63 protein-coding genes (2 of these 63 running past the window's edge) are annotated in these 55,253 nt (G+C 69.4%); 56 read left to right on the top strand and 7 right to left on the bottom strand.

All coding sequences use genetic code 11. From position 1 onward, the window contains the following. The 6 genes from rpoB to F4556_RS21190 all read left to right on the top strand — a co-directional run. Positions 1–1,803: the 3' portion of a DNA-directed RNA polymerase subunit beta gene (gene rpoB / locus F4556_RS21165; RefSeq protein ID WP_184918515.1), read on the top strand. The gene continues 1,671 nt to the left of window position 1, outside the view; the window shows 1,803 of its 3,474 coding nt (coding positions 1,672–3,474); its start codon lies beyond the left edge, outside the window; it ends in the stop codon at positions 1,801–1,803. 98 nt (positions 1,804–1,901) lie between these two features. Beyond that, on the top strand, positions 1,902–5,792 hold the full coding sequence (locus F4556_RS21170) for a DNA-directed RNA polymerase subunit beta' (RefSeq protein WP_184918517.1): 3,891 nt from the start codon (positions 1,902–1,904) through the stop codon (positions 5,790–5,792). 180 nt (positions 5,793–5,972) lie between these two features. Next, the gene (locus tag F4556_RS39505) at positions 5,973–6,641 is read left to right on the top strand and encodes a DUF4097 family beta strand repeat-containing protein (RefSeq protein ID WP_184918519.1); all 669 of its coding nucleotides are present in this window, start codon (positions 5,973–5,975) and stop codon (positions 6,639–6,641) included. A gap of 55 nt (positions 6,642–6,696) precedes the next feature. After that, positions 6,697–7,863, top strand: a complete 1,167-nt coding sequence (locus F4556_RS21180; RefSeq protein ID WP_184918521.1) for a sensor histidine kinase — start codon at positions 6,697–6,699, stop codon at positions 7,861–7,863. Positions 7,864–7,873: 10 nt separating this feature from the next. Continuing rightward, positions 7,874–8,548, top strand: a complete 675-nt coding sequence (locus tag F4556_RS21185; protein WP_184918523.1) for a response regulator — start codon at positions 7,874–7,876, stop codon at positions 8,546–8,548. 140 nt (positions 8,549–8,688) lie between these two features. Then, positions 8,689–9,273, top strand: coding sequence for a hypothetical protein (locus F4556_RS21190; protein ID WP_184918525.1), 585 nt, complete (start codon positions 8,689–8,691; stop codon positions 9,271–9,273). On the opposite strand, the gene F4556_RS39510 is transcribed toward F4556_RS21190, so the two are convergent. Next, entirely contained in the window at positions 9,260–11,068 is a 1,809-nt protein-coding gene (locus F4556_RS39510; protein ID WP_184918527.1) for a helicase-associated domain-containing protein, read from the bottom strand. The two genes, F4556_RS21190 and F4556_RS39510, sit on opposite strands and share 14 nt — an antisense overlap. Positions 11,069–11,128: 60 nt before the next feature. On the opposite strand from F4556_RS39510, the gene F4556_RS21200 reads away from it, so the two are divergent. From F4556_RS21200 to F4556_RS21210, 3 genes are read left to right on the top strand one after another with little or no spacing between them, the layout of a single operon-like run. Further along, positions 11,129–11,863 carry an SIR2 family NAD-dependent protein deacylase gene (locus F4556_RS21200; protein ID WP_184918529.1) on the top strand — a complete coding sequence of 245 codons (735 nt, stop codon included), beginning with the start codon at positions 11,129–11,131 and terminating at the stop codon, positions 11,861–11,863. Between the two features lie 43 nt (positions 11,864–11,906). Continuing rightward, entirely contained in the window at positions 11,907–13,112 is a 1,206-nt protein-coding gene (locus F4556_RS21205; protein WP_184918531.1) for a cytochrome P450, read from the top strand. A gap of 10 nt (positions 13,113–13,122) precedes the next feature. Then, positions 13,123–14,124 carry an ADP-ribosylglycohydrolase family protein gene (locus tag F4556_RS21210; protein ID WP_184918533.1) on the top strand — a complete coding sequence of 334 codons (1,002 nt, stop codon included), beginning with the start codon at positions 13,123–13,125 and terminating at the stop codon, positions 14,122–14,124. A 10-nt stretch (positions 14,125–14,134) separates the two neighbouring features. Here F4556_RS21210 and F4556_RS21215 read toward each other — a convergent pair whose 3' ends face one another. From F4556_RS21215 to F4556_RS21230, 4 genes are all read right to left on the bottom strand, one after another. Continuing rightward, positions 14,135–14,554 (bottom strand): DUF1801 domain-containing protein, encoded by a 420-nt coding sequence (locus F4556_RS21215; RefSeq protein WP_184918535.1) that lies wholly within the window; start codon positions 14,552–14,554, stop codon positions 14,135–14,137. A gap of 77 nt (positions 14,555–14,631) precedes the next feature. Then, a complete protein-coding gene (locus F4556_RS21220; protein WP_313068431.1) occupies positions 14,632–15,897 on the bottom strand; it encodes a DUF2786 domain-containing protein in 1,266 nt (421 codons plus the stop codon). Positions 15,898–16,010: 113 nt separating this feature from the next. After that, positions 16,011–17,594, bottom strand: coding sequence for a transporter (locus F4556_RS21225; RefSeq protein WP_184918537.1), 1,584 nt, complete (start codon positions 17,592–17,594; stop codon positions 16,011–16,013). Continuing rightward, entirely contained in the window at positions 17,591–18,352 is a 762-nt protein-coding gene (locus F4556_RS21230) for an ABC transporter ATP-binding protein (protein WP_184918539.1), read from the bottom strand. Before F4556_RS21230 ends, F4556_RS21225 begins: the two co-directional genes overlap by 4 nt. Positions 18,353–18,517: 165 nt before the next feature. On the opposite strand from F4556_RS21230, the gene F4556_RS21235 reads away from it, so the two are divergent. The 6 genes from F4556_RS21235 (at position 18,518) to F4556_RS21260 (ending at position 25,642) form a co-directional block, all read left to right on the top strand. Continuing rightward, positions 18,518–19,033 (top strand): DUF1707 and DUF4190 domain-containing protein, encoded by a 516-nt coding sequence (locus F4556_RS21235; RefSeq protein WP_246511054.1) that lies wholly within the window; start codon positions 18,518–18,520, stop codon positions 19,031–19,033. 300 nt (positions 19,034–19,333) lie between these two features. Next, positions 19,334–19,705, top strand: a complete 372-nt coding sequence (gene rpsL, locus F4556_RS21240; RefSeq protein ID WP_014144289.1) for a 30S ribosomal protein S12 — start codon at positions 19,334–19,336, stop codon at positions 19,703–19,705. A 2-nt stretch (positions 19,706–19,707) separates the two neighbouring features. Next, positions 19,708–20,178 (top strand): 30S ribosomal protein S7, encoded by a 471-nt coding sequence (gene rpsG, locus F4556_RS21245; RefSeq protein ID WP_030457432.1) that lies wholly within the window; start codon positions 19,708–19,710, stop codon positions 20,176–20,178. 39 nt (positions 20,179–20,217) lie between these two features. Next, the gene (gene fusA, locus F4556_RS21250; RefSeq protein WP_184918541.1) at positions 20,218–22,323 is read left to right on the top strand and encodes an elongation factor G; all 2,106 of its coding nucleotides are present in this window, start codon (positions 20,218–20,220) and stop codon (positions 22,321–22,323) included. A 181-nt stretch (positions 22,324–22,504) separates the two neighbouring features. Beyond that, positions 22,505–23,698 carry an elongation factor Tu gene (tuf, locus tag F4556_RS21255; protein WP_184918543.1) on the top strand — a complete coding sequence of 398 codons (1,194 nt, stop codon included), beginning with the start codon at positions 22,505–22,507 and terminating at the stop codon, positions 23,696–23,698. A gap of 165 nt (positions 23,699–23,863) precedes the next feature. Next, positions 23,864–25,642, top strand: a complete 1,779-nt coding sequence (locus F4556_RS21260) for a hypothetical protein (protein ID WP_184918545.1) — start codon at positions 23,864–23,866, stop codon at positions 25,640–25,642. Between the two features lie 43 nt (positions 25,643–25,685). Here F4556_RS21260 and rfbC read toward each other — a convergent pair whose 3' ends face one another. Together rfbC and rfbA are read right to left on the bottom strand one after the other, a co-directional pair. Further along, a complete protein-coding gene (gene rfbC / locus F4556_RS21265) occupies positions 25,686–26,285 on the bottom strand; it encodes a dTDP-4-dehydrorhamnose 3,5-epimerase (RefSeq protein WP_184918547.1) in 600 nt (199 codons plus the stop codon). After that, positions 26,282–27,157: a glucose-1-phosphate thymidylyltransferase RfbA gene (rfbA, locus tag F4556_RS21270; protein ID WP_184918549.1), complete on the bottom strand. Its 876-nt coding sequence runs from the start codon at positions 27,155–27,157 to the stop codon at positions 26,282–26,284. Before rfbA ends, rfbC begins: the two co-directional genes overlap by 4 nt. Before the next feature lie 84 nt (positions 27,158–27,241). Between rfbA and rfbB the strand changes: the two genes are divergently transcribed. From rfbB to rplM, 41 genes are all read left to right on the top strand, one after another. After that, on the top strand, positions 27,242–28,219 hold the full coding sequence (gene rfbB, locus F4556_RS21275; protein WP_184918551.1) for a dTDP-glucose 4,6-dehydratase: 978 nt from the start codon (positions 27,242–27,244) through the stop codon (positions 28,217–28,219). Continuing rightward, positions 28,216–29,112: a dTDP-4-dehydrorhamnose reductase gene (gene rfbD, locus F4556_RS21280; protein ID WP_313068435.1), complete on the top strand. Its 897-nt coding sequence runs from the start codon at positions 28,216–28,218 to the stop codon at positions 29,110–29,112. Before rfbB ends, rfbD begins: the two co-directional genes overlap by 4 nt. A gap of 160 nt (positions 29,113–29,272) precedes the next feature. Further along, positions 29,273–29,680, top strand: coding sequence for a DUF2304 domain-containing protein (locus F4556_RS21285; protein WP_184918553.1), 408 nt, complete (start codon positions 29,273–29,275; stop codon positions 29,678–29,680). Continuing rightward, on the top strand, positions 29,677–30,483 hold the full coding sequence (locus tag F4556_RS21290) for a glycosyltransferase family 2 protein (RefSeq protein ID WP_184918555.1): 807 nt from the start codon (positions 29,677–29,679) through the stop codon (positions 30,481–30,483). The genes F4556_RS21285 and F4556_RS21290 overlap by 4 nt, the downstream gene beginning before the upstream one ends. 14 nt (positions 30,484–30,497) lie before the next feature. Further along, positions 30,498–31,382, top strand: a complete 885-nt coding sequence (locus F4556_RS21295) for a glycosyltransferase family 2 protein (RefSeq protein WP_184918557.1) — start codon at positions 30,498–30,500, stop codon at positions 31,380–31,382. Between the two features lie 25 nt (positions 31,383–31,407). Then, the gene (locus F4556_RS21300; protein WP_184918559.1) at positions 31,408–32,712 is read left to right on the top strand and encodes a lipopolysaccharide biosynthesis protein; all 1,305 of its coding nucleotides are present in this window, start codon (positions 31,408–31,410) and stop codon (positions 32,710–32,712) included. 146 nt (positions 32,713–32,858) lie between these two features. Then, positions 32,859–34,625: a hypothetical protein gene (locus F4556_RS21305; protein WP_184918561.1), complete on the top strand. Its 1,767-nt coding sequence runs from the start codon at positions 32,859–32,861 to the stop codon at positions 34,623–34,625. Positions 34,626–35,124: 499 nt separating this feature from the next. Then, positions 35,125–35,433, top strand: a complete 309-nt coding sequence (gene rpsJ / locus F4556_RS21310; protein WP_012785157.1) for a 30S ribosomal protein S10 — start codon at positions 35,125–35,127, stop codon at positions 35,431–35,433. Between the two features lie 14 nt (positions 35,434–35,447). Continuing rightward, a complete protein-coding gene (rplC, locus tag F4556_RS21315; protein ID WP_057231343.1) occupies positions 35,448–36,092 on the top strand; it encodes a 50S ribosomal protein L3 in 645 nt (214 codons plus the stop codon). A gap of 4 nt (positions 36,093–36,096) precedes the next feature. Continuing rightward, positions 36,097–36,774 (top strand): 50S ribosomal protein L4, encoded by a 678-nt coding sequence (gene rplD, locus F4556_RS21320; RefSeq protein WP_184918563.1) that lies wholly within the window; start codon positions 36,097–36,099, stop codon positions 36,772–36,774. Then, a complete protein-coding gene (rplW, locus tag F4556_RS21325; RefSeq protein ID WP_030393296.1) occupies positions 36,774–37,094 on the top strand; it encodes a 50S ribosomal protein L23 in 321 nt (106 codons plus the stop codon). Before rplD ends, rplW begins: the two co-directional genes overlap by 1 nt. Positions 37,095–37,136: 42 nt before the next feature. Further along, on the top strand, positions 37,137–37,973 hold the full coding sequence (rplB, locus tag F4556_RS21330) for a 50S ribosomal protein L2 (RefSeq protein WP_184918566.1): 837 nt from the start codon (positions 37,137–37,139) through the stop codon (positions 37,971–37,973). A gap of 11 nt (positions 37,974–37,984) precedes the next feature. Next, positions 37,985–38,266, top strand: a complete 282-nt coding sequence (rpsS, locus tag F4556_RS21335; RefSeq protein WP_057231336.1) for a 30S ribosomal protein S19 — start codon at positions 37,985–37,987, stop codon at positions 38,264–38,266. Positions 38,267–38,315: 49 nt separating this feature from the next. Next, positions 38,316–38,663: a 50S ribosomal protein L22 gene (gene rplV, locus F4556_RS21340; protein ID WP_057231334.1), complete on the top strand. Its 348-nt coding sequence runs from the start codon at positions 38,316–38,318 to the stop codon at positions 38,661–38,663. Further along, complete coding sequence (gene rpsC, locus F4556_RS21345; protein ID WP_184918568.1) at positions 38,663–39,499, top strand: 30S ribosomal protein S3; 837 nt, start codon at positions 38,663–38,665, stop codon at positions 39,497–39,499. The genes rplV and rpsC overlap by 1 nt, the downstream gene beginning before the upstream one ends. 5 nt (positions 39,500–39,504) lie before the next feature. Beyond that, positions 39,505–39,924 carry a 50S ribosomal protein L16 gene (gene rplP / locus F4556_RS21350; RefSeq protein WP_184918570.1) on the top strand — a complete coding sequence of 140 codons (420 nt, stop codon included), beginning with the start codon at positions 39,505–39,507 and terminating at the stop codon, positions 39,922–39,924. After that, a complete protein-coding gene (gene rpmC / locus F4556_RS21355; protein WP_030055825.1) occupies positions 39,924–40,148 on the top strand; it encodes a 50S ribosomal protein L29 in 225 nt (74 codons plus the stop codon). The genes rplP and rpmC overlap by 1 nt, the downstream gene beginning before the upstream one ends. Further along, positions 40,148–40,423, top strand: coding sequence for a 30S ribosomal protein S17 (rpsQ, locus tag F4556_RS21360; RefSeq protein WP_057231327.1), 276 nt, complete (start codon positions 40,148–40,150; stop codon positions 40,421–40,423). The genes rpmC and rpsQ overlap by 1 nt, the downstream gene beginning before the upstream one ends. A 102-nt stretch (positions 40,424–40,525) precedes the next feature. Continuing rightward, complete coding sequence (gene rplN / locus F4556_RS21365; RefSeq protein WP_030263487.1) at positions 40,526–40,897, top strand: 50S ribosomal protein L14; 372 nt, start codon at positions 40,526–40,528, stop codon at positions 40,895–40,897. Between the two features lie 15 nt (positions 40,898–40,912). Further along, complete coding sequence (gene rplX / locus F4556_RS21370) at positions 40,913–41,224, top strand: 50S ribosomal protein L24 (protein ID WP_057231325.1); 312 nt, start codon at positions 40,913–40,915, stop codon at positions 41,222–41,224. Next, a complete protein-coding gene (gene rplE / locus F4556_RS21375) occupies positions 41,224–41,793 on the top strand; it encodes a 50S ribosomal protein L5 (protein WP_184918572.1) in 570 nt (189 codons plus the stop codon). Before rplX ends, rplE begins: the two co-directional genes overlap by 1 nt. A 3-nt stretch (positions 41,794–41,796) precedes the next feature. Further along, entirely contained in the window at positions 41,797–41,982 is a 186-nt protein-coding gene (locus tag F4556_RS21380) for a type Z 30S ribosomal protein S14 (protein ID WP_104816571.1), read from the top strand. Positions 41,983–42,246: 264 nt separating this feature from the next. Further along, complete coding sequence (gene rpsH / locus F4556_RS21385; protein WP_057231318.1) at positions 42,247–42,654, top strand: 30S ribosomal protein S8; 408 nt, start codon at positions 42,247–42,249, stop codon at positions 42,652–42,654. Positions 42,655–42,676: 22 nt separating this feature from the next. Next, complete coding sequence (rplF, locus tag F4556_RS21390) at positions 42,677–43,216, top strand: 50S ribosomal protein L6 (RefSeq protein ID WP_184918574.1); 540 nt, start codon at positions 42,677–42,679, stop codon at positions 43,214–43,216. A gap of 3 nt (positions 43,217–43,219) precedes the next feature. Then, complete coding sequence (gene rplR, locus F4556_RS21395) at positions 43,220–43,603, top strand: 50S ribosomal protein L18 (RefSeq protein WP_057231314.1); 384 nt, start codon at positions 43,220–43,222, stop codon at positions 43,601–43,603. Positions 43,604–43,651: 48 nt separating this feature from the next. Then, a complete protein-coding gene (gene rpsE / locus F4556_RS21400) occupies positions 43,652–44,287 on the top strand; it encodes a 30S ribosomal protein S5 (protein ID WP_057231312.1) in 636 nt (211 codons plus the stop codon). Beyond that, positions 44,287–44,469 carry a 50S ribosomal protein L30 gene (gene rpmD / locus F4556_RS21405; protein ID WP_014136270.1) on the top strand — a complete coding sequence of 61 codons (183 nt, stop codon included), beginning with the start codon at positions 44,287–44,289 and terminating at the stop codon, positions 44,467–44,469. Before rpsE ends, rpmD begins: the two co-directional genes overlap by 1 nt. Position 44,470: 1 nt before the next feature. Then, positions 44,471–44,926 (top strand): 50S ribosomal protein L15, encoded by a 456-nt coding sequence (gene rplO, locus F4556_RS21410; protein ID WP_057231308.1) that lies wholly within the window; start codon positions 44,471–44,473, stop codon positions 44,924–44,926. A gap of 295 nt (positions 44,927–45,221) precedes the next feature. Next, positions 45,222–46,529 (top strand): preprotein translocase subunit SecY, encoded by a 1,308-nt coding sequence (gene secY / locus F4556_RS21415; RefSeq protein WP_184918577.1) that lies wholly within the window; start codon positions 45,222–45,224, stop codon positions 46,527–46,529. Further along, positions 46,529–47,185 carry an adenylate kinase gene (locus F4556_RS21420; protein ID WP_184918579.1) on the top strand — a complete coding sequence of 219 codons (657 nt, stop codon included), beginning with the start codon at positions 46,529–46,531 and terminating at the stop codon, positions 47,183–47,185. The genes secY and F4556_RS21420 overlap by 1 nt, the downstream gene beginning before the upstream one ends. Before the next feature lie 130 nt (positions 47,186–47,315). After that, entirely contained in the window at positions 47,316–48,155 is an 840-nt protein-coding gene (gene map / locus F4556_RS21425) for a type I methionyl aminopeptidase (protein ID WP_184924916.1), read from the top strand. A 90-nt stretch (positions 48,156–48,245) separates the two neighbouring features. After that, entirely contained in the window at positions 48,246–48,668 is a 423-nt protein-coding gene (gene mscL, locus F4556_RS21430; protein WP_184918581.1) for a large conductance mechanosensitive channel protein MscL, read from the top strand. Between the two features lie 160 nt (positions 48,669–48,828). After that, positions 48,829–49,050, top strand: a complete 222-nt coding sequence (gene infA, locus F4556_RS21435; RefSeq protein WP_003956442.1) for a translation initiation factor IF-1 — start codon at positions 48,829–48,831, stop codon at positions 49,048–49,050. A gap of 35 nt (positions 49,051–49,085) precedes the next feature. Further along, positions 49,086–49,199 (top strand): 50S ribosomal protein L36, encoded by a 114-nt coding sequence (gene rpmJ / locus F4556_RS21440; protein ID WP_003956441.1) that lies wholly within the window; start codon positions 49,086–49,088, stop codon positions 49,197–49,199. A 194-nt stretch (positions 49,200–49,393) separates the two neighbouring features. Beyond that, a complete protein-coding gene (rpsM, locus tag F4556_RS21445; RefSeq protein WP_184918583.1) occupies positions 49,394–49,774 on the top strand; it encodes a 30S ribosomal protein S13 in 381 nt (126 codons plus the stop codon). A gap of 71 nt (positions 49,775–49,845) precedes the next feature. Then, positions 49,846–50,253 (top strand): 30S ribosomal protein S11, encoded by a 408-nt coding sequence (rpsK, locus tag F4556_RS21450; RefSeq protein ID WP_057231298.1) that lies wholly within the window; start codon positions 49,846–49,848, stop codon positions 50,251–50,253. Positions 50,254–50,381: 128 nt separating this feature from the next. Further along, positions 50,382–51,404, top strand: a complete 1,023-nt coding sequence (locus tag F4556_RS21455; protein ID WP_030393313.1) for a DNA-directed RNA polymerase subunit alpha — start codon at positions 50,382–50,384, stop codon at positions 51,402–51,404. Between the two features lie 125 nt (positions 51,405–51,529). After that, positions 51,530–52,024, top strand: a complete 495-nt coding sequence (gene rplQ / locus F4556_RS21460; protein ID WP_184918585.1) for a 50S ribosomal protein L17 — start codon at positions 51,530–51,532, stop codon at positions 52,022–52,024. Positions 52,025–52,095: 71 nt separating this feature from the next. Next, entirely contained in the window at positions 52,096–52,998 is a 903-nt protein-coding gene (gene truA, locus F4556_RS21465) for a tRNA pseudouridine(38-40) synthase TruA (RefSeq protein WP_184918587.1), read from the top strand. A gap of 166 nt (positions 52,999–53,164) precedes the next feature. Further along, positions 53,165–54,829 (top strand): ABC-F family ATP-binding cassette domain-containing protein, encoded by a 1,665-nt coding sequence (locus tag F4556_RS21470; protein WP_184918589.1) that lies wholly within the window; start codon positions 53,165–53,167, stop codon positions 54,827–54,829. A 211-nt stretch (positions 54,830–55,040) separates the two neighbouring features. After that, positions 55,041–55,253, top strand: partial view of a 50S ribosomal protein L13 gene (gene rplM, locus F4556_RS21475; RefSeq protein WP_184918591.1) — the beginning only. It continues 231 nt past the right edge of the window; 213 of the gene's 444 nt are visible here — the first part of the coding sequence; it begins with the start codon at positions 55,041–55,043; its stop codon lies beyond the right edge, outside the window.

Below are 55,253 nucleotides of genomic sequence, written 5' to 3' on the forward strand. Positions count from 1 at the left end.
ATCGACTACATGGACGTCTCGCCGCGCCAGATGGTGTCGGTCGCGACCGCCATGATCCCGTTCCTCGAGCACGACGACGCCAACCGCGCGCTCATGGGCTCGAACATGATGCGCCAGGCCGTTCCGCTGCTCCGCAGCGAGGCGCCCGTGGTCGGTACCGGCATGGAGTACCGCTGCGCGGTCGACGCCGCCGACGTGATCGTGGCCGAGAAGGCGGGTGTCGTCCAGGAGGTCTCGGCCGACTACGTCACCGTGGCCAACGACGACGGCACGTACACCACGTACCGCGCCGCCAAGTTCACCCGCTCCAACCAGGGCACCGCCTTCAACCAGAAGGTGCTCGTGGACGAGGGCGCCCGGGTCGAGCTCAACCAGGTGCTGGCCGACGGCCCGTGCACCGACCAGGGTGAGATGGCGCTCGGCAAGAACCTGCTCGTGGCGTTCATGTCCTGGGAGGGTCACAACTACGAGGACGCGATCATCCTGTCGCAGCGCCTCGTGCAGGACGACGTCCTCTCCTCGATCCACATCGAGGAGCACGAGGTCGACGCCCGTGACACCAAGCTGGGCCCCGAGGAGATCACCCGGGACATCCCGAACGTCTCCGAGGAGGTCCTCGCCGACCTCGACGAGCGCGGCATCATCCGGATCGGTGCGGACGTCGTCACCGGCGACATCCTGGTCGGCAAGGTCACGCCCAAGGGTGAGACCGAGCTGACCCCGGAGGAGCGCCTGCTCCGCGCGATCTTCGGCGAGAAGGCCCGTGAGGTCCGCGACACCTCGCTGAAGGTGCCGCACGGTGAGTCCGGCAAGGTCATCGGCGTCCGCGTCTTCGACCGCGAAGAGGGCGACGAGCTGCCCCCGGGCGTGAACCAGCTGGTCCGCGTCTACGTGGCGCAGAAGCGCAAGATCACCAACGGTGACAAGCTGGCCGGCCGTCACGGCAACAAGGGTGTCATCTCCAAGATCCTCCCCGTCGAGGACATGCCGTTCCTCGAGGACGGCACCCCGGTCGACATCATCCTCAACCCGCTGGGTGTCCCGTCCCGAATGAACCCGGGCCAGGTCCTGGAGATCCACCTCGGGTGGCTCGCCAAGCAGGGCTGGGACGTCTCCGGTCTCGCCGAGGAGTGGGCCCAGCGCCTGCAGGCGATCGGCGCCGACAAGGTCGAGGGCGGCACCAACCTCGCCACCCCGGTCTTCGACGGCGCCCGCGAGGACGAGATCACCGGCCTGCTGGACCACACCACCCTCACCCGTGACGGTGAGCGCCTGGTGAACTCCACCGGTAAGGCCCGGCTGTACGACGGCCGCTCCGGCGAGCCGTTCCCGATGCCGGTCTCGGTCGGCTACATGTACATCCTCAAGCTGCACCACCTGGTCGACGACAAGCTGCACGCCCGTTCGACCGGTCCGTACTCGATGATCACCCAGCAGCCGCTCGGTGGTAAGGCGCAGTTCGGTGGTCAGCGATTCGGTGAGATGGAGGTGTGGGCCCTCGAGGCGTACGGCGCGGCCTACGCACTGCAGGAACTCCTCACCATCAAGTCCGACGACGTCCTGGGCCGCGTGAAGGTCTACGAGGCGATCGTCAAGGGCGAGAACATCCCCGAGCCGGGCATTCCCGAGTCCTTCAAGGTACTCATCAAGGAAATGCAGTCGCTCTGCCTCAACGTGGAGGTGCTGTCCTCGGACGGCCAGTCCATCGAGATGCGGGACTCCGACGAGGATGTCTTCCGTGCCGCCGAGGAGCTCGGCATTGACCTGTCCCGGCGCGAGCCGAGCAGCGTCGAAGAGGTCTGACGGAGGTTGGGCCGGCCACCCCGTGTGGCCGGCCCGCCCCCAGGCCCCCTCAGACCAGATGAACACCTTTCGACTTACGAAAGAGGGCTTGACGACCAGTGCTTGACGTCAACTTCTTCGACGAGCTCCGCATCGGCCTCGCGACCGCCGACGACATCCGCCAGTGGTCCCACGGCGAGGTCAAGAAGCCGGAGACCATCAACTACCGCACCCTGAAGCCGGAAAAGGACGGGCTCTTCTGCGAGAAGATCTTCGGCCCCACCCGGGACTGGGAGTGCTACTGCGGCAAGTACAAGCGCGTCCGCTTCAAGGGCATCATCTGTGAGCGCTGTGGCGTCGAGGTCACTCGCGCCAAGGTGCGTCGTGAGCGGATGGGCCACATCGAGCTGGCCGCGCCGGTCACCCACATCTGGTACTTCAAGGGTGTCCCCAGCCGCCTCGGCTACCTGCTCGACCTGGCGCCGAAGGACCTCGAGAAGGTCATCTACTTCGCCGCCTACATGATCACCTGGGTGGACGACGAGCGTCGCCAGCGCGACCTCCCGTCCCTGGAGGCGCACGTCTCGGTCGAGCGTCAGCAGATCGAGAACCGCCGCGACTCCGACCTCGAGGCCCGTGCCAAGAAGGCCGAGACCGACCTGGCCGAGCTCGAGGCCGAGGGCGCCAAGGCCGACGTGCGCCGCAAGGTGCGCGAGGGTGCCGAGCGTGAGATGAAGCAGCTGCGCGACCGTGCGCAGCGCGAGCTGGACCGTCTGGACGAGGTCTGGGCCCGCTTCAAGAACCTCAAGGTCCAGGACCTCGAGGGCGACGAGCTGCTCTACCGCGAGCTGCGCGACCGCTTCGGCACGTACTTCTCCGGCTCGATGGGCGCCGCGGCGCTCAAGGACCGCCTGGAGACGTTCGACCTCGCCGAGGAGTCCGAGCGCCTGCGCGAGATCATCCGGACCGGCAAGGGCCAGAAGAAGACCCGGGCGCTCAAGCGCCTCAAGGTCGTCTCCGCCTTCCTGCAGACCACCAACAAGCCCAACGGCATGGTGCTGGACTGCGTCCCGGTCATCCCGCCGGACCTTCGCCCGATGGTGCAGCTGGACGGTGGCCGCTTCGCGACCTCCGACCTGAACGACCTGTACCGCCGCGTGATCAACCGCAACAACCGTCTGAAGCGTCTGCTCGACCTCGGTGCCCCCGAGATCATCGTGAACAACGAGAAGCGGATGCTCCAGGAGGCGGTCGACGCCCTCTTCGACAACGGCCGTCGTGGTCGCCCGGTCACGGGCCCCGGCAACCGTCCGCTGAAGTCCCTCAGCGACATGCTGAAGGGCAAGCAGGGTCGTTTCCGCCAGAACCTGCTCGGCAAGCGAGTCGACTACTCGGCCCGTTCGGTCATCGTCGTCGGCCCGCAGCTGAAGCTGCACCAGTGTGGTCTGCCGAAGGCCATGGCGCTGGAGCTCTTCAAGCCGTTCGTGATGAAGCGCCTGGTGGACCTCAACCACGCGCAGAACATCAAGTCGGCGAAGCGCATGGTCGAGCGCGCCCGCCCGGTGGTCTGGGACGTCCTCGAAGAGGTCATCGCCGAGCACCCGGTGCTGCTGAACCGTGCACCCACCCTGCACCGCCTCGGCATCCAGGCCTTCGAGCCCCAGCTGGTCGAGGGCAAGGCCATCCAGATCCACCCGCTCGTCTGTACCGCGTTCAACGCGGACTTCGACGGTGACCAGATGGCCGTCCACCTGCCGCTCTCCGCGGAGGCGCAGGCCGAGGCCCGCATCCTGATGCTGTCCTCGAACAACATCCTGAAGCCGGCCGACGGTCGCCCCGTCACCATGCCGACCCAGGACATGGTGCTCGGTCTGTTCTTCCTGACCTCGGACCGGGAGAAGGTGAAGGGCGGTGGCCGTTCCTTCACCTCCGCCGCCGAGGCCGTGATGGCCTTCGACGCCAAGCAGATCGACGTCCAGGCCGTGATCGACATCCGCCTGCCGATCGGCACCGTCCCGCCCCGTGGCTGGACCCCGCCGGTCGACGAGGACGGTCAGTCGACCTGGTTCGAGGGCGAGTCCTTCCGCCTGAAGACCACCCTGGGCCGCGCGCTCTTCAACGAGCTGCTGCCCGAGGACTACCCGTTCGTCGACTACGAGGTGGGCAAGAAGCAGCTCTCCGCGATCGTCAACGACCTGGCCGAGCGGTACCCCAAGGTCGTCGTGGCGGCGACCCTGGACAACCTGAAGGCGGCCGGTTTCCACTGGGCCACCCGCTCGGGTGTCACGGTGTCGATCTCCGACGTCGTGGTGCCGCCGAACAAGCCGCAGATCCTCGAGGGCTACGAGGCCCAGGCCGAGAAGGTGCAGCGTCAGTACGAGCGCGGCCTGATCACCAACGAGGAGCGCAAGAGCGAGCTCATCGGCATCTGGACCCGGGCGACCAACGAGGTCGCCGAGGCGATGAACGCCAACTTCGAGAAGACGAACCCCATCTTCATGATGGTGGACTCGGGCGCTCGAGGAAACATGATGCAGATGCGTCAGATCGCCGGTATGCGTGGTCTGGTGTCGAACGCAAAGAACGAGACCATCCCGCGGCCGATTAAGGCGTCGTTCCGTGAGGGCCTCACCGTTCTTGAGTACTTCATCTCCACCCACGGTGCCCGTAAGGGTCTGGCCGACACCGCGCTGCGTACCGCCGACTCCGGTTACCTGACTCGTCGTCTGGTCGACGTCTCCCAGGACGTCATCATCCGCGAGGAGGACTGCGGCACCGAGCGTGGCCTCAAGCTGGCGATCGGCGTGGTCGAGAACGGCGTCCTGCGCAAGACGGACGACGTCGAGACCAGCGTCTACGCCCGCATGCTGGCCGAGGACATCACGGTGGACGGCAAGCTTCTTGCCACCGCCAACACCGACCTCGGTGACGTCCTGATCGACGAGCTGATCCGCCACGGCATCAGCGAGGTCAAGACCCGCTCGATCCTGACCTGTGAGTCGGCAGTCGGCACCTGTGCCTTCTGCTACGGCCGTTCGCTGGCCACCGGCAAGCTGGTCGACATCGGTGAGGCGGTCGGCATCATCGCCGCCCAGTCCATCGGTGAGCCCGGTACCCAGCTGACGATGCGTACCTTCCACACCGGTGGTGTGGCCGGTGACGACATCACGCAGGGTCTGCCTCGTGTCGTCGAGCTCTTCGAGGCCCGTACCCCCAAGGGTGTGGCCCCGGTCTCGGAGGCCCAGGGCCGGGTCCGGATCGAGGACACCGAGAAGACCCGCAAGCTCGTCGTCACCCCCGACGACGGCAGCGACGAGATCGCCTACCCGATCTCCAAGCGCATCAAGCTGCTGGTCTCCGAGGGCGAGGCGGTCGCGGTCGGCCAGAAGCTGACCGCCGGCACGATGAACCCGCACGACGTCCTGCGGATCATGGGTCAGCGCGCCGTCCAGATCCACCTGGTGGCCGAGGTCCAGAAGGTCTACAACTCGCAGGGTGTGTCGATCCACGACAAGCACATCGAGATCATCATCCGGCAGATGCTCCGCCGCGTGACGATCATCGAGTCGGGCGACGCCGAGCTGCTCCCGGGCGAGCTCGTCGAGCGCGGCCGCTTCGAGACCGAGAACCGTCGCGTGGTCTCCGAGGGCGGTCACCCCGCCTCCGGCCGTCCGCAGCTGATGGGTATCACCAAGGCCTCGCTGGCGACCGAGTCCTGGCTGTCGGCCGCCTCCTTCCAGGAGACGACCCGAGTGCTGACCGACGCGGCGATCCACGCCAAGTCGGACCCGCTCCTTGGCCTCAAGGAGAACGTCATCCTCGGTAAGCTCATCCCGGCCGGTACGGGTCTCCCCCGCTACCGCAACATCCGGGTCGAGCCGACCGAGGAGGCCAAGGCCGCGATGTACTCGGCCGTCGGCTACGACGACTACGACCTGTCGCCCTTCAGCGCCGGCTCCGGCCAGGCAGTGCCGCTGGACGACTACGACTACGGCCCGTACACCGGCTGAGTCACGGTCACCTGATCGCAGGGCGGTCACCCCACACGGGGTGGCCGCCCTGCGGCGTTTCCTCCCCGGGCTCCCTCGGGCGGGGGAGGGGCCAGGACCGCTCCGGGGAGGGATCCGTGGGCGGGGGGTGGGGCGGCAGGATTCTCGGGGTCAGCAGGTGTGCAGCGAGGGGAGCTTGTCGTGAAGCGGGTACTGGCGGGGTTCGGGGTGGCGGTGGCCGTGGTGGCGGGGGTCACCGGGTGTGCGGCGCAGGAGGAGCGGGAGGTCGCGTACGGGGTGACCGAGGCGGTGCGGGTGCTGGTGGTGGACGGCGGGACCGGGGACGTCGAGGTGGTCGGGGAAGGCTCGGAGGTGCGGGTGACGGAGCATCAGTCGTACCGGGGGACGGCGCCGGAGGCGAAGCACCAGGTGGCGGACGGGACGCTGACGCTGTCGTACCGGTGCCCGGAGGACGACTGTGCGGTGGGCTACCGGGTGCGGGTGCCGGCCGGGACGGTGGTGAAGGTGAAGGCGGGGACCGGGAGCGTACGGCTGACGGGTCTGACCGCCGAGGTGGAGGCGTCGGCCGGGACCGGCACGATCACGGCGGAGCGGCTGGGCGGGCAGAAGGTGCAGCTGACCGCGGGGACGGGGGACGTGAAGGCGGGCTTCGCGGTGGCCCCGGCCGACGTCCGGGTGAAGGCGGGGACGGGCAGCGTGCGGGTGACGGTGCCGAAGGGCGAGGAGTACGCGGTGGAGGCGGCCACCGGCACCGGCAGCGTGGACGTCCAGGTGCCGGTGCGGACCGTGTCGGAGCGGAGGATCGTGGCCCGGGCGGCGACCGGTGACGTCACGGTCAGTGGTGGCTGATCGGGGCCCGGTGCGGCATGATCGACTTCACGGGGGTGGGACGGACGTGGAGCGGATGTCGCGGTGGCAGGCCCGGGCGGCCGGCCTGGGGGAGCGGGTGCAGGCGCGGTTCGCCGGGGTGAACCCGTACGTGCTGGACGTGCTGCTGGCGCTGGCCGCGATGGCGGTCTCGCTCTGGACGGTCTGGCACGACGAACCGGCGTGGTCCTGGTGGGTGTACGTGCTCGCGGTCGCCACGGCGCTGCCGCTGCCGTGGCGGCGGAAGGTGCCGTTCACGGTGTTCTGCCTCAGTGCGCTGCCCTCGCTGGCGATCGGGCTGTGGGCCCACTCGGCGATGCCGCAACTGCCGCTGGGCATGGTGGTGGTGATCTACACGGTGGCGGACTTCGGCCGGGAGTGGCAGCGCTGGCTGACCCTGGTCGCGCTGATCGTCGGCAACGTGCTCGGCACCCACTCGGTGAACGGGATGCTGTTCAGTCTGCTCAGCTCGGTCGGCCCGTTCGTCTTCGGCTCGCTGGTACGGGAGTTGCGCCGGCTGGCCCGGGTGGAGGCGGGCCGGGCGACCGAGGCGGGCCGCCGGGCGGCGGCCGACGCGGCGCGCGCGGTGGCGGAGGAGCGGGCCCGGATCGCCCGGGAGATGCACGACATCCTGGCGCACGCGGTCTCGTTGATGGTGATCCAGGCCGAGGCCGGCCCGGTGGTGGTCCGCAGCGATCCGGACCGGGCGATCCGCACCTTCGACACCATCGCCGACTCCGGACGCGACGCGATGGTCCAACTCCGGCGGGTGCTGGGTGTGTTGAAGGAGCAGGGGGCGGGCCCCGAGCTGGCCCCGCAGCCGACCCTGGCCGAGCTGCCGGCGGTGGTGGAGCGGGTGCGCGAGGCCGGGCTGCGGGTGGAGCTGACGGTGCAGGAGCTGGGCCCGGCCGACGTCCAGGCGGCCGCGTACCGGATCGTGCAGGAGGCGCTCACCAACACGGTGAAGCACTCCGGCGCCGACCGGGTCGTGGTGCGGGTGGCGAAGGTGCGGGAGGCGTTGGAGGTCGTGGTCGAGGACAACGGCGCGGGTGTGCCGGTCGCGGTGACGGGGGCCTGGTCCGGTGGCCGCGGTCTGGTCGGCATCCGGGAGCGGGCCGCCGCCTGCGGTGGCCGGGCGGAGGCCGGGCCGGGTCCCGGTGGCCGCGGTTTCGTGGTCACGGCCACGCTGCCATGGGGAAGTTGAGAGGGAGCGCATGACGATTCGGGTGGTGGTCGCGGACGACCAGGAGCTGGTCAGGGCCGGGTTCGGGATGATCCTGGACGCGCAGCCGGACATCGAGGTGGTGGCCGAGGCGGCGAACGGCGCCGAGGCGGTCGAGGCCGTCCGGGAACACGCCCCGGACGTCCTGCTGCTGGACGTCCGGATGCCCGTGATGGACGGCCTGGAGGCGGCCCGCCGGGTCTGCGCGGACCACCCGGACACCAAGGTGATCATGCTGACCACCTTCGACGTGGACGACTATGTCTACGACGCGCTGTACGCGGGCGCGAGCGGCTTCCTGCTCAAGGACGTCCGCCGGGACGATCTCGCCCACGGGGTACGGATGGTGGCCTCCGGGGAGGCGCTGCTGGCGCCCTCGGTGACCCGTCGGTTGATCGCCGAGTTCGCCGCCCGCAAGAGCACCGGCCCGCAGGCGGTGCGGGCGCCGTCCCGGCTGCTGGAGCAGCTCACCGGCCGGGAGGCGGAGACCCTGCGGCTGCTGGCCAGGGGGCACTCCAACGCGGAGATCGCGGCCGAACTGGTGGTCAGCGAGCACACCGTGAAGACGCACGTCTCCAACGTGCTGGCCAAGCTCCGGCTCCGGGACCGGGTGCACGCGGTGGTGTTCGCGTACGAGTCCGGCGCGGTGGTGGCCGGCGAGGACTGAGTCCCGTAGGGGTTCAGCCCTGACAGGTCCCTTCCCCCGCACGGGGGAGGGGACCTTTTCGCCGGTACGGGCGATCCGGACGGAGGGCGGCCGGAGCAGGATTCGGGTGTCGAACCGAGCTGCTCCGAAAGGGACTTGAGATGAAGAAGTACCAGCCCGCCCTGGCCGCCCCGCTGCTGATCGGCCTCTACGGCGCGATCCGGCTGCTGCCCGGCAGCAAGGAGCCCGCCGAGGGCTGGCTGCTCGGGCACGCCGCCCTGCTGGCCGGGCTGCTGCTGTTCGTCCCGGTGCTGCTGGAGCTGCGCCGCCGGGCGGCCTCGCGGCTGCTGGGCACGGTCGCGCTGGTGGTGGCGGGCACCGGGCTCGCGGCCTCGGTGGGGCAGACGCTGATCGACCTCTGGGTGGGCGTGGTCGCGGTGGACAAGGCCGACCAGCAGCGGCTGTTCGGGGACATCCAGGACGTGCCCGGGGTGCTGCCGGTCTTCTACACGGCGCTGCCGACCCTGTTCTACCTCGGCCTGCTGGTGCTGCTGTGCGCGGCGTTCCGGCAGATCCCGCTGTGGAGCCCGCTGCTGGTGCTGGCCGCCACCGTGCTGATGGCGACGAACCTGGACCTGATGACGCCGGGCGCGCTGCTCTTCGCCCTGGCGCTCCGTCCGCTGACCGTCCCGGCGGCCGCTCCGGCCCGGGCGGTGACGCCTCGACGGATCGTCAGCCCGCGCTGAGCGGCGCCGCGTCGACCAACGCCGCGTTGAGCAGTGCCGCCGCGAGCGCGGCGGCACTGTCGGCGCTCTCGGCCGGGGGCCGGTCCACCGGGGCGGGAGCCCGTTCGACGGTGACCGTCCCGCCGGGCGTCTCGGGTACGGGGGCGTAGCCCGCCTGCCGGAGCGTGGCCAGGGTGGTGTCGGCGTCGGCCGTGGCGGTCAGCACAGTGGGGGCGATCCGGCGCAGTCCGAGGCCGAACAGCGCCCGGGCGTGGGCGAGTTCGAGCACCAGGGCCTCGTCGTCCGAGCGCAGCACGCAGCCGACCCGGGCCACGGTGACCCGGCCGTGGGTGCGGGCGGTGTCCTCGACCAGGTACGCCAGGGGCTGCGGCAGTTCGCCCGCCGCGCGCAGCCGCCGCAGCAGCTCGGTGGCGTCCAGGCCGGTGTCGAGGGCGCGGCGGACGGCGGCGGGGGTGAAGCGCCAGACGGTGGCGTGGCCGTCGGACTCCCGGTCGGCGGTGCAGTCCAGCAGCCGGGCCAGCTCCGGGGTGGGTGGTCCGGTGACCACGGCGGTCAGGTCGGCCTGGAATCGGGCGGTGCCGACCGGCGGCGGCATCAACTCGGCCAGTGCGTCCCGGAGTTGGCGACTGGGCGGCACGGCCGGGAAGCAGTGCGCGGCCCCGGCGTCGAGCAGCTCGCGTACGGCGCGTCCCACGGGGGTGGGCACGCCGTGCGCGAGCACCCCGAGCAGTTCGGCCTCGGCCAGGGTGGCGGTGGCGGCGGCCGGATCCGCCGCGGCGCCGAGTGGACGGTGCCAGGCCGCCGTGGCGAGCAGGTCCGCCGTCGGTGGCAGGCCGTGGCCGGGCGGGAGGTCGGCGAGCGCGTGCAGCAGGGCTTGGCGCAGCGGTACGGCGGTCGGGTCGTTCGGGGTGGACAGCACGGCCGCGGCGGTACTGAACACCGCCGGGGTGACCGCCCAGGCGGCCAGCAGCGGCGCGAGCCGTTCGGCGGGCGGCGTGGCCAGCCAGTCGTCGTACCGGGCGGTGGGCAGCAGCCGGAGCGGCGCGGGGGAGGGAGCGAGCAGCCCGGCGTTGGCGGCCAGGTCCAGCCAGAGGGCCGCGTGCGGCTCGGTGAGCCCGGCCGCCTTGGCGAGCTGCCGGACCTCCCGGACGGTGGGCCCGCCGGCCCGGCGGAGCGCGGGCGGCCGCGCGGCGGTGGCCCGCAGCAGCAGCTCGACCCGGGCGGCGGCCTCGGTGACGGCGGCCTGCGCGGCCCCGGCGGCGTGGGCGGGCAGCGGGGTGGCCGGCAGTCGCGGCGGGTCCGGCGTGAAGTCCAGGGAGCGGTACGGGGGTTGCTGGTGCAGTGCGGCCGGGACGGTGAGCAGGTCACCGTGCGGGGGCAGCAGCAGGGCGCGTTCGGCCAGCCCGGTCAGCAGGGGAGCGGCCCGGTCGCCGAGCAGCTCCAGCAGCTCGGCCCGGGGGACCGGGCGGGACGAGGGGTCGAGGGCGGGCCCGGCGGCGCCGGAGATCCGGCGCCCGGCGAACCCGGCCGGGGCGTTCAGGGCGGCCGCCGGGGCGGGCCCGTACCGGCGCTCCGCCAGCACGGCCACGGCGGACAGCACCTGCAGCTCGGCCAGGTTCAGCGTGGTCAGCGCGAGCCGGACGGACGGGTTGCCGAGCAGGAAGGCCGCCAGCCGGGCGGGTTCGGCCAGCCCCGGCACGCCCGCGTACGGCAGCTGCCGCCGCTCCAGCAGGACGGTCAGCTGCTCGGCGGTCCGGCTGGTCAGCCAACGGGTCAGGTCCTCGGCGCTGCTCACCGCCCCACGGTACGGGAATTGACTGGCCCGGCCGCGGCGCGGGCCGTAGCGTCGGTGCGCATGAACGCCAAGCGACCGCTGATCGCCGTCCTGACCGGAGCCGGGGTGTCCACCGACTCGGGGATCCCCGACTACCGGGGCCCGAAGGGCCTCTGGCAGCGCGATCCGAGCGCGCAGGAGCTGGTCACCATCGGCCCGTACCTGGCCGACCCGGAGGTGCGGCGGCGGGCCTGGCTGATGCGCCGGGACGCGGGGGCGCTGGCCGCCGAGCCGAACGCGGCGCACCGCGCGCTGGTCGAGCTGGAGCGGGCCGGGTTCCCGGTCCGGGTGCTCACCCAGAACGTGGACGGGCTGCACCAGGCGGCCGGCCAGTCACCCCGCAAGGTGCTCGAACTGCACGGCACCGCCCGGCAGGTGGAGTGTGTGCGGTGCCACCGGCGGACGGAGATGAGCGCCGCCCTGGCCCGGGTCGAGGCGGGTGAGCCCGACCCGCCGTGCCTGGACTGCGGGGCCGTCCTCAAGCCCGCGACGGTGATGTTCGGCGAGCAGCTGGACCGGTCGGTGATCTCGCAGGCCGAGGCCATCGCCGCCAACTGCGACCACTTCCTCGCGGTCGGCACCAGCCTCCAGGTGCACCCGGCGGCCGGGCTGGTCGAGGTCGCGGTCGAGCACGGCGCCCGACTGACCGTCATGAACGGCGAGCCGACCCCGTACGACCCGCTCGCCGACGAGCTGATCCGCGAGCCGATCGGCACCGCCCTGCCCGCCCTGGTGGCCCGGCTGCTGGTCGGTTGACCGGCTGCGTACGATGGCGCTCCCGACGAGCTGGGAGTGGACGATGACCGAGTACGACCCGTGGTCGCCGGAGTTCGTGGCGCATCCGTACGGAGCCTACGAGCGGCTGCGGAAGGAGGCGCCGGTCAGCTTCCACGAGCCGACCGGGCAGTGGCTGGTGGCGCGGTACGCCGACGTCAGCGCGCTGCTGAGGGACCGTCGGCTGGGCCGCACGTACACCCACCGGTTCAGTCACCAGGAGTTCGGCCGGCCGGAGCCCGATCCGGCGTACGAGCCGTTCAACACCCTCAACGAGCAGGGGCTGCTCGACCTGGAGGGGGCGGACCACGGGCGGATCAGGCGGCTGGTGTCGAAGGCGTTCACGCCCAGGACGGTCGAGGAGCTGCGGCCCACGGTGGCCCGGCTGGCCGGGGAGCTGGTGGACGGGCTGGTCCGGGACGGCGGCGGCGACCTGATCACCGCCGTGGCCGAGCCACTGCCGGTCGCGGTGATCGCCGAGCTGCTCGGGGTGCCCGAGGCGGACCGGGGGCTGCTGCGCCCCTGGTCGGCCGACATCACCGCGATGTTCGAGCTCAACCCGGCGCCCGAGGTGGCCCGGCGGGCGGTGGCAGCCAGCGTCGAGTTCTCCGACTACCTGCGGGAGTTGATCCGGCAGCGGCGGGCCGAGCCCGGCACCGACCTGATCAGCGGGCTGGTCCGGGCGGCGGACGGCGACGACGCGCTGACCGAGCAGGAGATGGTCTCCACCTGCGTGCTGCTGCTCAACGCGGGCCACGAGGCGACCGTGAACACCACCGGCAACGGCTGGTGGTCGCTGTTCCGGAACGAGGGCGAACTCGCCCGGCTGCGCGGCTCGGTGGACGAGTTGCTGCCCACCGCCGTCGAGGAGCTGATGCGCTACGACACCCCGCTGCAGATGTTCGAGCGCTGGGTGCTGGACGACATCGAGGTCGGCGGGGTGACCGTCCCGCGCGGCGCCGAGGTGGCCCTGCTGTTCGGCTCGGCCAACCGCGACCCCGAGCGCTTCACCGACCCCGACCGGCTGGACGTCGGCCGGGTCGACAACCCGCACATCACCTTCGGCGCGGGAATTCACTTCTGCCTGGGCGCCCCGCTCGCCAGACTGGAGCTCATCGAGTCGTACGGGGCGCTGCTGCGGCGGGCGCCCGGGCTGCGGCTGGTCCGCGAGCCGAACTGGCAGCCGGGGTACGTGATCCGGGGGCTGACGGAGCTGGTGGTCGAGGTCTGAGGAGACGGTCATGAAGCGCGCGACGGGCACGCTGCTGGGTCTGGCGATCGGCGACGCGTTGGGCAAGCCGACCGAGTTCCAGGAGTACGACGAGCTGCTGCAGTGGGGTGCCCAGTGGCGTGAACTCCCGCTGCCGAAGCCCGCGTTGGTGACCGACGACACCCAGATGACGCTGGCGCTGGCCCGGGGCCTGCGGACCGCCCAGGAGCGCGGCCCGCTGGCCCCGCTGCGGCTGACCCGCCCGGTCCGGGAGGAGTTCGTGCACTGGTACTTCGACCCGGACAACAACCGGGCGCCGGGCATGACCTGCCTGAAGGCGTGCCTGCGGCTGAGCAAGCCCGAGCGCCGCTGGCAGCAGGCCAGCGACGTCGGCTCCAAGGGCTGCGGCGCCAACATGCGGGTCGCCCCGGTCGGCCTGCTCCCCGGCCTGACCGACCGGGCCAGGTCCGGGGCGGCGCAGCTCCAGTCGGCGCTGACCCACGGCCACCCGACCGCGCTGGCGGCCAGCGACCTCACGGCGTACACGGTGCGGCTGCTGGCGGACGGCGTCGAGCCGGCCGAACTGCCCGCCCGGCTGCGGGAGTACGCGCTGGCGGCCAAGGTGCGGGGCTACGACGACTTCTGGCTCGGCGACCTGGCCGCACACGCGCAGGACCCCTCCCCGAAGGCGTTCAGCGACCGGGGCTGGGACGACTGCCTGCTCGAACTCGACCGGCTGGACGCCGCCTTGGCCCGCCCCGAGCCGGAGGGCGACCCGTGTTCGGTGACCGGCGAGGGCTGGGTGGCGGAGGAGGCGTTCGGCACCGCGCTGCTCTGCTTCCTGCTGTTCCCGGACGACCCGGTCACGGCGGTGCGGCGCGGCGCGTTCTCCTCCGGCGACTCGGACTCGATCGCCTGCCTGGCCGGCGCCTTCGCGGGCGCCCGGCACGGCGCGGCGGCCTGGCCGGCCGACTGGGTGGAGCGGATCGAGTACCGGGACGAGCTGCTGGAGCTGGGCGCACTCTGGGACTGAGAGCCAGCCCCTAAGCAGTGATCGTCTTCCCGTCGTACGCGGCGAAGCCCCGCTCGACCAGCTCGCGCAGCACCGCCTGGTCGAGCGCGGCCAGCCGCTTGACGTACAGACACCCCTTGCCGGTGGTGTGCGGCCCGAGCCGCGCCAGCAGATCCCGGTGCGGCTCGAAGCCCTCGGCGACGTACAGCGTCAGCGCCTGCTTACGGGGCGAGAACCCGACCGGCGGCCAGTCGCCACCCCGACCGCTCGCGTACCGGTAGTGGTACCTCCCGAACCCGACGATCGAGCCACCCCACATCACCGCCGGTACCCCCGTCACCTCCGCCATCAGCGCATAGAGCGCCTCGGCATCGGCCCGCCGCTCGTCCGGCACGGCCGCCAGGAACGCGGCGGGGTCGGTCGCGGTCGGCTTGGTCTTCGGTTCGGCCATAGGGGTCAGGCTAGGCGGGTGCTCAGCCACGCACTACCCAGGCCGAACGTGCCTGACCGCCTACGCACGGATCACCTCTACCGGTCGATCGCCCCCGTGCCGTGGTGGAGGGCGGCCCGGTCGGCGGCGGCGCGGCCCTCGTGCCAGCCGTCGGCGTTGCTGATCCGGACCCGCTGGGTGGTGAGCTTGGGGAACATCTCGTCGACGGCGTGGTCGACCGCCTGTTCGCGGGCGGCCAGCGCGGGCAGCAGCCGCTCGTCGGGGACGAGCTGCTCGCTGCTGCCGTCGGGGTTGAGGTGGCGGCCGGCGGCGGCTTCGCGGGTGGTCTCCTCGGTGGCGGTGGTCAGCCGTTCGCGGATCCGGGCGGCGTACGCGATCAGGAAGGACTGTCGGAACGACTTGGTCCTGGCGGCGCCCTCCTTGTGGTGCCGGCTGCCGGCCCGGTGCATGGTGGCGGTGGCCTGCACCAGCAGCGAGGTGTAGAGCAGCTCGACCGCGTCCAGGTCGGAGTCGAAGCCGATGATGGTGCAGAAGCCGAACTCCTTGGCCCAGACCGTGCGGCAGCGGTTCGCGGTGGCCACCGCGTCGAGCAGCATCGCCTTCGGGCTCTCGTACGGGTTGTCCACCCCGATCCGGAGCGCGCCGGGGGTGTCCCGGGACGGCTGACCGGCCGTCAGCAGGGCTTCGTCGATGGAGTGCTGGGCCACCAGCTGCTGGGCCTTGGCGGTGAGCGCCTCGGCCTCCTCGGGGTACTCGGTGGACTCGGCCTTGGCGAGCAGCGCCCGGATCCGGGACAGCATCCGGGGCTCGCCGGGCATCGGCCCGTTCGGCCGGTACACGGTGGCCCGGCCGGGGGTGGGGCCGACCGGGGTGACCGACGGGAGCTGCGCCCAGAGCCGGTTCAGCTCCAGCACGGCGGTGGCCAGCGCGAACCGGTCCAGCCGGTGCCGGGCCGCGAACTCGGAGAGGTACACCTCGTCCCCGGGCCACCAGACCTCGACGGCCAGCTCGCGCAGCTGCTCGTGCCAGCGCCGGTCCAGGGTGGCCGCCGGGTGGCGGCGGTTCTCGGCGGCGATCAGGTCGACCGCCAGCGGCTGGTGCACGGTGCCGAGCTCGCGCCGGACCAGCCGGGCCAGGTCGGCGGGCCGCCAGCCGATCGCCCAGGCCCGGGTGACGGTGCGCTCGACGTGGGCCAGCAGGGCCCGGCTGACCTCGGGCCAGTCGGCGGCCGCGAGCCGCGAGGCCGCGGTGTCGAGCGCCAGGTCGAGGGTGTCGGGGGAGGCGGCGACGACCTGGGTGGCGGCCTGGGTGACCAGGGCTTCGGCGGCGGACGGCTGGGCCACGGGTGATCGCCTCAAGAAGTTGGGGGTTGAACTGGCAATGATGCCCGAGCCCGGAGCACTCCGGGCCCGGGCATCCGCCTCAGCAGCTGCGACGAGCGTTCAGCCAGGAGCGTTCAGCGCTCGATCGCGGTGGCCAGGATCTCCGGCAGCCGCTCCAGCAGCCGGCCGGCGGCGAGCCGGGTGCCGCCGACCGCCAGCAGCGCCCCGAAGCCGATCCCGATCGGCAGCAGCGCCCAGCCCGGCAGGGCGAACAGCAGCAGCGCCACCGGACCGGTGATCACCAGCACCCCGAGCATCGAGCCGAAGGTGTTCAGCAGCACCACCCCGCCCTGACCCGGTGCGGCGTTCCGCATCGGGTTGGAGTCGGCCGGCATCGCGTACGGCGCCAGCACGCTGAGCAGCGCGCCGAGGCCGACCCCGCCGCCCAGCGCGGCGTAGCTCAGGCCGAGCGCGGGGGGCAGCTCGGCCCACTGCCCGGTCGCGGCGGCCAGCACCAGGCCGAGCAGGGTGCTGATCGGGACGGCGTACGAGAGCACCGCGTAGGCCCGGCCGCGCAGCTCGTCCCGGGCGTCGGCCGGGGTGGCCAGTGTGCTGGAGACCATCCAGAACGCGGAGCCGTCCATGCCGAACAGGTTGACCATCTGCAGGCCGAGCATCAGACCGGCCATCGCCACCATGTACACCGAGCCCCAGCCCTGGACCACCGAGAGCACGCACATCACCAGGGTCATCCCGATGCTGGTGAAGACGGCCGCCTTGGCCCGGGGCTCGCGCCAGGCGTACCTGAGGTGACGCTGCATCACCGCGCCGACCCGGCCGTCCGGGAACAGGTTCCGGGAGGCGCGGCCGACCGACTGGGTGGCGATCAGGGTGGACGAGTCGGCGGTCACCATCAGGTCCTGCAGGCTCCGCTGCCACCAGCGCAGCAGCAGCGCCAGCAGCGCGCCGGTGGCGGCGAGCTGGAGCAGCGCGAGCGGGACGGAGTCCCCGGCGGTACGGGCCGAGTCCAGGGCGCTGACCGGCGGGATCCACCGCAGCACCGAGGCGAACGGCTTCAGCGGCGACAGGTCGAGGCCGCCCTCACCGGACCGGCCGAGGATGCTCTGCGAGGCCAGGTTGCCGACCTGCACCAGGATCGCGAACAGCAGGCCGCCGAAGATGGCGAAGTCCTTGCCGCGGCGGCTGGAGAGCAGCTTGGCGTTCCCGGCCGCGACCGCGCGGGACAGGGTGACCAGGCAGACCACCGTCAGCGGCACCCCGAGCACCGCGAACGGGACCGCCACCGCCCCCGCGGCGGCGGCGATCACGGCGCCGGTCAGCAGCACCAGCGCGATCACCGGTCCTGGGCCGATCAGCGCGGCCAGCAGCGTGCCGCGCAGCAGCGGGCCGGGACGCAGCGGCAGCATGGTGAGCCGGGTGGGGTCGGAGCTCTCGTCGCTGCTGAACAGGAAGAGCGGCAGCGCGGCCCAGCCGATCGCCAGCGAGGTGGTGAGCATCACACTCGCGTCGGCGGCGCCGGCGTGCCCGTTCAGGAAGGCGAAGCCGGTCGCGATCAAGGCGGTGAACAGCAGCCCGACCGCCGAGCCGACCAGGTAGAGCGCCCGCCGGCCGGGGCTGCGGCGCAGGCCGTTGGCGAGCAGCCGGAGCTTGAGCGAGACCAGGGTCCGGACCACCACGCGGTCCGCGGGGACGTTCATCGGGCCTCGCCCAGCCAGTCCAGGCTCTGCTCGTCCTGCTCGCGGACCCCGATCAGGTCCAGGAAGGCGGTGTGCAGCGAGCGGTCGCCCCGGACGGAGTCCAGCGTGCCCTGGGCGATCACCTGGCCGGCGTTTATCACCGCGACCCAGTCGCAGAGCTGCTCGACCAGCTCCATCACGTGGCTGGAGAAGACCACGGTCGAGCCGCTGGCGGCGTACCGCTTGAGCACGCCCCGGATGGTCTGCGCGGAGACCGGGTCGACGCCCTCGAACGGCTCGTCCAGGAACAGCACGTCCGGGTTGTGCAGCAGTGCGGCGGCCAGGCCGATCTTCTTCCGCATGCCGGTGGAGTAGTCGGCGACCAGCTTGTCCGCGGCGGCGGACAGGTCGAGGACGGTCAGCAGCTCCTCGGCCCGGCGGTCCACCTCGGCCCCGGGCAGGCCGCGCAGCCGGCCGTTGTACTGGAGCAGCTCGCGCCCGCTCAGCCGCTCGAACATCCGCAGCCCCTCGGGCAGGATGCCGATCCGCGCCTTCACCCCGACCGGGTCGGTCCAGACGTCGGCGCCGTGCACCAGCACGGTGCCCTGGTCAGGCCGGAGCAGGCCGGTGACCATCGAGAGGGTGGTGGTCTTGCCCGCCCCGTTGGGGCCGACCAGGCCGATGAAGGAGCCGGCGGGCAGGTCCAGGGTGAGTCCTGCGACCGCGGCGTGGTCGCCGAAGCGCTTCCACAGGTTGTGGATGCTGACGGCAGGTGTCATGTGGGTACTCCTGTTGGTACGGATGTACGGCCACCCTTTCAGAGGCGGGCCCGGCAGCGGCACCCCGCGAACGACGGGCGTGTCTGCTCCGATCGGGTGAACGTGAAACCACGCAGGTGTGTTGTTCGTCATGCACCATGAGAGTCCGTCAGGAGGTGGGTCGGGATGAGCATGCAGCCATGGGGACAGCCGCAGCCGTACGGCGCCGGTGCCGGCCAGGCGGCGATGCGCGCCGGGCACACCGACCGCGAGCGGGCAGTGGACGTGATCAAGGCCGCGTACGCCGAGGGACGGCTGTCGGCGAACGAGTACAGCGCCCGCTTCGACGCGGTGCAGCGGGCCAAGACGTACGGCCAGCTCGCCTACCTGGTCTCGGACCTGCCGGTCGGCCCGGTGGCATTGCCGCTGGTCGGGGCGCCGATGATGATGCAGCCGGTGTACGCGCCCCGGCGGCAGACCAACGGCCTGGCGATCGCCTCGCTGGTGTTCGGCCTGCTCTGTCTGCCGGGCGGGCTCTTCGCCATCCCCGCGGTGGTGACGGGGCATCTGGCGAAGAAGCAGCTGCGGGAGAGCGGCGAAGAGGGCGACGGGATGGCCACCGCCGGGCTGGTGCTCGGCTGGCTGTCCGTGGGTGGCTGGGCCTTGTTCATCCTGTTCGTGTTGCTGGCTGCCGTGCACTGAGGTATGGCCGGAAGGGTGTCCACTTCGGGGCCGAGCTGCGGCGTTGCATTTGTTTTGACCGGCGCCGATGCGCTAGGTACGCTCTGACCTTGTGCCTGGGGTGTCCCCGGGTCCTTGTGCGTGCCAGCAGACCGGCCGCCGTACCGGAGTGGTCACCACTCCGTGAGCGCCGCCGCTGCACATCGGCTCATGGATTCCGCCCTCGAAAGAGGCTCAACACACCCGACCGCGTGGGTCGGAACGTTGGGGTCACCGCAGGTTAGTTTTACGCAGCCTTGGCACACAGAAAACGGAGAAACGGTGCCTACGATCCAGCAGCTGGTCCGAAAGGGCCGGCAGGACAAGGTCGAGAAGAACAAGACGCCCGCGCTGAAGGGTTCCCCTCAGCGCCGCGGTGTTTGCACGCGTGTGTACACCACCACCCCGAAGAAGCCGAACTCCGCGCTTCGCAAGGTGGCCCGTGTGCGCCTCACCAGCGGGATCGAGGTCACCGCCTACATTCCGGGTGAGGGCCACAACCTGCAGGAGCACTCCATCGTGCTGGTGCGCGGTGGCCGTGTGAAGGACCTTCCTGGTGTCCGCTACAAGATCATCCGCGGCTCGCTTGACACCCAGGGTGTCAAGAACCGCAAGCAGGCTCGTAGCCGCTACGGCGCCAAGAAGGAGAAGTAAGAATGCCTCGTAAGGGTCCTGCCCCGAAGCGCCCGGTCATCATTGACCCGGTCTACGGCTCGCCGCTTGTGACCTCGCTGGTCAACAAGATCCTGCTCCACGGCAAGCGCTCCACCGCCGAGCGGATCGTCTACGGCGCCCTCGAGGGCGTTCGTGAGAAGACCGGTGCCGACCCCGTGGTCGCCCTCAAGCGCGCGCTTGAGAACGTCAAGCCCACCCTTGAGGTGAAGTCCCGCCGCGTCGGTGGCGCCACCTACCAGGTGCCGGTCGAGGTCCGTCCGGGCCGCGCCAACACCCTGGCGCTGCGCTGGCTGGTCGGCTACTCCCGCGCCCGTCGCGAGAAGACCATGACCGAGCGTCTGCTCAACGAGATCCTCGACGCCTCCAACGGCCTCGGTGCTTCCGTGAAGCGTCGCGAGGACACCCACAAGATGGCCGAGTCCAACAAGGCCTTCGCGCACTACCGCTGGTAGTCCGAGCCCCGTCACTAGACAGAGAGAGAACGAGCCACCATGGCTGCAACCTCCCTTGACCTGGCCAAGACCCGGAACATCGGGATCATGGCCCACATCGACGCGGGTAAGACCACCACCACCGAGCGGATCCTGTTCTACACCGGTGTGTCGTACAAGATCGGCGAGGTCCACGATGGCGCTGCCACCATGGACTGGATGGAGCAGGAGCAGGAGCGCGGCATCACGATCACGTCGGCCGCGACGACCTGTCACTGGACCCTCGACGGTGTCGACAACACCATCAACATCATCGACACCCCGGGTCACGTCGACTTCACCGTCGAGGTGGAGCGTTCGCTCCGCGTCCTCGACGGTGGCGTGACGGTCTTCGACGGCGTCGCCGGTGTCGAGCCGCAGTCCGAGACGGTGTGGCGTCAGGCCGACCGTTACGGCGTCCCGCGCATCTGCTTCATCAACAAGCTGGACCGCACGGGCGCGGACTTCTACTTCTGCGTGCAGACCATCGTGGACCGCCTCGGCGCCACCCCGCTGGTCATGCAGCTCCCGATCGGCGCCGAGGGTGACTTCACCGGTGTCGTCGACCTGGTGAAGATGAAGGCCCTGGTCTGGTCCGCGGACGCCCCCAAGGGCGAGATGTACGACACCGTCGACATCCCGGCCGACCTGGCGGAGAAGGCTGCGGAGTACCGCGAGGCGCTGCTCGACACCGTCTCGAACGTCAGCGACGAGGTGATGGAGCTCGCCCTCGAGGGCGAGGACATCCCCGAGGAGCTGCTGGTCGCGGCGATCCGTAAGGGCACGCTGAACTCGGACTTCACGCCGATCTTCTGCGGTTCCGCGTTCAAGAACAAGGGCGTTCAGCCCCTGCTCGACGCGGTCGTGAAGTACCTGCCGTCGCCGATCGACATCGAGGGCATCGAGGGCACCAAGCCCGGCGACGACTCGGTGAAGATCACCCGCAAGCCTTCGGACGACGAGCCGCTGGCCGCGCTGGCGTTCAAGATCATGTCCGACCCGCACCTCGGCAAGCTCACCTTCGTCCGGGTTTACTCGGGCCGCCTCGAGGCCGGCACCGCCGTCCTCAACGCGGTGAAGGGGCGCAAGGAGCGCATCGGCAAGATCTACCGGATGCACGCGAACAAGCGTGAAGAGATCGAGTCGGTGGGCGCCGGCGACATCGTCGCCGTCATGGGTCTCAAGCAGACCACCACCGGTGAGACGCTGTCCGACGAGAAGCACCCGGTCATCCTGGAGTCCATGGACTTCCCGGCCCCGGTTATTCGCGTCGCGATCGAGCCGAAGTCGAAGGGTGACCAGGAGCGTCTGGGCACCGCGATTCAGCGGCTGGCCGAGGAGGACCCGTCCTTCCAGGTCAACACCGACGAAGAGACCGGCCAGACCATCATCGCGGGTATGGGCGAGCTGCACCTCGAGGTGCTGGTCGACCGTATGAAGCGTGAGTTCAAGGTCGAGGCCAACGTCGGCAAGCCGCAGGTCGCGTACCGCGAGACGATCCGCAAGGCCGTCGAGCGCATCGACTACACGCACAAGAAGCAGACCGGTGGCTCCGGCCAGTTCGCGAAGATCCAGATCGCGATCGAGCCGATCGAGTCCGGCGAGGGCTACGAGTTCGTGAACAAGGTCACCGGTGGCCGCGTTCCGCGCGAGTACATCCCGTCGGTCGACGCCGGTTGCCAGGAGGCCATGGAGTTCGGCGTTCTCGCCGGCTACCCGCTCCAGGGCGTCCGCGTCACCCTGCTCGACGGTGCCTCGCACGACGTCGACTCGTCCGAGCTCGCCTTCAAGATCGCCGGTTCCATGGCGTTCAAGGAGGGTGCTCGCAAGGCCAGCCCGGCCCTGCTCGAGCCGATGATGGCCGTCGAGGTCACCACGCCCGAGGACTACATGGGCGACGTGATCGGTGACATCAACTCTCGCCGTGGCCAGATCCGGTCCATGGACGAGCGTCACGGTGCCCGCGTCGTTTCGGCGCTGGTGCCGCTCTCCGAGATGTTCGGCTACGTCGGTGACCTGCGCAGCAAGACCTCTGGTCGCGCAAGCTACTCGATGCAGTTCGACTCGTACGCCGAGGTTCCGCGGAACGTGGCGGACGACATCATCGCCAAGGCCAAGGGTGAGTGACGTCCCGCAATCGGGATGTTCGTAAACCCTTAGGCTATTAGGAGGCGAACCTGGGGGATCCTTCCCGGATCCCCCAGGCTTCCTCCGCCCCCACCCGCGGGACGGCACGCTCCGTGCCAAACCCGATCAAAGACCAACTGACGTCAGCACGGCGTACAGAACTGTCCTCAGGAGGACTGCAGTGGCGAAGGCGAAGTTCGAGCGGACGAAGCCCCACGTCAACATCGGCACCATTGGTCACATTGACCACGGTAAGACGACCCTTACCGCGGCCATCACCAAGGTGCTGCACGACGCGTACCCGGACATCAACCCCTTCACGCCTTTCGACCAGATCGACAAGGCCCCGGAGGAGCGTCAGCGCGGTATCACCATCTCGATCGCGCACGTCGAGTACCAGACCGAGGCGCGTCACTACGCCCACGTCGACTGCCCGGGTCACGCGGACTACATCAAGAACATGATCACCGGTGCGGCCCAGATGGACGGTGCGATCCTCGTCGTCGCCGCCACCGACGGCCCGATGCCGCAGACCAAGGAGCACGTGCTCCTGGCCCGCCAGGTCGGCGTCCCCTACATCGTTGTCGCGCTGAACAAGTCCGACATGGTTGAGGACGAGGAGATCCTGGAGCTCGTCGAGCTCGAGGTCCGTGAGCTGCTCTCCGAGTACGACTTCCCGGGCGACGACCTGCCGGTCGTCCGCGTCTCGGCGCTCAAGGCGCTCGAGGGCGACGCCGAGTGGGGCCAGAAGCTCCTCGGCCTGATGGCCGCGGTGGACGAGTCCATCCCGACTCCGGCGCGCGAGGTCGACCTCCCGTTCCTGATGCCGATCGAGGACGTCTTCACGATCACCGGTCGTGGCACCGTCGTCACCGGCCGCATCGAGCGTGGTGTCCTCAAGGTCAACGAGACTGTCGACATCATCGGCATCAAGGAGACCAAGACCACCACCACGGTCACCGGCATCGAGATGTTCCGCAAGCTGCTCGACGAGGGCCAGGCGGGCGAGAACGTCGGTCTGCTCCTCCGTGGCATCAAGCGCGAGGATGTCGAGCGCGGCCAGGTCATCATCAAGCCGGGTTCGGTCACGCCGCACACCGACTTCGAGGCCCAGGCCTACATCCTGTCGAAGGACGAGGGTGGCCGTCACACCCCCTTCTTCAACAACTACCGCCCGCAGTTCTACTTCCGTACCACGGACGTGACCGGCGTCGTGACCCTCCCCGAGGGCACCGAGATGGTCATGCCGGGCGACAACACCGCCATGTCGGTCGTGCTGATCCAGCCGATCGCCATGGAGGAGGGCCTGAAGTTCGCCATCCGTGAGGGTGGCCGCACCGTCGGCGCCGGCCAGGTCACCAAGATCGTCAAGTAATTCTGACGCTCTGACCTGCCTGCCCACAGGCGACCGGAGGGGCTCCGCGACACCGCAAGGTGTCCGGGGCCCCTCCGGCTTTTCCGGTTGTCCGGCTTTTCCGGGCCGACGCGCTGGCGGGTGTCCTGCGTGCTTCCGCGCGCCGGGCGCGGGAGACTCGCCGGTATGGACCACGCCGAGCCGGCCGGGACCGGCACCTCGGAGACCGAGCCGGAGACCGGGCGGCCCGCCGGTCCGACCCACGCGGCGCCGGACCGCCGCCCCGGCGCCTGGCGCTGGCCCGCCGTCCTGACGGCCTGTTACCTGGCCCAGGTGCTGTTCCGGTGGATCCTGGCCCGGGACCAGAGCTTCCCCTCGGTGAACGCCGACGAGGGCACCTACCTGGTGCTGTCCCGGGTACTGGCCGGCCACTCGCCCACCGAGATCCCGGTCGGCTCGGTGATCCCCGGCGGCTACCCGCTGCTGATCGCCCCGATGCTCTGGCCGGCCGACGACGCGGTCACCGCGTACCGGCTGGTGATGGTCGAGAACGCCTTCCTGAACGCCCTGGTGCTGCCCGGCGGCTACCTGCTGCTGCGCCGGCTGCGGCTGCCGCGCGGCCTGGCGCTGGCCTACGCGAGCGGGGTGGCGCTGCTCGCCCCGGTGGTCTTCTACTCGCAGTTCGCGCTCTCCGACACCGTGCTGCCGGTGCTGGTCCTGCTCTGGGTGCTCACCCTGCACGGGCTCGTGACCCCGGGGCCCGCCCGGCGCAGGCTCTGGTACGGCCTCGGTCTCGGGCTGGTGGCCGGGGCGACCATGGCGGTGCACGACCGGGGCGGGGTGATCGTGGCGATCACCGGGGCCGCACTGCTGCTGACCCTGCTGTGCCGCTGGGCGCCCTGGCGGGCGGTGCTGGTGGCCGGGGCCGGGCTCGGGGTCTCGGTGCTCGGGGCCGAGCTGCTCCAGCGCTACCTGCGGGCCCGCTTCGACGTCGCGGCCAGCACGGTGGGGGAGTCGGTGCTGGACGGGATCACCGACCCCGAACTGATCGGCCGGACGCTGACCCGGACGGCCGGTCAGATCTGGTACTTCGTCATCTCCAGCTGGGGCCTGGCCGGGCTCGGCGTGGTGTGCTGCGCGGCCCTGGTGCTGCGCCGCCGGAGCACGCCCGCCGAGCGGCTGGTGTCGCTCGCGCTGCTGGCGGCGCTGTTCGGCATCGCGCTGGCCGCCTCGGCCGGGCTGCCGGAGGACCACCGGATCGACGACTACGTCTACGCCCGCTACGTCTCGTTGCTGCTGCCCGCGCTGAGCCTGATCGGCCTGGCCGCGCTGCACCGACTGAGCCGCCGGGGCGTCCTGTGGGCGGCCGCGGGCGCGGTGGCGCTGACCCTGGCGTGCGGCGGGGCGGTGCTGCTGTCGGTCCGTCAGGAGCTGGCCACCGAGGCGTTCGTGCTCTGGGGCTTGCCGGACGCCTCGCTGCTGGCCGACGACTGGGACTCGTTCCACCTGGTCGACAGCACCGTGACGGCGCTGGCGATCTTCGCGGTGCTGCTGGCCACGGTGGTCTTCCGGCGGTACTCCTGGCTGCTCGCGGCCCTGCTGGTGGCGGGCGCGGTGTTCGCCACCACGGTGGTCACGCTGGAGGTGACCAGGCCCTGGTCGCAGGCCAGGGAGTGGACCGCGACCGGCTTCGCCAGGACGGCCGGGATCGGCCGGACGGACCAGCTGGCGATGGACCGTCAGCTCAACTGGGACGTCCTGATGGTGCAGCCCTTCGAGGTGTACTGGGGCCGGACCTGGACCCTCGACCTGCACGGCAGCCTGCCGCCCGCCGACGCCACGGTGGCCGCGCTGCCGCTCTACGGCGGCCAGGCGCCCGAGGCGACCTGGCCGCAGGCCCCGGCGGGCTGGTACCTCTCGGCGGTCGACCAGGTGCACGGCTACACGGTCTGGCGCCGACGCTGAAGGCCCCGGCCGCGCGGTGCGGTCGGGGCCCTCGGCGGGTGGATCAGACGGTGCGCAGGCTCTCGGTGTAGGCCTTGACCGCCGCGTGCTGCGGCAGCAGCCCGGAGGAGATCGCGTCGGCCAGCGAAGGCGCGGCCTCGTCCCGGGCGGACAGCAGCGGCACCTCGGCGGGCCACTCGATGCCCAGGTCCGGGTCGAGCGGGTGCACCGAGTGCTCGCCGGTCGGGTTGTAGGTCTCCGAGCAGAGGTACGACAGCGTGGCGTCGTCGGTCAGCGCGCAGAAGCCGTGGCCCATGCCCTCGGGGATGTACACCCCGCGCCGGTCCACGTCGTCCAGCCGGACGCCCTCCCAGCGGCCGAAGGTGGGCGAGCCCACCCGCAGGTCGACGATCACGTCGAGCACCGCACCGCGTACACAGGTCACGTACTTGGCCTGGCCGGGCGGCACGTCGGCGAAGTGGATGCCGCGCACCACGCCCCGGGACGAGACCGACAGGTTGGCCTGGGCCAGCCGGAGCGGGTGGCCGACCACCTCGGCCAGCCGGTCGAAGCGGTACCACTCGGTGAACAGGCCGCGCGGGTCGCCGTGCAGCTGCGGGGAGACCTCGAAGACGCCTTCGATGCCCAGCTCGCGGAACTTCACTTCGCGTCCTCCTCGTCCAGCAGACCCAGCAGGTACTGGCCGTAGCCGCTCTTGGTGAGCGGCTCGGCGAGCTCGCGCAGCTGCGCGGAGTCGATCAGGTCGGCCCGCCAGGCCGCCTCCTCGATGCAGCCGATCTTGAAGCCCTGACGCTCCTCGATCACCCGGACGAACTCGGAGGCCTGCACCATCGAGACGAAGGTGCCGGTGTCCAGCCAGGCGGTGCCGCGATCCAGGATGGTGACGTTCAACTCACCCTTCTGCAGGTAGGCGTCGTTCACCGCGGTGATCTCCAGCTCGCCGCGGGCGCTGGGCTTCAGCCCGCGGGCGATCTCGACCACCTGGTTGTCGTAGAAGTACAGACCGGGCACCGCGTAGCGGGACTTCGGCTTCTCCGGCTTCTCCTCGATCGAGATGGCCTGGCCGTGCTCGTCGAACTCCACCACGCCGTACGCGGTCGGGTCGGCCACCGGGTACGCGAAGACCCGGCCGCCGGCCGCGTCGGTGTGGGCGGCGAGCCGGGTGCCCAGGCCGCTGCCGTGGAAGATGTTGTCGCCCAGGATCAGGGCCACCGAGTCGTCACCGATGAAGTCCGCGCCCAGCACGAACGCCTGGGCGATGCCCTCGGGCCGCTCCTGCACCGCGTACTCCAGCCGCAGGCCCCACTGCGAGCCGTCGCCGAGCAGCCGCTCGAACTGGTCGCGGTCGGCCGGGGTGGTGATGATCAGGATCTCGCTGATCCCGGCCATCACCAGGGTGGAGAGGGGGTAGTAGATCATCGGCTTGTCGAAGACCGGGAGAAGCTGCTTCGAGACTGCTCGGGTCAGCGGCCACAGTCGTGATCCGGTGCCGCCCGCCAGGAGAATTCCACGCATGGGAGCACCTTAGCCCGACCGGCAATTGCCCCGTACGGGTCAGGGTGGGAGCTGTTCACGAGGCGAAGGTAGACTGCGCGCACTATGCGCATCCTTGTGACCGGCGGCGCCGGCTTCATCGGTTCAGAATTCGTCCGCCAGCTGCTGGGTGCTGACGCAGCGGCCACCATCACGGTGTTCGACAAGCTCACCTACTCCGGTGTCGAGGCCAACCTCGACCCGGTGGCCGGCCACGCCGGCTACCGCTTCGTGAAGGGCGACATCTGCGACGCGGAGGCCGTCGACCAGGTGATGGCCGGTCACGACGTGGTCGTGCACTTCGCCGCCGAGTCGCACGTGGACCGCTCGATCGCGGGCGCCGGCCCGTTCGTGATGACCAACGTGGTCGGCACCCAGGTGCTGCTGGACGCCGCGCGCAAGCACGGCGTCGGCCGCTTCGTGCACGTCTCCACCGACGAGGTCTACGGCTCGATCAGCGAGGGCTCCTGGACCGAGGAGTGGCCGCTCGCGCCGAACAGCCCGTACTCGTCCTCCAAGGCCGGTTCCGACCTGCTGGCGCTGTCGTACCACCGCACCCACAAGATGGACGTGGTGGTCACCCGCTGCTCCAACAACTACGGGTACTACCAGTTCCCGGAGAAGGTCATCCCGCTGTTCACCACCAACCTGATCGACGGCAAGAAGGTGCCGCTGTACGGGAACGGTGGCAACATCCGCGACTGGCTGCACGTCTCCGACCACTGCCGGGGCATCGAGCTGGTCATGCGCGGCGGCCGCGCGGGCGAGGTCTACAACATCGGCGGCGGCACCGAGGTCACCAACAAGGAGCTCACCGGCCTGCTGCTGGACGCGGCCGGCGCCGGCTGGGACATGGTCGAGCACGTCGAGGACCGCAAGGGCCACGACCTGCGCTACTCGCTCGACATCAGCAAGATCCGCAACGAGCTCGGCTACGAGCCCCAGGTGCGCTTCGAGGACGGCCTGGCGGCCACCATCGCCTGGTACCGCGAGAACCGCGCCTGGTGGGAGCCGCTGAAGACGAAGGCGGAGCTCGAGAAGTGACCTCGGACACCGCTCGCTGGCTGGTCACCGGCTCCGCCGGGATGCTCGGCCAGGACGTGCTGACCGTCCTGAAGGACGCCGGGATCGAGGCCACCGGCCTCGGCCGGGCCGACCTGGACATCACCGACGCCGAGGCCGTGCTGGCCGCCGTCACCGGCCACGCCGTGGTGGTCAACTGCGCCGCCTGGACGGACGTGGACGGCGCCGAGACCGCCGAGGCCGCGGCCACCGCGGTGAACGGCACCGGCGTGCGCAACCTCGCCGCCGCCTGCGCCGCGACCGGCGCCCGGCTGCTGCACGTGTCCACCGACTACGTGCTGCCCGGCGACGCCACCGAGCCGTACGCCGAGTCGGCCCCGACCGCCCCGGTGAACGCCTACGGGCGCTCCAAGCTGGTCGGCGAGCAGGCCGTGCTGGAGCTGCTGCCGGAGTCCGGCTACATCGTCAGGACCGCCTGGCTGTACGGCGAGCACGGTCCGAACTTCGTCGCCACCATGCTCAAGCTGGCCGCCCAGCGGGACACCCTGGACGTGGTCGACGACCAGCACGGCCAGCCCACCTGGTCGTCCGCGCTGGCCGAGCGGCTGGTCGCCCTCGGCCTGGCCGAGCAGGCGCCGGCCGGGGTCTACCACGGCACCGCGAGCGGCCGGACCACCTGGTTCGGCCTGGCCCGCGAGGCGTACCGGCTCAGCGGGCTCGACCCGGAGCGGATCCGGCCGACCACCTCGGCCGCCTTCACCCGCCCGGCGGTCCGGCCGGCCTTCAGTGTGCTCGGTCACGACCGCTGGAGCGAGGCCGGCCTCGCGCCGCTCGCCGACTGGCGGGACCAGCTGGCCGAGGCGGTCCGCCGCCCGGCGTTCGCGGGCCTGGTCGCCGTCCCGGGCAAGGACTGACGGCGCGTCACGACCGGTACCGGAAGCGGGCGGATGACGGCCAACCCCACATCATCCGCCCGCTCCCGACGGTGACCACCCCTGACACGCCGGTGTCCACAGGTGCCATATGCTGTCCCACAATGACGCTGGCCCCTGCGCGCGAAAGGCGCCATCCGCTGTGCAACTCTCCATTCTGACCTCGATCACCGGTCTCCTGGTGCTCGGGTACATCCTCGAGCTGCTCCGTAGGCAGCAGCTCCGGGAGAAGTACGCCGCGATCTGGCTCGCCATCGGTCTGCTGGTCGCGCCGCTCGGGTTCGTCCCCGACCTGCTGGACTCCACCGCCAGGCGGCTGGGTGTCGCGTCGGGCGCGAGCCTGGTGCTGTTCGCCGGCTTCGTGCTGATCCTGCTGGTGAGCCTGCACCTCAGCTGGGAGACCAGCCGCCTCGAGGCGGAGACCAGGACCCTGGCCGAGGACGTTGCACTGATCCGCGCGCACCTCGTCCAGCAGGGCAACTACCCCATGGCCGACCGCGCCGCGGACGCGTCCGCTGCCGACGCCACCGAGGCACAGGTGAACTCATGAGCGGTGACCGGCGGGTACTGATCATTCTTCCGGCCTGGAACGAGGAGGACGGCCTGCCGTCCGTCCTGCGGGAGATCCAGGAGCAGCTGCCGTACGTCGACACCCTGGTGGTGGACGACGGCTCGGCGGACAGCACCGCCGCGGTCGCCAAGGCCGCCGGCTCGGCCGTCGCCCAGCTGCCGTTCAACCTCGGGGTCGGCGGCGCGATGCGCCTCGGCTACCGGTACGCCCAGCAGCACGGCTACGACGTGGCGATCCAGGTCGACGCGGACGGCCAGCACGACCCGGCGTACATCCCGGCGCTGCTGGAGCGGCTCGCCACCGGCGAGGCCGATCTGGTGATCGGCGCCCGGTTCGCCGGCGACGGCAACTACAAGGTGGGCGGCCCGCGCAAGTGGGCGATGAAGCTGCTCTCGGTGGTCCTGTCCCGGATCACCAAGACCAAGCTGACCGACACCACCTCGGGCTTCCGGGCCTGCAACCGGCCGCTGATCGAGTTCTTCGCCCGCTGGTACCCGGTCGAGTACCTCGGCGACACCATCGAGAGCATGGTCGGCGCCGCCCGCTCCGGCTTCACGGTCCGTCAGGTCCCGGTCTCCATGCGGGCCAGGACCACCGGCACCCCGAGCGCCTCGCCGTTCCGCGCGATGGTCTACCTGTCCCGGGCCGGCCTGGTGCTGCTGCTCGCGATGATCCGCCGGATGCCCAAGGAGCTCAAGGAGTTCGCGCCCGGCTCCCGGTACTACGCCGCGTTCACGCAGCGGGCCGCGGAGCGGCGCCGCCGTGAGCTGACCAAGGCATAGGCGGAAGAGAGAGCATGTCGCGTTTCGAGATCCTGCTGCCGTACTACGGCGACGTCGCCCTGATGCAGGACGCTGTCCGCAGCATCCTCGCCCAGGACGGCGACGACTGGCGGCTGACCGTGGTGGACGACGGCCGCGAGGCCGGCGTCCCCGAGTGGTTCGACGGCCTGGCCGACAGCCGGGTCAGGTACTACCGCAACGAACAGAACCTCGGCGTCACCGGGAACTTCAACCGGTGCGTCGAGCTGGCGGAGTACGAGTACCTGGTCCTGATGGGCTGCGACGACCTGATGCACCCGAACTACCTCCAGGTGGTCCGGGCGGCGGCGGACCGGGAGCCCGGCGCGGCGATGATCCAGCCGGGCGTCGTGGTGATCGGCAGCGACGGCCAGCCGTTCGACACCCTGGTCGACCGGACGAAGCGCAAGCTGTACGCCCCCAAGGGCCCGGGCCGGGCCCTGCTCGGCGGGGAGGAGCTGGCGGCCAGCCTGCTCCGGGGCAACTGGCTCTACTTCCCGTCGATCTGCTGGCGGACCGAGGCCGTGAAGCGGTTCGGTTTCCGGCAGGACCTCGGGGTGATCCAGGACCTCGCCCTGGTGATCGACCTGCTGGTGGCGGGGGAGTCCCTCGCCACCACGCCGGAGGTCTGCTTCAGCTACCGCCGGCACGCCGAGAGCGAGTCCTCGGCCAAGGCCTACACCGGGCACCGCTTCGAGGAGGCCAAGCGCTTCTTCACGGAGACCGCCGACCGCCTCGACCGGCACGGCTGGCCGAACGCCGCCAAGGTCTCCCGGCTGCACCTCTCCTCGCGGCTGCACGCGCTGACCCTGCTCCCGGGTGCGGTCAAGCACGCCGGCCGTCCGGGCGTCAGCGCGATGCTCCGCCACGCCACCCGCTGAGCGCGCGGCCGTCGAAAGCTCCTGAATGAACCCGATAGCAAAACTGCTCAAGGCCCTGCCCCCCGGTACCCAGTTGGTCGCGGGGGGCACGGTCGTGCTCGGAGCGGCCTCCTACCTGCACCTCGCGGTGGCCGGGCACAGCCTGTCCAAGGACGACATGGCCGGGGTGTCGGTGCTCTGGACCCTGGTGATGTCGGTCGGGATCGGGCTGTTCTTCCCGATCGAGCAGGAGCTGACCCGGATCGTCGCGACCCGGGTGGTCAACGGTGAGGGCGCGGGCCCGGTGCTCCGCCGGGCCGGACTGGTCACGGTGGCCATCCTGGCCGCGGTGCTCGGCCTGCTGGCCGGGTTCGCCCGGCCGGTCGCCGACCTGCTGTTCCGGGGCGACCTCCAGCTGGTCGGCGCCCTCGGTGGCGCGTTCGTCGGCATGGCGCTCTGCTACCTGACCAGGGGGATACTGGCCGGCACCGGCCACTTCAACGCGTACGGCAGCCAGCTCGCCATCGACGGCGGGCTGCGGATCGTGCTGGCCTTCGGCTGCGCGGCGGCCGGTCTGCACACGGCCCTGGCGTTCAGCCTGATCCTCTCGGTGGCCCCGGTGGTGGCCCTGCTGGCCACCCTGCCGGTCACCCTGCGGGCGGCCCGCCCCGGTGCGCCGATCGCCACCCGGGAGATCGTCGGCGGCCTCGGCCTGCTGATCGCCTCCACCTCGCTGGCCCAGGTGGTGGTGAACGCCGCGGTGATGAGCACCCAGCTGCTCGAACCCGACCGCACCGACCTGATCGCCGCCCTGCTCAGCGCCCTGGTGCTGGCCCGGGTGCCGCTGTTCGTGTTCGGCTCGCTGCAGGCCTCGCTGCTCTCCGGCCTGTCCACCGCGGTCAGCTCCGGCGACCACCAGGGCTTCGCCCGGATGCTCCGCAAGACCTGCCTGGTGGTGCTCGGCCTGGGCGTGGCCGGCGGCGTCCCGGCCGTCCTGATCGGCCCCTGGCTGATCGAGACGCTGTTCGGCGCCACCCCCGGCCAGCTCGGCCACCTCGACTTCCTCTGGTACTCCGTCGGTACCACCTTCTACATGCTCGCCATGGTGCTCGGCCAGGCCCAGATGGTGCTCCGCAAGCACCGCGCCCAGCTGGCCTGCTGGGCGCTCGGCACCGCCGTCCTGTTCGGCATCACCCTGCTCCCCGGCGACATCGCCCTCCGGGTCGGCCTGGCCTACGCGGTCGGCTCCCTGGCCACCGCCGCCGCCATGACCCTGACCCTCCGCCGGGCCGTGCCCCAGCGGCCCGGCCCCGAGACCCACGGGCAGACCAGGCAACGCGCGTCCGTCTGACCCAGGGGTGGCCCCCGACGCCCCGACAGAACAGCACATCACCGCAGATCTGATCGAGCGTCGGAAAAACCTCACGAAAGCGTGTGACAGCGATGACACGACTGGCCCCTGAGCCTCCCTACGGCTCGGAGACCGCGCAACCCGCCGTGGCAGCGCCGGAGGCGGCCGTCGGCCGGCCCGCCCGGTGGACCTCCGCCTGGGCGGTCCCGCTGGCCCTGGTGGCGGGGTACGTCGCCCAGGTGCTGTTCCGGCTCTCGCTGGTGCGGGGCCAGGACTACCCGGTGGTCAACCCGGACGAGCACATGTACCTGGTGATCGCCCGGATGCTGGCCGGCCGCTCGACCACCGAGATACCCGGCAACGAGGTGATCCCGGCCGGGTACTCGCTGCTGATCTCCCCGGCGCTCCGGATCACCGACGACCCGGAGCTCGCCTACCACCTGATCATGGGCATCAACGCCCTGCTCAGCTGTCTGGTCCTGCCGCTCGGGTATCTGGCGATGCGCCGGCTGGCGATGCCCAGACCGCTCGCCTACCTGTTCGCCACCGCCGCGGTGCTGATGCCGCCGGTGGTCTTCTACTCCCAGTACGCGATGGCCGACACCCCGCTGCCCGCCCTGGTGCTGGCCTGGCTGATCGGCGTGCACGGACTGCTCTCGGAGGGCTCGACCCGGCGCCGGATCGGCTACGGCCTGCTGGCCGGCACGGCGGCCGGGTACTGCCTGCTGACGCACGACCGGGGCGGCGTGATCGTCGCGCTCACCGCGCTGGTGCTGCTGGTGGTGCTGGTCCTCGGCTGGGCGCCGCGGGTCGCCACCGCGCTGGCCCTGGTGATGATGGGGGCGCTGTTCTACAGCAAGCAGCTGATGACCAGTTGGCTGCTCGCGAACATCGACGGCGCGCACCCGAGCAAGGTCGGCAACGCGGTCTTCGACTCGCTCGGCGACTCCGCACTGCTGCGGCGCACCGTGATGCGGATGCTCGGCCACCTCTGGTACTTCGTCACCTCCAGCTGGGGCCTGGGCGCGCTGGCCGCGGTGGTCTGCGTCCTCGCGGTCTTCACCTCCCGCTTCAGCAAGGCCGACCGGGTGGTCGCATTCCTGATGGTCTCGCTGATGTGCGGCATCGCGCTGGCCGCCGCGGCCGGCCTGCCGGACGACCACCGGATCGACACCATCGTGTACGCGCGCTACCTGTCGCCGCTGGTTCCGGTCTTCTTCCTGGTCGGCGCCGTGGTGCTGTACCGGACCAGGAAGCGCAAGCACCTGGTCCTGCTGGCCGGTTCGGCGGCGCTGCTGATGGTGACGCTCGCGCTGCTGGTGAACCGGCTGGCGGGCCGGGAGTTCAAGAAGTCCTGGTTCATCCTCTGGGGCATGCCGGACTCGACCTTCCTCGGCAGCCTCTGGGGCGACGACTGGGACGGTTTCCACCTGATGGACACCACCGCCGTCGCGCTGCTGGTGTTCGGCCTGGTGGTCGCGGTCAGGCTGCTGGCCGGCTCCCGGCGGGCGCTGCCGGTCACCGGTGCGATCGGGGTGGTGCTGGCCTGCTTCGCGGCCTTCGCCACCGTCAGCGTCACCGACCACATCACCAAGCCGAACACGGCCGGCCGCTACGGCGACGCCACCGGTTTCCTGGAGGACGCCGGGATCAAGCCCGGCGACAAGGTGGTGATGGACAATCAGGTCCGCTGGGAGATCCAGGTCACCCTGCCCTCGCAGCAGATCGAGGGCCGGGTCTGGAACCGCGACCTGGTGCGCAAGGACACCCCGCCCGCCGACGCGACCGTCGCGGTGCTGGCGCTGTGGGTCAAGGGCGAGACGCCGGACAAGAGTTGGCGCAACGCTCCGGCCGGCTGGCACGTCGACCGGCACGTGGCGGAGAAGAACTACGTGGTCTGGCGGCGTGGCTGACCACTGACCGCCGAGCACCGGATCGGGGCCTGTGAGGGAGACCTCACCGGCCCCGATTCGCGTTCGCGCAGCGTGCTGTGGCAGGATAGCCAAGTTGCTCGGTTGAGTGCCGATGCTGCGCGCCTCCCACCGGGAGGACTGGAAGCGAGTCCCAGGTACTCGTCGTTCCCGTGATGGCCGTTCATGTGATCCGCCTTCGCCCTTGGGTGAGTCGGTGTGGATCGCAGTGGTGTGTAGTCGACACCGCGGCAGCTGCGGGGCGGACGTACGGGAATCTTCCGGGAAGCGTGGGCGGGGCCTCGATCCGGCGCCTGGTGGGTGCAAGGCTCACCGATTCCGCAGGCCGAGAAGGGAAACCTTCCCGGTTCTTTGCAAGCGTCAGGGCGACACGCCCGAGCGCGGGGGTCGGAAGTAATCACCCAAAGGTGCCACCGGCCAAGCCACCCGGCCGAATCCGGCAGAAGAAGCAGCAGACGAGACAAAGGACTACTGAGTAGCCATGGCGGGACAGAAGATCCGCATCCGGCTCAAGGCCTACGACCACGAGGTGATTGACTCCTCGGCGAAGAAGATCGTCGAGACCGTCATTCGCACTGGTGCGCAGGTCGCGGGCCCGGTGCCGCTGCCCACTGAGAAGAACGTGTACTGCGTCATCCGCTCGCCGCACAAGTACAAGGACTCGCGCGAGCACTTCGAGATGCGCACTCACAAGCGTCTGATCGACATCCTCGACCCGACCCCGAAGACCGTTGACTCGCTGATGCGCCTCGACCTTCCGGCCGGCGTCGACATCGAGATCAAGCTCTGAGAGGCGCGACGAAGATGGCAAAGCAGATTAAGGGAATCCTGGGCGAGAAGCTCGGCATGACCCAGGTCTGGGACGAGAACAACCGGATCGTTCCGGTGACCGTCGTCAAGGCCGGGCCCAATGTCGTTACCCAGATCCACACCGCTGACGCTGCCGGCTACGACGCCGTGCAGATCGGCTTCGGCGAGATCGACCCCCGCAAGGTGAACAAGCCCCTCGCGGGTCACTTCGCCAAGGCCGGTGTCACCCCGCGTCGTTTCCTGGTCGAGCTCCGCACCGCGGACGCGTCCGAGTACGCCCTCGGCCAGGAGATCACCGCTGAGCTGTTCGAGGCTGGTGTCAAGGTCGATGTGACCGGCACCTCCAAGGGCAAGGGCTTCGCCGGTGTCATGAAGCGTCACAACTTCAAGGGCCTCGGCGCCGGTCACGGCGTGCAGCGCAAGCACCGTTCGCCCGGCTCGATCGGTGGCTGCGCCACCCCGGGTCGCGTGTTCAAGGGCATGAAGATGGCCGGCCGGATGGGCCACGAGCGCGTGACCACCCAGAACCTGACCGTCCATGCCGTTGACGCGGAGAAGGGGCTGCTCCTCATCAAGGGCGCAATCCCGGGCCCGAACGGCGGCCTCGTCCTCGTCCGCACCGCGGCGAAGGGGCTGTGAGGATATGAGCACCATTGACATCCTGTCGCCCTCGGGCGACAAGGCCGGCAGCATCGAGCTGCCCGCCGAGATCTTCGACGCCAAGGTCAGCGTTCCGCTGATGCACCAGGTCGTTGTGGCGCAGCTCGCTGCCGCCCGTCAGGGCACCCACAAGGTCAAGTCCCGTGGCGAGGTCCGAGGCGGCGGCCGCAAGCCGTACCGCCAGAAGGGCACCGGCCGCGCCCGTCAGGGCTCGACCCGCGCCCCGCAGTTCGTCGGCGGTGGCGTTGTCCACGGCCCGAAGCCGCGTGACTACTCGCAGCGGACGCCCAAGAAGATGATCGTCGCCGCTCTGCGTGGCGCGCTCACCGACCGGGCCCGCCACAACCGCATCCACGTCATCACCGACGTGATCGCGGCCGAGGCGCCGTCGACCAAGGCCGCCAAGGGCCTGTTCGGCAAGATCTCCGAGCGCAAGAACGTCCTCCTGGTCGTCGAGCGCGCGGACGAGCTGGGCATCAAGTCCGCTCGCAACCTGCCGAACGTGCACATCCTGGACGCCGGTCAGCTGAACACCTACGACGTGCTCGTCTCCGACGATGTGGTCTTCACCCAGGCTGCTTTCGAGCGTTTCGTGGCCGGTCCGGCCGCGTCCGCCAAGGCTGTGGCTGCTGAGGGCGAGCTCGAAGGGAGCGCCGCCTGATGGCTGCAGAGATCACGAGCAAGACGTTCACGGACCCCCGTGACGTCCTGGTGAAGCCGGTCATCTCCGAGAAGAGCTACTCGCTCCTCGACGAGAACAAGTACACGTTCGTCGTGTCGCCGGGTGCCAACAAGACCCAGATCAAGCAGGCCGTCGAGGCGGTCTTCTCGGTCAAGGTCGAGTCCGTCAACACGCTCAACCGTCAGGGCAAGCGCAAGCGCTCCAAGACGGGCTTTGGCAAGCGCAAGGACACCAAGCGCGCCATCGTGACGCTGGCTGAGGGCAACCGCATCGACATCTTCGGTGGTCCGACCTCCTAACGGGGTCCGGATCGTCGATAAGGACGAGGACGAGAGAGCCAAATGGGCATCCGCAAGTACAAGCCGACTACGCCGGGCCGTCGTGGCTCCAGCGTGGCCGACTTCGTAGAGATCACGCGGTCCACGCCGGAGAAGTCGCTGGTTCGCCCCCTGCACAGCAAGGGCGGCCGTAACAACGCCGGTCGTATCACCGCTCGCCACCAGGGTGGCGGACACAAGCGCGCCTACCGCGTGATCGACTTCCGTCGTCACGACAAGGACGGCGTGCCGGCCAAGGTCGCGCACATCGAGTACGACCCCAACCGCACCGCTCGCATCGCGCTGCTGCACTACGCGGACGGCGAGAAGCGCTACATCATCGCGCCGCGCGGCATCGGCCAGGGCGACCGGATTGAGAACGGCCCGACGGCCGACATCAAGCCCGGCAACAACCTGCCGCTGCGCAACATCCCGGTCGGTACCACCATCCACGCGGTGGAGCTGCGTCCCGGTGGCGGTGCCAAGATGGCCCGCTCCGCCGGTTCGGGCATCCAGCTGCTCGCCCGTGAGGGTCGCATGGCGCACCTGCGCATGCCCTCCGGTGAGATCCGCCTGGTTGACGCGCGCTGCCGCGCGACCGTCGGCGAGGTCGGCAACGCCGAGCAGTCGAACATCAACTGGGGCAAGGCCGGCCGTATGCGCTGGAAGGGCGTTCGCCCGACCGTGCGTGGTGTCGCGATGAACCCGATCGACCACCCGCACGGTGGTGGTGAGGGTAAGACCTCCGGTGGTCGCCACCCGGTCTCGCCGTGGGGCAAGAAGGAGGGTCGTACCCGTAAGGCCAACAAGGCTTCGGACGCTCTCATCGTGCGCCGCCGCAAGTCCAACAAGAAGCGCTAGGAGCAGGTCAGATGCCGCGCAGTCTCAAGAAGGGCCCCTTCATCGACGGCCACCTTCTCAAGAAGGTGGACGCGCAGAACGAGGCGGGTACCCAGAACGTCATCAAGACCTGGTCCCGTCGCTCCGTGATCAGCCCGAGCATGCTCGGTCACACGATCGCGGTCCACGATGGCCGCAAGCACGTCCCGGTGTTCGTCACCGAGTCGATGGTCGGCCACAAGCTCGGCGAGTTCGCGCCGACGCGCACCTTCCGCGGGCACGTCAAGGACGACCGCAAGTCGAAGCGTCGCTAGTCGCCAGCGAAGTACCGACTCAATGACTTACACCAGCAAGGGGACAACCATGGAAGCCAGGGCCCAGGCGCGGTACATCCGCGTCACGCCCATGAAGGCCCGCCGCGTGGTGGACCTCATCCGTGGCATGAGTGCCACGGAGGCCCAGGCCGTCCTGCGTTTCGCTCCGCAGGCAGCCACCGTGCCGGTCGGCAAGGTGCTCAACAGCGCCATTGCCAACGCCGCGCACAACTACAACCACTCCAACGTGGACGACCTCGTTATCAGCGAGGCGTACGTTGACGAGGGCCCGACCCTGAAGCGGTTCCGTCCGCGTGCCCAGGGCCGTGCCTACCGGATCCGCAAGCGGACCAGCCACATCACCGTGGTCGTCAGCAGCAAGGAAGGGACCCGGTAATGGGCCAGAAGGTTAACCCGCACGGGTTCCGCCTCGGCATCAGCACGGACTTCAAGTCCCGCTGGTACGCCGACAAGCTGTACAAGGACTACGTCAAGGAAGACGTTGCCATTCGTCGCATGATGACGAAGGGCATGGAGCGAGCCGGCATCTCGAAGGTTGAGATCGAGCGCACCCGCGACCGCGTCCGCGTTGACATCCACACCGCTCGCCCCGGCATCGTCATCGGTCGCCGTGGCACCGAGGCCGACCGCATCCGCGGCGACCTCGAGAAGCTGACCGGCAAGCAGGTCCAGCTGAACATCCTCGAGGTCAAGAACCCCGAGCTGGACGCCCAGCTCGTGGCTCAGGGCGTCGCGGAGCAGCTGTCCTCCCGCGTGTCGTTCCGCCGTGCCATGCGTAAGAGCATGCAGGGCACCATGAAGTCCGGCGCCAAGGGCATCAAGGTCCAGTGCTCCGGTCGTCTCGGCGGCGCCGAGATGAGCCGTTCGGAGTTCTACCGCGAGGGTCGTGTGCCGCTGCACACGCTGCGCGCGAACGTCGACTACGGCTTCTTCGAGGCCAAGACGACCTTCGGTCGCATCGGCGTGAAGGTCTGGATCTACAAGGGTGATGTCAAGAACATCGCCGAGGTCCGCGCTGAGAACGCTGCTGCCCGCTCGGGCAACCGCCCGGCCCGCACCGACGCCCGCCCCGCGCGTGGCGGCGAGCGCGGTGGCCGTGGTGGCGAGCGTGGCGGCGCCCGTGGTGGCGCCCGTCGTCCCCAGAACACCGAGGCTCCGGCCGCGGCTGTGACGGAGACGCCGGCTGCCGAGAGCACCGGAACGGAGGCCTGACCGTCATGCTGATCCCCCGTCGGGTCAAGCACCGCAAGCAGCACCACCCGAAGCGCCGTGGCGCTGCCAAGGGTGGCACCGAGCTCGCGTTCGGCGAGTACGGCATCCAGGCGGTCACCCCCGCCTACGTGACGAACCGGCAGATCGAGTCCGCTCGTATCGCCGTCACCCGTCACATCAAGCGTGGTGGCAAGGTCTGGATCAACATCTACCCGGACCGTCCGCTCACCAAGAAGCCTGCCGAGACCCGCATGGGTTCCGGTAAGGGTTCCCCCGAGTGGTGGATCGCCAACGTTCACCCGGGTCGGATCATGTTCGAGTTGTCCTACCCGAACGAGAAGATTGCTCGTGAGGCGCTCACCCGCGCTGCTCACAAGCTCCCGATGAAGTGCCGGATTGTCCGGCGCGAGGCAGGTGAGAGCTGATGTCGGCCGGTACCAAGGCTGCTGAGCTGCGCGAGCTGGACAACGAGGGTCTCGTTGCCAAGCTCCGCGAGGCCAAGGAGGAGCTGTTCAACCTCCGCTTCCAGGCGGCGACCGGGCAGCTCGACAACCACGGACGGCTCAAGCTCGTCCGTAAGGACATCGCGCGGATCTACACCCTGATGCGCGAGCGCGAGCTGGGCATCGAGACGGTGGAGAACGCCTGATGACTGAGAACACCACCAACGAGACGCGCGGTTTCCGCAAGACCCGTGAGGGTCTCGTCGTCAGCGACAAGATGGACAAGACCGTCGTCGTCGCCGTCGAGGACCGCGTCAAGCACGCTCTGTACGGCAAGGTCATCCGCCGTACGAACAAGCTGAAGGCGCACGACGAGGCCAACGCCTGCGGCATCGGCGACCGGGTTCTCCTGATGGAGACCCGTCCGCTGTCCGCGACGAAGCGCTGGCGCGTCGTCGAGATCCTCGAGAAGGCCAAGTAACGAAGCCGATGTGGTACGGCCGTATGTGCACCAGGTCCCCCAGGGGCGCTGGTGTGAGCAGCGGCCGGCCCGTCGACTCTCGTTGACGATCAGGAGAAAGCTGTGATCCAGCAGGAGTCGCGACTGCGTGTCGCCGACAACACTGGTGCCAAGGAGATCCTTTGCATCCGTGTTCTCGGTGGCTCCGGTCGCCGCTACGCCGGTATCGGGGACGTCATCGTCGCCACCGTCAAGGACGCGATCCCCGGTGGTTCGGTGAAGAAGGGTGACGTCGTCAAGTGCGTCATCGTTCGTACCGTCAAGGAGCGTCGTCGTCCGGATGGCTCGTACATCCGCTTCGACGAGAACGCCGCGGTCGTTCTCAAGAACACCGATGGTGACCCCCGTGGCACCCGCATCTTCGGCCCGGTGGGCCGCGAGCTGCGTGACAAGAAGTTCATGAAGATCATCTCGCTTGCGCCGGAGGTGCTCTAACCCATGGCGAACAGCATGAAGATCAAGAAGGGTGACCTGGTCCAGGTCATCACCGGCAAGGACCGCGGTAAGCAGGGCAAGGTCATCCAGGCCATCCCCGCCACCAACAAGGTCCTGGTCGAGGGTGTCAACCGGGTCAAGAAGCACACCAAGCCGGGTCCGGGCACCCAGGGCGGCATCATCACCGTCGAGGCCCCGGTTCACGTCTCCAACGTCCAGCTGGTCGTGGAGAAGGACGGCAAGAAGGTCGTCACCCGCGTTGGCTACCGCTTCGACGACGAGGGCAACAAGATCCGCGTTGCCAAGCGAACCGGTGAGGACATCTGATGTCTGAGACGACTGTTGAGAAGGTGACCCCCCGTCTCAAGGAGCGTTACAACTCCGAGATCAAGGGTCAGCTGCAGGAGGAGTTCTCGTTCGAGAACGTCATGCTGATCCCCGGCCTGGTCAAGGTCGTGGTCAACATGGGTGTCGGCGAGGCCGCTCGTGACAGCAAGCTGATCGAGGGCGCGATCCGCGACCTCACCGCCATCACCGGCCAGAAGCCGGCGGTGACGAAGGCTCGCAAGTCCATCGCGCAGTTCAAGCTGCGTGAGGGCCAGCCGATCGGCACCCACGTCACCCTCCGTGGTGACCGCATGTGGGAGTTCCTGGACCGTCTGGTGTCGCTGGCCCTGCCGCGTATCCGTGACTTCCGTGGTCTCTCCCCGAAGCAGTTCGACGGCCGTGGCAACTACACCTTCGGTCTGACCGAGCAGGTCATGTTCCACGAGATCGACCAGGACAAGGTCGACCGTCAGCGCGGTATGGACATCACCGTCGTGACCACCGCTCAGAACGACGACGAGGGCCGGGCGCTCCTGCGCGCACTGGGCTTCCCGTTCAAGGAGGCGTAACTCATGGCGAAGAAGTCCCTCATCGCGAAGTCCGAGCGCAAGCCGAAGTTCGCTGTCCGCGGTTACACCCGCTGCCAGCGCTGCGGCCGCCCGCACTCGGTGTACCGCAAGTTCGGCCTCTGCCGTGTCTGCCTCCGTGAGATGGCGCACCGCGGCGAGCTGCCGGGCGTGACCAAGAGCTCCTGGTAACCCAGGCTCCGTCACACAGCGAATCAGCAGGTGTGCCCGATCCCACGTGGCCCATTTTTGGGCTGCCGTACGGAATCCCGTAAGGTAGTGGGGTCGGGCCCCCTGTCGCGGCAGCCAGAGCTGTCCGCGACCCTCTTATGAGGGCTCGCACCCAGTCTTACTAACGCCGCAGGTCCCCTGCGTCTGTGCCCCTGCCGCACTCCTCGGAGTGCGGCGGGGGGACCTGGCGCGGAGAAACCACGGCGAGAGAGGCCTGAGGCCATCATGACCATGACCGACCCCATCGCAGACATGCTCACGCGTCTGCGTAACGCGAACTCGGCGTACCACGACACCGTGGCGATGCCGGCTAGCAAGATCAAGGCGCACGTCGCCGAGATCCTGCAGCAGGAGGGGTACATCTCCTCCTGGAAGGTTGAGGAGCCGGTTGAGGGCGAGGTCGGCAAGAAGCTGACCATCGACCTCAAGTTCGGCCCCAACCGTGAGCGCTCCATCGCCGGCATCAAGCGCATCAGCAAGCCGGGTCTGCGCGTTTACGCAAAGTCCACCAACCTGCCGAAGGTGCTCGGCGGCCTGGGCGTGGCGATCATCTCCACGTCTTCCGGTCTCCTCACCGACAAGCAGGCCGCCAAGAAGGGCGTAGGCGGAGAAGTTCTCGCCTACGTCTGGTAATTCGGGAAACGGAGGTACAGCAATGTCTCGCATTGGACGGCTGCCCATCCCGGTTCCCGCCGGCGTGGACGTCACCATCGATGGCCAGACGGTCTCGGTGAAGGGCCCCAAGGGCTCCCTCACCCACACCGTTGCCGCGCCCATCGAGATCAGCAAGGGCGAGGACGGCACTCTGCTCGTCACCCGCCCTAACGACGAGCGTCTGTCGAAGGCCCTGCACGGCCTTTCCCGCACGCTGGTGGCGAACATGATCACCGGCGTGACCGCGGGATACCGCAAGTCGCTGGAGATCAGCGGTGTTGGTTACCGAGTCGCAGCGAAGGGCTCCGCGCTGGAGTTCCAGCTCGGCTACAGCCACCCGATCCTGATCGAGGCCAAGGAGGGCATCTCCTTCGTGGTCGAGTCGCCCACCAAGTTCCACGTGGACGGGATCGACAAGCAGCTGGTCGGCGAAGAGTCGGCCAAGATCCGCAAGCTGCGTAAGCCCGACCCGTACAAGGCCAAGGGCGTCAAGTACGCGGGCGAGGTCATCCGCCGCAAGGTCGGAAAGAGCGGTAAGTAAGCCATGAGTCTTTCTGTGAAGATCGGCAAGGGCAACGGCTACAAGAACGCTGCCCGCAAGCGTCGCGCCATCCGCGTTCGCAAGCGCGTCACCGGCACCGAGGCTCGTCCTCGTCTGGTCGTGACCCGCTCGAACCGTCACATGGTCGCCCAGGTCATCGACGACGCCAAGGGTCACACCCTCGCGTCGGCGTCCACCCTCGATGTGTCCATCCGTGGCAACGAGGGCGACAAGACCGAGCTGGCCAAGAAGGTCGGAGCCCTGGTCGCCGAGCGCGCCAAGGCCGCCGGCATCGAGTCGGTCGTCTTCGACCGCGCGGGCAACCGTTACGCGGGGCGCATCGCCGCCCTGGCGGACGCTGCCCGTGAGGCCGGGCTCGACTTCTAAGCCGCTCGTCGGCTCAGTCGACGGACGTAATCGAGAGAGGTAATTCCAATGGCTGGACCCCAGCGCCGCGGTAGCGGCGCCGGCGGCGGCACCGGCGGTGGCGGCGAGCGACGTGATCGTAAGCGCGACGACCGGGGCAACGCCCCCGCCGTCGAGAAGACTGCTTACGTTGAGCGTGTCGTTGCGATCAACCGTGTCGCCAAGGTTGTCAAGGGTGGTCGTCGTTTCAGCTTCACCGCGCTGGTCGTGGTGGGCGACGGTGACGGCACCGTAGGTGTCGGCTACGGGAAGGCGAAGGAGGTTCCGGCCGCCATCGCCAAGGGTGTTGAGGAGGCCAAGAAGAACTTCTTCAAGGTCCCCCGTATCCAGGGCACCATCCCGCACCCGATCCAGGGCGAGAAGGCCGCCGGCGTCGTGCTCCTGAAGCCGGCGTCCCCCGGTACCGGCGTTATCGCCGGTGGCCCGGTGCGTGCTGTCCTGGAGTGCGCCGGCGTTCACGACATCCTGTCGAAGTCGCTCGGCTCGGACAACGCGATCAACATCGTGCACGCCACCGTGGCTGCTCTGAAGGGCCTCGTGCGCCCCGAGGAGATCGCGGCCCGCCGTGGCCTGCCGCTGGAGGACGTGGCCCCCGCTGCTCTGCTCCGCGCTCGCGCGGCCGGGACCGCGGCGGTGAGTGCCTGATGGCTCGCCTGAAGGTCACTCAGACCAAGTCGTACATCGGCAGCAAGCAGAACCACCGTGACACGCTCCGTTCGCTCGGCCTGAAGCGGCTGAACGACACCGTGGTGAAGGAGGACCGCCCGGAGATCCGCGGCATGGTCCACACCGTTCGTCACCTCGTCACGGTCGAGGAGGTGGACTGAAATGGCAGACAACTCGCCGATCAAGATCCACAACCTGCGCCCGGCCCCCGGCGCCAAGACCGACAAGATCCGTGTCGGTCGTGGTGAGGGTTCCAAGGGTAAGACCGCAGGTCGTGGTACCAAGGGCACCAAGGCCCGCTACCAGGTTCCGCAGCGCTTCGAGGGTGGGCAGATGCCCCTCCACATGCGTCTGCCGAAGCTCAAGGGCTTCAAGAACCCGGCGCACAAGCAGTTCCAGGTCGTGAACCTGGAGAAGCTGGCCGAGCTCTACCCGCAGGGTGGCGAGGTCACCGTGGCCGACCTGATCGCGAAGGGCGCCGTTCGCAAGAACGAGCTCGTCAAGGTCCTCGGCACCGGCGACATCGCGGTTGCGCTGCAGGTGACGGTTGACGCCGTCTCCGGCTCCGCGATCGAGAAGATCACCGCTGCCGGCGGTACGGTCACCGAGCTCCTCTGAGCAAGTTGACATCCACGAACCCCGTATCTCCCTCCTGGGAGGTACGGGGTTCGTGCTTTTCGGGTGGCTTTTGTGGTTGAAAACGGGCATCCCGTCCCCCGTGCGTGGGGGAGGGGCCGCGCACGCTTCTTTCGGGTGGCCACACACTGTTAGAGTCCGTGGAGTTCCCTTGTAGGCTGCGCCCAGGCTCGCCTGTGCCGTCCGGTTGACCGGACTCCTCCGAGGGCCGCACACCCCACTCCCCATTCAGGACCGACCCTCCCGCCGACGACGTGCGGGAGGCGCAGGAGGCACCGTGCTCAGTGCGTTCGCGCGGGCGTTCCAGACGCCCGACCTGCGCAAGAAGCTGCTGTTCACGCTGGGCATCATGGTGCTGTTCCGGCTGGGCGCTCACATCCCCGTGCCGGGCGTCGACTTCGTCGCGGTGAACCAGTGCCTGAAGGACACCCCCAGCGGGCTGTTCGGCCTGGTGAACCTCTTCAGTGGTGGCGCGTTGCTGCAGCTGACGATCTTCGCGCTCGGCATCATGCCGTACATCACGGCCAGCATCATCCTCCAGCTCCTCACCGTCGTGATCCCGCGACTCGAGGCGCTGAAGAAGGAGGGCCAGGCCGGTACGGCCAAGATCACCCAGTACACCCGCTACCTGACCATCGCGCTCGCCGTGCTCCAGGGCACCGGCATCGTCGCGACGGCCTCCAGTGGCGCGCTGTTCTCGGGCTGTGTCTACGCCAACCAGGTCGTGCCGGACCAGTCGGTCTTCCGGATCGCCACCATGGTGATCACGATGACCGCCGGCACCACGATGGTCATGTGGCTCGGTGAGCTGATCACCGACCGCGGCATCGGCAACGGCATGTCCATCCTGATCTTCACCTCGATCGCGTCGGGCTTCCCCGGCTCGATGTGGGCGATCAAGCTCTCGGGCAAGATCGGTGACGGCTGGGTCGAGTTCTTCAGCGTCATCGCGATCGGCGTCATCGTCGTGGTCCTGGTCATCTTCGTCGAGCAGGCGCAGCGCCGGATCCCGGTCCAGTACGCGAAGCGCATGATCGGCCGCAAGGCGTTCGGCGGGACGTCGACCTACATCCCGCTGAAGGTCAACCAGGCCGGTGTGATCCCGGTCATCTTCGCCTCGTCGCTGCTGTACATCCCGGCGCTGGTCGCCCAGCTGACGAACAGCCAGGCCGGCTGGGCCACCTGGATCCGCGACAACTTCGTCCGCGGTGACCACCCGATCTACATGGCCACGTACTTCGTGCTGATCGTGTTCTTCGCCTTCTTCTACGTCGCGATCTCCTTCAACCCCGAAGAAGTTGCGGACAACATGAAGAAGTATGGTGGGTTCATCCCGGGCATCCGGGCCGGCCGACCGACGGCCGAGTACCTCAACTACGTGCTTACCCGTATCACGTGGCCGGGGTCGCTCTACCTGGGCCTGATCGCGTTGATCCCGATGATCGCCCTGGTCGCCTTCAACGCGGACCAAAACTTCCCGTTCGGTGGCACCAGCGTGCTCATCGTCGTCGGTGTCGGACTCGAAACTGTGAAGCAGATCGAGAGCCAGCTCCAGCAGCGTAATTACGAAGGGTTCCTCCGCTGATGCGTATCGTCCTCGTCGGACCTCCCGGGGCCGGGAAGGGTACTCAGGCGCACGTCCTGGCCAAGACCCTGTCCATTCCCCACATCTCCACCGGAGACCTGTTCCGCGCCAACATCAGCCAGGGCACCCAGTTGGGGCTCGAGGCCAAGGCGTACATGGACGCGGGTCGACTGGTACCGGATGAGGTCACCATCGGGATGGCCAAGGACCGGATGTCGCAGCCGGATGCCGCCAACGGCTTCCTGCTGGACGGGTTCCCCCGGAACCTCGGTCAGGCCAAGGCCCTGGACGAGATCCTGGCCGAGTTCGGCATCGCCCTCGACGGCGTGCTGGACCTCGAGGTCCCCGAGGACGAGGTCGTCAAGCGGATCGCCGGCCGTCGGCTCTGCCGGGTCAACGGTGGCCACGTGTTCCACGTGGTCTACAACCCGCCGAAGACCGAGGGCGTCTGCGACGAGTGCGGCGGCGAGCTGTACCAGCGCTCGGACGACACCGAGGAGAAGGTGCGGACGCGGCTGGAGGTCTACCACACGGAGACCGAGCCGATCATCGAGTACTACAACCAGCAGGGCCTGCTGGTCACCATCTCGGCGCTGGGCAAGGTCGACGAAGTGACCGAGCGCGCGGTGGCCGCGCTGGAGAGCAAGAAGAGCTGAGACCGACCAGACGGCCGGGACGCCCCCGCACGGGGGAGTCCCGGCCGTTCTGTCGTCGTACGGTGGTAACGGCAGCACGGCCCCCCGGCAAGGACCGGACGGGCTTTCGACAGTGGAAGGCGTGGACCAGATGGTGGAGATCAAGACCCCCGAGCAGATCGCCAAGATGCGGGTGGCCGGACTGGTCGTCGCCGAGGCGCTGAAGGCGGCCCGCGAGGCCGTCCGTCCGGGTGTCACCACCCAGGAGCTCAACGACATCGCGGCGAAGGTGATCGCCGACCACGGCGCCACCTCCAACTTCCGCGCGGACCACGGCGGCCTGTGGTTCCCGGGTGTGATCTGCGCCTCCGTCAACAACGAGGTGGTGCACGGCATCCCGGGCGACCGGGTGCTGGTCGAGGGTGACGTCATCTCGATCGACTGCGGTGCGATCGTGGACGGCTGGCACGGCGACGCCGCGATCACCGTGGCGGTCGGCGAGGTCGCGCCCGAGGTGGAGATGCTCAGCCGGGTGACCGAGGGCTCGATGTGGGCCGGCATCGCCCAGATGAAGAAGAACAACCGCCTGGTCGAGGTCTCCAAGGCGATCGAGGGCTTCATCCGCCGCCAGCCGCTGCCCCCCAAGGGCAAGTGGGGCATCACCGAGGGGTACGGCGGCCACGGCATCGGCACCGCGATGCACATGGAGCCGCACGTGCTGAACTACGTCGAGCGCGGCCGCGGCAAGGGCCCGAAGCTCGTCCCCGGCACCGTGCTGGCGATCGAGCCGATGGTCTCGCTGGGCACCCCGCACACCACCGTGCTGGAGGACGACTGGACGGTCGTCACCAACGACGGCACCTGGGCCTCGCACTGGGAGCACTCGGTGGCCATCACCGAGCAGGGCCCGCTGGTGCTGACCGCCTTCGACGGCGGCAAGGCCGAGCTGGCCAAGCTGGGCGTCGTGGCGGCTCCGGATCCGCTGGGTTAGGACTGACGGATCGTCAAGGGCTCGGTGGGTTTCGCCCACCGGGCCCTTTGTCCTATTTTTAGGAGCTGACAACTCCGAAGGGACCAGTAAGTGCTCAAGGGATTCCGCGACTTCATGATGCGCGGCAACGTGATCGACATGGCGGTCGGTGTCGTCATCGGCTCGGCCTTCACCGCGGTGGTGACCGGCTTCGTCGTGGCCTTCCTCACCCCGCTGGTCGGTGTGGTGGTCGGCGCGGCCGGTGACTTCCGTGCGTACAGCTTCACCCTGGCCGGCGTGACCTTCCCGTACGGCCAGTTCCTGAACGTGCTGATCGCGTTCCTGCTGACCGCCGCGGTGCTGTACTTCTTCGTGGTGCTGCCGGTCACCAAGGCGACCGCGCGCTACCTGCCGAAGAAGCCGAAGACCCCCAAGCGCCCGTGCCCCGAGTGCCTGACCGAGATACCGGAGGCCGCCCGGCGCTGCTCGGCCTGCACCGCGCACGTGGAACCGCTGGTCAAGGTCGGGGTCTGAACCGTTTTGGTCCGGGAGCGGGCGGTGGCGTACGATGGACCGTCGGCTCACTCGTAGCGTGCTTCAGCACGCCCTCCGCCCGGTAGGGCAGGGGTGAACCCAGGTTCGCACGAGCGTGCCGCATACGGTAGCCGTCCCCGGAAGGTGGATCTCGCAGTTCATGGCAAAGAAGCAAGGCGCCATTGAGATCGAGGGCACCGTGATCGAGTCTCTCCCGAACGCCATGTTCAAGGTTGAGCTGCAGAACGGTCACAAGGTCCTCGCGCACATCAGCGGCAAGATGCGGATGCACTACATCCGTATCCTCCCGGACGACCGCGTGGTCGTTGAGCTCAGCCCTTACGACCTGACTCGCGGCCGGATCGTCTACCGGTACAAGTAAGCAACTGTCAGATCTAGACCCGGAGTACCTGAAGCATGAAGGTCAAGCCGAGCGTCAAGAAGATCTGCGACAAGTGCAAGGTGATCCGCCGTCACGGCCGGGTCATGGTGATCTGCGACAACCTGCGCCACAAGCAGCGCCAGGGCTGATCAGCTTCACCCAGCATTTTTCGTACGTCTTTGCGTGAGCACAGCTTCGCGCGACGCGACAAAACGTCATAAGCGGGCTACCCGATCCGTCCCCAGGACGGACTGCCACCCCCGGTCAGAGGCCGGGGCTCCCACACCGAGAGGTGTCGGAGTAGGTAGCACGTCAGACCTCTGAAGAAACACAGGAGCCTTGAATGGCACGCCTCGCAGGCGTTGATCTCCCGCGTGAGAAGCGCATCGAGATCGCCCTCACCTACGTCTACGGCATCGGTCGCACCCGCGCGCAGCTCGCGCTCGCGGAGACCGGCGTGAACCCGGACATCCGCGTTCGCGACATCTCCGAGGACGACCTGGTCAAGCTCGGCCAGTACATCGACGCCAACTTCGAGGTCGAGGGTGACCTCCGCCGTGCGGTTGCCGCTGACATCCGCCGCAAGGTCGAGATCGGCTGCTACGAGGGTCTGCGTCACCGCCGGGGTCTCCCCGTCCGCGGTCAGCGCACCCACACCAACGCGCGTACCCGTAAGGGCCCGCGTCGCGCGATTGCCGGCAAGAAGAAGCCGGGCAAGAAGTAGTCCGCCCGTAACCGGACTTCCCTCCGGCCCGCGGGTTAGCGGACCGACCACCTCAGTAGGAGAACAGACTTATGCCCCCCAAGGGTCGTCAGGCTGCCGGCGCCAAGAAGGTGCGCCGCAAGGAGAAGAAGAACGTCGCTCACGGGCACGCCCACATCAAGAGCACGTTCAACAACACCATCGTTTCGATCACCGACCCCTCGGGCAACGTGATCTCTTGGGCCTCTGCCGGCCACGTCGGCTTCAAGGGCTCGCGCAAGTCCACCCCGTTCGCCGCGCAGATGGCCGCCGAGTCGGCTGCCCGTCGGGCGCAGGAGCACGGCATGCGCAAGGTCGACGTCTTCGTCAAGGGTCCGGGCTCCGGCCGCGAGACCGCGATCCGCTCGCTCCAGGCCACCGGCCTGGAGGTGGGTTCGATCCAGGACGTCACCCCCACCCCGCACAACGGCTGCCGTCCGCCGAAGCGCCGCCGCGTCTGACGCAGCGCCTTCGGGCAGCTTGATGTTTTAAACCGCGTACGGGGTCCCGTTTTTAGTGGGACCCCGTACGCTGGTTCTGTTCGGCATCAAATAGTGGGTGCCGAGTTCCAACTGGAGGATCTGAAAACATGCTGATCGCTCAGCGCCCCTCGCTGACCGAAGAGGTCGTCGACGAGTTCCGCTCGCGGTTCGTGATCGAGCCGCTCGAGCCGGGCTTCGGCTACACCCTCGGCAACTCGCTCCGCCGCACGCTCCTCTCCTCGATCCCCGGTGCCGCTGTCACCAGCATCCGGGTCGACGGTGTCCTGCACGAGTTCACCACCGTGCCGGGCGTCAAGGAGGACGTGACCGACCTCATCCTCAACATCAAGCAGCTGGTCGTCTCCTCGGAGCACGACGAGCCGGTCGTGATGTACCTGCGCAAGCAGGGTCCGGGTGTGGTCACCGCCGCCGACATCGCGCCCCCGGCCGGTGTCGAGGTGCACAACCCCGAGCTGATCCTCGCCACGCTCAACGGCAAGGGCAAGCTGGAGATGGAGCTGACCGTCGAGCGCGGTCGCGGCTACGTCTCCGCCGTGCAGAACAAGGCTTCCGGCCAGGAGATCGGCCGGATCCCGGTCGACTCGATCTACAGCCCCGTGCTGAAGGTCACCTACAAGGTCGAGGCCACCCGTGTCGAGCAGCGGACCGACTTCGACAAGCTCATCGTCGACGTCGAGACCAAGCCCGCCATGCGCCCGCGTGACGCCATGGCGTCGGCCGGTAAGACCCTGGTGGAGCTGTTCGGTCTCGCTCGCGAGCTGAACATCGACGCCGAGGGCATCGACATGGGCCCGTCCCCGACGGACGCCGCCCTGGCCGCTGATCTCGCCCTGCCGATCGAGGAGCTCGAGCTCACCGTTCGGTCGTACAACTGCCTCAAGCGCGAGGGCATCCACACCGTGGGTGAGCTCGTGGCCCGCTCCGAGGCCGACCTGCTCGACATCCGCAACTTCGGTGCGAAGTCGATCGACGAGGTCAAGGCGAAGCTGGCCGGCATGGGCCTGGCGCTCAAGGACAGCCCGCCCGGGTTCGACCCGACCGCCGCCGCCGACGCCTTCGGCGCCGACGACCTGGACGACGCGGGTTACGCGGAGACCGAGCAGTACTAAGGATTTGGACGGGGGCGACCCTCGGGTCGCCCCCTGTTCGATGCAAGAAAGCCGTCCGGGCAACAGTGCCCGGGCGCCCGTCCCGGTACCTGATACGGCCGGGTTCGGAGATTTGAGGAGCAATCATGCCCCGTCCCACGAAGGGTGCCCGCCTCGGCGGTGGCCCGCACCACGAGCCGCTGCTGCTCGCCGGCCTGTGCCGCGAGCTGTTCACCTACGGCCGCATCACCACGACCGAGGCCAAGGCCCGTCGGATGCGCCCGCTGGCCGAGCGCCTCATCACCAAGGCGAAGGTCGGCGACATCCACAACCGTCGCATCGTCCGCAAGACGATCACCGACGTCTCCGTGCTGCACACCCTCTTCACCGAGATCGCGCCGCGCTACGAGAACCGCCCGGGTGGTTACACCCGTATCACCAAGATCGGTCCCCGTCGTGGCGACAACGCCCCGATGGCCGTGATCGAGCTGGTCGAGGCGCTGACCGTCGCGCAGACCGCTGTCGGCGAGGCCGAGGGCGCCACCAAGCGCGCCGTCAAGGAGGCCGACGCCAAGGTCGAGGCCACCGAGGCCGCCGAGACCGAGGTCGTCGCCGACGAGGTCGAGGCCGACAAGGCCTGACACCTTTAGGTGTTCGTTCGGGCCCGCCTCCCTTCGGGGGGCGGGCCCGTTCCTTCTTTTCTGGAGTGGATGTGCTGAACGACTGCGCCGAGCAGCCCCCGGTCAAGGACGGTCCGGCGGACGGCCACGTCCGGATCCGGCTCGACCTCGCCTACCAGGGCGCCGAGTTCTCCGGCTGGGCCCGCCAGCGCGGCCGGCGCACGGTGCAGGAGGAGCTGGAGAGCGCGCTGCAGATCGTCACCCGCAGCCCCGAGCTCTTCCCGCTCACGGTGGCGGGCCGGACCGACGCCGGGGTGCACGCCCGGGGCCAGGTGGCGCACGTCGACCTGCCGGCCGAGCTGTGGGCCGAGCACGGCGAGAAGCTGCTCCGCCGGCTGGCCGGGCGGCTGCCCGCCGACGTCCGGGTGTACCGGCTGGCCGAGGCACCGGCAGGTTTCGACGCCCGGTTCGCCGCGATCTGGCGCCGGTACGCCTACCGGGTCGCCGACCACCAGGGCGGGGTGGACCCGCTGCTGCGGGGTCATGTGCTGTGGCACGACCGGCCGTTGGACGTCGAGAAGATGAACGAGGCGGCCCGGCTGCTGCTCGGCGAGCACGACTTCGCCGCGTACTGCAAGAAGCGCGAGGGCGCGACCACCATCCGCACCCTGCTGGAGCTCCGCTGGGACCGGGTGCCGGTGGACCCGTACGCGGCCCAGGAGGGCTCGCTGGCGATCGCCACGGTGCGGGCGGACGCGTTCTGCCACAACATGGTGCGGGCGCTGGTGGGGGCGATGCTGCTGGTCGGCGACGGGCACCGGCCGGTGGAGTTCCCGGGCGAGGTGCTGGCCGGCGGGGTCCGCAACTCCGCGGTGAACGTGATCCGCCCGCACGGGCTGACGCTGGAGGAGGTCGGCTACCCGGCCGACGACCAGCTCGCCGAACGGAACCGGCTGGCGCGGCGGCTGCGCACGCTCCCGGCCTCAACCATCTGAGGTCAGGGGCTCGGGGAACTGCGACGCCGACCCTTGCAAGGTGATCCGTGCGTAGGTGGGCAGGCACTTTCGCAGTGACCCGAACGCCAGATCTCCTCGCAGTTCCCCGAGCCCCTGACCGTAAAGGGTTTTGGTCAGTGGGTACGTGCTTGGCACAATTCCAGGCATGGGACACGTCGAGATTTCGCACCTGGAGTACTACCTGCCGGACGGGCGGGTGCTGTTCGACGACGCGTCCTTCCGGGTCGGCGAGGGGTCGGCCGTCGCGTTGGTGGGGGCCAACGGGGCCGGTAAGACCACGTTGCTGCGCATGATCGCGGGGGACACCCAGCCGCACGGCGGGTCGGTGACGGTGAGCGGCGGGCTGGGCGTGATGCGGCAGTTCGTCGGGACCACCGGGCGGGAGGACCAGCGGGAGACGCCGGGGGCGCTGGCCGCCGACGCGTCGGTGCGGGACCTGCTGGTGTCGGTGGCGCCGCCGCGGATCGCGGTGGCCGCGAAGGCGGTGGACGCGGCCGAGCTGGCGATGATGGCGCAGGACGACGAGAAGTCGCAGATGGCGTACGCCCAGGCGCTCTCGGACTGGGCCGACGCGGACGGCTACGACTACGAGACGGTGTGGGACGTCTGCACCATGGCCGCGCTGGGGATGCCGTTCGACCGGGCCCAGTTCCGCGGGCTGAACACGCTCTCCGGCGGTGAGCAGAAGCGGCTGGTGCTGGAGGCGCTGCTGCGCGGCCCCGAGGAGGTGCTGCTGCTCGACGAGCCGGACAACTACCTCGACGTGCCGGGCAAGCGCTGGCTGGAGGAGGCGATCCGGGCCACTCCGAAGACGGTGTTGTTCATCTCACACGACCGCGAGCTGCTGTCCCGGGCCGCCGACAAGATCATCAGCGTCGAGACCGGTTTCGGCGGCGGTGGCAGCAGCGTCTGGGTGCACGGTGGCGGCTTCGAGTCGTTCCACGACGCCCGCAAGGAGCGCTTCGAGCGCTTCGAGGAGCTGGGCCGCCGGTGGGACGAGGAGCACGCCAAGCTGAAGAAGCTGGTGGTGAACCTCCGTCAGGCCGCCTCGGTCAGCCATGCGCTGGCGACCCGGTACGCGGCCGCGCAGACCCGGCTGAAGAAGTTCGAGGAGGCGGGCCGGCCGGAGGAGCCGCCGCGCGAGCAGAACATCACCATGCGGCTCAAGGGCGGCCGGACGGGCGTCCGCGCGCTGACCATCGAGCAGCTCGAACTGACCGGCCTGATGAAGCCCTTCGACCTGGAGGTCTTCTACGGCGAGCGGGTCGGCGTGCTGGGCTCGAACGGCTCCGGCAAGTCGCATTTCCTGCGGCTGCTGGCGGGCGACGACACGGTGAAGCACAACGGCGCGTTCCGGCTCGGCGCCCGGGTGGTGCCGGGCCACTTCCGGCAGACCCACGCCCATCCCGAACTGCTCGGACGGACCGTCAGGTCGATCGTCGAGGAGGAGCACGCGCTCAGCCGCGGCGCCGCGATGGGCGCGCTGCGCCGGTACGAGCTGGACCGGCAGGAGGAGCAGAAGTTCGAGTCGCTCTCCGGCGGCCAGCAGGCCCGGCTGATGATCCTCAAGCTGGAGCTCACCGGCGTCACCGCGCTGCTGCTGGACGAGCCGACGGACAACCTGGACCTGGAGAGCGCCGAGGCGCTCCAGCAGGGCCTGGAGGCGTTCGACGGCACTGTGCTGTGTGTCACGCACGACCGCTGGTTCGCCAAGACCTTCGACCGATTCCTGGTGTTCGGGGCCGACGGACGGGTCTACGAGTCCCTCGAACCGGTCTGGGACGAGACCCGAGTGCAGCGCGACCGGTGAGCGTTTTTGACCCGTACGGAGCTGCCCGGTAGGCTGGGCCCTTGTTGTGCGTATTGGCTCGCTCCATCTCACGTGAGAGGTCGGTACGCCGGAGATACCCAGGCCGATGACCAGCGGCTCCCCCTTGAATTGCGTCCAAGCGGGACCAGGCTGATCTCTCGTCCGGGTGCTCCTGTCAGGACTCACTCACTGAAAAGCGAAGGCTACGACCGTGCGTACGTACAGCCCCAAGCCCGGCGACGTCCAGCGTCAGTGGCACGTCATCGACGCGCAAGACGTCGTGCTCGGCCGCCTGGCCTCCCAGGCCGCCAACCTCCTCCGGGGCAAGCACAAGGCGATCTACGCGCCGCACGTTGACACTGGTGACTTCGTCATCATCATCAACGCGGACAAGGTGCACCTGTCGGGTAACAAGAAGACCCAG

This window comes from Kitasatospora gansuensis (assembly GCF_014203705.1).
In the GTDB taxonomy this organism is placed as follows: Bacteria; Actinomycetota; Actinomycetes; order Streptomycetales; family Streptomycetaceae; genus Kitasatospora; species Kitasatospora gansuensis.

Excerpts from the sequence above, each read along its gene's own strand:
- F4556_RS21180 (WP_184918521.1), top strand. The coding sequence starts at position 6,697 with ATGTCGCGGTGGCAGGCCCGGGCGGCCGGCCTGGGGGAGCGGGTGCAG.
- F4556_RS21185 (WP_184918523.1), top strand. The coding sequence starts at position 7,874 with ATGACGATTCGGGTGGTGGTCGCGGACGACCAGGAGCTGGTCAGGGCC.
- F4556_RS21190 (WP_184918525.1), top strand. The coding sequence starts at position 8,689 with ATGAAGAAGTACCAGCCCGCCCTGGCCGCCCCGCTGCTGATCGGCCTC.
- F4556_RS21200 (WP_184918529.1), top strand. The coding sequence starts at position 11,129 with ATGAACGCCAAGCGACCGCTGATCGCCGTCCTGACCGGAGCCGGGGTG.
- F4556_RS21205 (WP_184918531.1), top strand. The coding sequence starts at position 11,907 with ATGACCGAGTACGACCCGTGGTCGCCGGAGTTCGTGGCGCATCCGTAC.
- F4556_RS21210 (WP_184918533.1), top strand. The coding sequence starts at position 13,123 with ATGAAGCGCGCGACGGGCACGCTGCTGGGTCTGGCGATCGGCGACGCG.
- F4556_RS21215 (WP_184918535.1), bottom strand. The coding sequence starts at position 14,554 with ATGGCCGAACCGAAGACCAAGCCGACCGCGACCGACCCCGCCGCGTTC.
- F4556_RS21225 (WP_184918537.1), bottom strand. The coding sequence starts at position 17,594 with ATGAACGTCCCCGCGGACCGCGTGGTGGTCCGGACCCTGGTCTCGCTC.
- F4556_RS21230 (WP_184918539.1), bottom strand. The coding sequence starts at position 18,352 with ATGACACCTGCCGTCAGCATCCACAACCTGTGGAAGCGCTTCGGCGAC.
- F4556_RS21235 (WP_246511054.1), top strand. The coding sequence starts at position 18,518 with ATGAGCATGCAGCCATGGGGACAGCCGCAGCCGTACGGCGCCGGTGCC.
- rpsG (WP_030457432.1), top strand. The coding sequence starts at position 19,708 with ATGCCTCGTAAGGGTCCTGCCCCGAAGCGCCCGGTCATCATTGACCCG.
- fusA (WP_184918541.1), top strand. The coding sequence starts at position 20,218 with ATGGCTGCAACCTCCCTTGACCTGGCCAAGACCCGGAACATCGGGATC.
- F4556_RS21260 (WP_184918545.1), top strand. The coding sequence starts at position 23,864 with ATGGACCACGCCGAGCCGGCCGGGACCGGCACCTCGGAGACCGAGCCG.
- rfbA (WP_184918549.1), bottom strand. The coding sequence starts at position 27,157 with ATGCGTGGAATTCTCCTGGCGGGCGGCACCGGATCACGACTGTGGCCG.
- rfbB (WP_184918551.1), top strand. The coding sequence starts at position 27,242 with ATGCGCATCCTTGTGACCGGCGGCGCCGGCTTCATCGGTTCAGAATTC.
- F4556_RS21290 (WP_184918555.1), top strand. The coding sequence starts at position 29,677 with ATGAGCGGTGACCGGCGGGTACTGATCATTCTTCCGGCCTGGAACGAG.
- F4556_RS21295 (WP_184918557.1), top strand. The coding sequence starts at position 30,498 with ATGTCGCGTTTCGAGATCCTGCTGCCGTACTACGGCGACGTCGCCCTG.
- F4556_RS21300 (WP_184918559.1), top strand. The coding sequence starts at position 31,408 with ATGAACCCGATAGCAAAACTGCTCAAGGCCCTGCCCCCCGGTACCCAG.
- rpsJ (WP_012785157.1), top strand. The coding sequence starts at position 35,125 with ATGGCGGGACAGAAGATCCGCATCCGGCTCAAGGCCTACGACCACGAG.
- rplC (WP_057231343.1), top strand. The coding sequence starts at position 35,448 with ATGGCAAAGCAGATTAAGGGAATCCTGGGCGAGAAGCTCGGCATGACC.
- rplD (WP_184918563.1), top strand. The coding sequence starts at position 36,097 with ATGAGCACCATTGACATCCTGTCGCCCTCGGGCGACAAGGCCGGCAGC.
- rplW (WP_030393296.1), top strand. The coding sequence starts at position 36,774 with ATGGCTGCAGAGATCACGAGCAAGACGTTCACGGACCCCCGTGACGTC.
- rplB (WP_184918566.1), top strand. The coding sequence starts at position 37,137 with ATGGGCATCCGCAAGTACAAGCCGACTACGCCGGGCCGTCGTGGCTCC.
- rpsS (WP_057231336.1), top strand. The coding sequence starts at position 37,985 with ATGCCGCGCAGTCTCAAGAAGGGCCCCTTCATCGACGGCCACCTTCTC.
- rplV (WP_057231334.1), top strand. The coding sequence starts at position 38,316 with ATGGAAGCCAGGGCCCAGGCGCGGTACATCCGCGTCACGCCCATGAAG.
- rpsC (WP_184918568.1), top strand. The coding sequence starts at position 38,663 with ATGGGCCAGAAGGTTAACCCGCACGGGTTCCGCCTCGGCATCAGCACG.
- rplP (WP_184918570.1), top strand. The coding sequence starts at position 39,505 with ATGCTGATCCCCCGTCGGGTCAAGCACCGCAAGCAGCACCACCCGAAG.
- rpmC (WP_030055825.1), top strand. The coding sequence starts at position 39,924 with ATGTCGGCCGGTACCAAGGCTGCTGAGCTGCGCGAGCTGGACAACGAG.
- rpsQ (WP_057231327.1), top strand. The coding sequence starts at position 40,148 with ATGACTGAGAACACCACCAACGAGACGCGCGGTTTCCGCAAGACCCGT.
- rplX (WP_057231325.1), top strand. The coding sequence starts at position 40,913 with ATGAAGATCAAGAAGGGTGACCTGGTCCAGGTCATCACCGGCAAGGAC.
- rplE (WP_184918572.1), top strand. The coding sequence starts at position 41,224 with ATGTCTGAGACGACTGTTGAGAAGGTGACCCCCCGTCTCAAGGAGCGT.
- F4556_RS21380 (WP_104816571.1), top strand. The coding sequence starts at position 41,797 with ATGGCGAAGAAGTCCCTCATCGCGAAGTCCGAGCGCAAGCCGAAGTTC.
- rpsH (WP_057231318.1), top strand. The coding sequence starts at position 42,247 with ATGACCATGACCGACCCCATCGCAGACATGCTCACGCGTCTGCGTAAC.
- rplF (WP_184918574.1), top strand. The coding sequence starts at position 42,677 with ATGTCTCGCATTGGACGGCTGCCCATCCCGGTTCCCGCCGGCGTGGAC.
- rplR (WP_057231314.1), top strand. The coding sequence starts at position 43,220 with ATGAGTCTTTCTGTGAAGATCGGCAAGGGCAACGGCTACAAGAACGCT.
- rpsE (WP_057231312.1), top strand. The coding sequence starts at position 43,652 with ATGGCTGGACCCCAGCGCCGCGGTAGCGGCGCCGGCGGCGGCACCGGC.
- rpmD (WP_014136270.1), top strand. The coding sequence starts at position 44,287 with ATGGCTCGCCTGAAGGTCACTCAGACCAAGTCGTACATCGGCAGCAAG.
- rplO (WP_057231308.1), top strand. The coding sequence starts at position 44,471 with ATGGCAGACAACTCGCCGATCAAGATCCACAACCTGCGCCCGGCCCCC.
- F4556_RS21420 (WP_184918579.1), top strand. The coding sequence starts at position 46,529 with ATGCGTATCGTCCTCGTCGGACCTCCCGGGGCCGGGAAGGGTACTCAG.
- map (WP_184924916.1), top strand. The coding sequence starts at position 47,316 with ATGGTGGAGATCAAGACCCCCGAGCAGATCGCCAAGATGCGGGTGGCC.
- infA (WP_003956442.1), top strand. The coding sequence starts at position 48,829 with ATGGCAAAGAAGCAAGGCGCCATTGAGATCGAGGGCACCGTGATCGAG.
- rpmJ (WP_003956441.1), top strand. The coding sequence starts at position 49,086 with ATGAAGGTCAAGCCGAGCGTCAAGAAGATCTGCGACAAGTGCAAGGTG.
- rpsM (WP_184918583.1), top strand. The coding sequence starts at position 49,394 with ATGGCACGCCTCGCAGGCGTTGATCTCCCGCGTGAGAAGCGCATCGAG.
- rpsK (WP_057231298.1), top strand. The coding sequence starts at position 49,846 with ATGCCCCCCAAGGGTCGTCAGGCTGCCGGCGCCAAGAAGGTGCGCCGC.
- F4556_RS21455 (WP_030393313.1), top strand. The coding sequence starts at position 50,382 with ATGCTGATCGCTCAGCGCCCCTCGCTGACCGAAGAGGTCGTCGACGAG.
- rplQ (WP_184918585.1), top strand. The coding sequence starts at position 51,530 with ATGCCCCGTCCCACGAAGGGTGCCCGCCTCGGCGGTGGCCCGCACCAC.
- F4556_RS21470 (WP_184918589.1), top strand. The coding sequence starts at position 53,165 with ATGGGACACGTCGAGATTTCGCACCTGGAGTACTACCTGCCGGACGGG.